48 protein-coding genes (2 of these 48 cut by a window edge) are annotated in these 57671 nt (G+C 59.7%); 30 read left to right on the top strand and 18 right to left on the bottom strand.

Going from position 1 to position 57671, the window contains the following annotated elements; genetic code table 11:
* From ACJYUO_RS17250 to ACJYUO_RS17225, 6 genes are all read right to left on the bottom strand, one after another.
* Positions 1-305 carry the 5' end (the start) of a Gfo/Idh/MocA family protein gene (locus ACJYUO_RS17250; protein WP_494346573.1) on the bottom strand. Its footprint begins 388 nt before the window's first position, so 305 of the gene's 693 nt are visible here — the first part of the coding sequence; it begins with the start codon at positions 303-305; its stop codon lies beyond the left edge, outside the window.
* Positions 306-519: 214 nt separating this feature from the next.
* Complete coding sequence (locus ACJYUO_RS17245; protein WP_494346572.1) at positions 520-1329, bottom strand: aldo/keto reductase; 810 nt, start codon at positions 1327-1329, stop codon at positions 520-522.
* A gap of 593 nt (positions 1330-1922) precedes the next feature.
* Complete coding sequence (locus ACJYUO_RS17240; protein ID WP_494346571.1) at positions 1923-2795, bottom strand: DMT family transporter; 873 nt, start codon at positions 2793-2795, stop codon at positions 1923-1925.
* Between the two features lie 805 nt (positions 2796-3600).
* Entirely contained in the window at positions 3601-3738 is a 138-nt protein-coding gene (locus tag ACJYUO_RS17235; RefSeq protein WP_494346570.1) for a hypothetical protein, read from the bottom strand.
* A gap of 57 nt (positions 3739-3795) precedes the next feature.
* Entirely contained in the window at positions 3796-5529 is a 1734-nt protein-coding gene (locus ACJYUO_RS17230; RefSeq protein WP_494346569.1) for an acetate--CoA ligase, read from the bottom strand.
* A gap of 295 nt (positions 5530-5824) precedes the next feature.
* The gene (locus tag ACJYUO_RS17225; protein ID WP_494346568.1) at positions 5825-6151 is read right to left on the bottom strand and encodes a TRAM domain-containing protein; all 327 of its coding nucleotides are present in this window, start codon (positions 6149-6151) and stop codon (positions 5825-5827) included.
* A 453-nt stretch (positions 6152-6604) separates the two neighbouring features.
* Between ACJYUO_RS17225 and ACJYUO_RS17220 the strand changes: the two genes are divergently transcribed.
* Entirely contained in the window at positions 6605-6898 is a 294-nt protein-coding gene (locus ACJYUO_RS17220; RefSeq protein WP_006433200.1) for a PadR family transcriptional regulator, read from the top strand.
* Positions 6899-8153: 1255 nt separating this feature from the next.
* Here the strand turns inward: ACJYUO_RS17220 and ACJYUO_RS17215 are convergent.
* Positions 8154-8945: an IclR family transcriptional regulator gene (locus ACJYUO_RS17215; protein ID WP_494346567.1), complete on the bottom strand. Its 792-nt coding sequence runs from the start codon at positions 8943-8945 to the stop codon at positions 8154-8156.
* Between the two features lie 254 nt (positions 8946-9199).
* Between ACJYUO_RS17215 and ACJYUO_RS17210 the strand changes: the two genes are divergently transcribed.
* Positions 9200-10402 (top strand): CaiB/BaiF CoA transferase family protein, encoded by a 1203-nt coding sequence (locus ACJYUO_RS17210; RefSeq protein WP_494346566.1) that lies wholly within the window; start codon positions 9200-9202, stop codon positions 10400-10402.
* A gap of 64 nt (positions 10403-10466) precedes the next feature.
* On the opposite strand, the gene ACJYUO_RS17205 is transcribed toward ACJYUO_RS17210, so the two are convergent.
* Positions 10467-11420 carry an HpcH/HpaI aldolase/citrate lyase family protein gene (locus ACJYUO_RS17205; RefSeq protein ID WP_494346565.1) on the bottom strand — a complete coding sequence of 318 codons (954 nt, stop codon included), beginning with the start codon at positions 11418-11420 and terminating at the stop codon, positions 10467-10469.
* Positions 11421-11562: 142 nt separating this feature from the next.
* Here ACJYUO_RS17205 and ACJYUO_RS17200 point away from each other — a divergent pair, with 142 nt between their 5' ends.
* Positions 11563-12957: a CitMHS family transporter gene (locus tag ACJYUO_RS17200; protein WP_494346564.1), complete on the top strand. Its 1395-nt coding sequence runs from the start codon at positions 11563-11565 to the stop codon at positions 12955-12957.
* A 1143-nt stretch (positions 12958-14100) separates the two neighbouring features.
* Here ACJYUO_RS17200 and ACJYUO_RS17195 read toward each other — a convergent pair.
* Complete coding sequence (locus ACJYUO_RS17195) at positions 14101-14865, bottom strand: IclR family transcriptional regulator (RefSeq protein WP_494346563.1); 765 nt, start codon at positions 14863-14865, stop codon at positions 14101-14103.
* Between the two features lie 214 nt (positions 14866-15079).
* Here ACJYUO_RS17195 and ACJYUO_RS17190 point away from each other — a divergent pair, with 214 nt between their 5' ends.
* From ACJYUO_RS17190 to ACJYUO_RS17160, 7 genes are all read left to right on the top strand, one after another.
* Positions 15080-16519 (top strand): FAD-dependent oxidoreductase, encoded by a 1440-nt coding sequence (locus ACJYUO_RS17190; RefSeq protein ID WP_494346562.1) that lies wholly within the window; start codon positions 15080-15082, stop codon positions 16517-16519.
* A 157-nt stretch (positions 16520-16676) separates the two neighbouring features.
* Positions 16677-17348 carry an isochorismatase family protein gene (locus ACJYUO_RS17185; RefSeq protein ID WP_494346561.1) on the top strand — a complete coding sequence of 224 codons (672 nt, stop codon included), beginning with the start codon at positions 16677-16679 and terminating at the stop codon, positions 17346-17348.
* Entirely contained in the window at positions 17345-18739 is a 1395-nt protein-coding gene (locus ACJYUO_RS17180; RefSeq protein ID WP_494346560.1) for a dihydroorotase, read from the top strand. The genes ACJYUO_RS17185 and ACJYUO_RS17180 overlap by 4 nt, the downstream gene beginning before the upstream one ends.
* A 97-nt stretch (positions 18740-18836) precedes the next feature.
* Positions 18837-20045, top strand: a complete 1209-nt coding sequence (locus ACJYUO_RS17175) for a CaiB/BaiF CoA transferase family protein (protein WP_494346559.1) — start codon at positions 18837-18839, stop codon at positions 20043-20045.
* Positions 20042-20989 carry a hydroxymethylglutaryl-CoA lyase gene (locus ACJYUO_RS17170; protein WP_494346558.1) on the top strand — a complete coding sequence of 316 codons (948 nt, stop codon included), beginning with the start codon at positions 20042-20044 and terminating at the stop codon, positions 20987-20989. The genes ACJYUO_RS17175 and ACJYUO_RS17170 overlap by 4 nt, the downstream gene beginning before the upstream one ends.
* A gap of 38 nt (positions 20990-21027) precedes the next feature.
* Positions 21028-22347 (top strand): 3-isopropylmalate dehydratase large subunit, encoded by a 1320-nt coding sequence (locus ACJYUO_RS17165; RefSeq protein WP_494346557.1) that lies wholly within the window; start codon positions 21028-21030, stop codon positions 22345-22347.
* Positions 22344-22847 (top strand): LeuD/DmdB family oxidoreductase small subunit, encoded by a 504-nt coding sequence (locus ACJYUO_RS17160; RefSeq protein WP_494346556.1) that lies wholly within the window; start codon positions 22344-22346, stop codon positions 22845-22847. The genes ACJYUO_RS17165 and ACJYUO_RS17160 overlap by 4 nt, the downstream gene beginning before the upstream one ends.
* 18 nt (positions 22848-22865) lie before the next feature.
* Here ACJYUO_RS17160 and ACJYUO_RS17155 read toward each other — a convergent pair whose 3' ends face one another.
* Complete coding sequence (locus tag ACJYUO_RS17155; protein WP_494346555.1) at positions 22866-23756, bottom strand: isocitrate lyase/PEP mutase family protein; 891 nt, start codon at positions 23754-23756, stop codon at positions 22866-22868.
* Positions 23757-23811: 55 nt separating this feature from the next.
* Complete coding sequence (locus ACJYUO_RS17150; protein ID WP_494346554.1) at positions 23812-25182, bottom strand: MmgE/PrpD family protein; 1371 nt, start codon at positions 25180-25182, stop codon at positions 23812-23814.
* 209 nt (positions 25183-25391) lie between these two features.
* On the opposite strand from ACJYUO_RS17150, the gene ACJYUO_RS17145 reads away from it, so the two are divergent.
* From ACJYUO_RS17145 to ACJYUO_RS17110, 8 genes are all read left to right on the top strand, one after another.
* Positions 25392-25766 carry a nuclear transport factor 2 family protein gene (locus ACJYUO_RS17145; protein WP_494346553.1) on the top strand — a complete coding sequence of 125 codons (375 nt, stop codon included), beginning with the start codon at positions 25392-25394 and terminating at the stop codon, positions 25764-25766.
* Positions 25763-26743, top strand: coding sequence for an LLM class flavin-dependent oxidoreductase (locus ACJYUO_RS17140; protein WP_494346552.1), 981 nt, complete (start codon positions 25763-25765; stop codon positions 26741-26743). Before ACJYUO_RS17145 ends, ACJYUO_RS17140 begins: the two co-directional genes overlap by 4 nt.
* Before the next feature lie 121 nt (positions 26744-26864).
* On the top strand, positions 26865-28490 hold the full coding sequence (locus ACJYUO_RS17135; RefSeq protein WP_494346551.1) for an ATP-binding cassette domain-containing protein: 1626 nt from the start codon (positions 26865-26867) through the stop codon (positions 28488-28490).
* A gap of 96 nt (positions 28491-28586) precedes the next feature.
* Positions 28587-29819: an ABC transporter substrate-binding protein gene (locus ACJYUO_RS17130; protein ID WP_494346550.1), complete on the top strand. Its 1233-nt coding sequence runs from the start codon at positions 28587-28589 to the stop codon at positions 29817-29819.
* 19 nt (positions 29820-29838) lie between these two features.
* Positions 29839-30786 (top strand): branched-chain amino acid ABC transporter permease, encoded by a 948-nt coding sequence (locus tag ACJYUO_RS17125; protein WP_494346750.1) that lies wholly within the window; start codon positions 29839-29841, stop codon positions 30784-30786.
* Positions 30779-31888, top strand: a complete 1110-nt coding sequence (locus ACJYUO_RS17120; RefSeq protein WP_494346549.1) for a branched-chain amino acid ABC transporter permease — start codon at positions 30779-30781, stop codon at positions 31886-31888. Before ACJYUO_RS17125 ends, ACJYUO_RS17120 begins: the two co-directional genes overlap by 8 nt.
* Entirely contained in the window at positions 31885-33228 is a 1344-nt protein-coding gene (locus tag ACJYUO_RS17115; protein WP_494346548.1) for an MmgE/PrpD family protein, read from the top strand. Before ACJYUO_RS17120 ends, ACJYUO_RS17115 begins: the two co-directional genes overlap by 4 nt.
* A gap of 580 nt (positions 33229-33808) precedes the next feature.
* Positions 33809-34252: a universal stress protein gene (locus ACJYUO_RS17110; protein WP_494346547.1), complete on the top strand. Its 444-nt coding sequence runs from the start codon at positions 33809-33811 to the stop codon at positions 34250-34252.
* A gap of 139 nt (positions 34253-34391) precedes the next feature.
* Here ACJYUO_RS17110 and ACJYUO_RS17105 read toward each other — a convergent pair whose 3' ends face one another.
* The 6 genes from ACJYUO_RS17105 to ACJYUO_RS17080 form a co-directional block, all read right to left on the bottom strand.
* Positions 34392-34961 (bottom strand): hypothetical protein, encoded by a 570-nt coding sequence (locus tag ACJYUO_RS17105; protein ID WP_494346546.1) that lies wholly within the window; start codon positions 34959-34961, stop codon positions 34392-34394.
* Entirely contained in the window at positions 34958-35332 is a 375-nt protein-coding gene (locus ACJYUO_RS17100; protein ID WP_494346545.1) for a hypothetical protein, read from the bottom strand. Before ACJYUO_RS17100 ends, ACJYUO_RS17105 begins: the two co-directional genes overlap by 4 nt.
* Positions 35333-35654: 322 nt before the next feature.
* On the bottom strand, positions 35655-36077 hold the full coding sequence (locus ACJYUO_RS17095; protein WP_494346544.1) for a hypothetical protein: 423 nt from the start codon (positions 36075-36077) through the stop codon (positions 35655-35657).
* Positions 36078-36080: 3 nt separating this feature from the next.
* Complete coding sequence (locus ACJYUO_RS17090; protein WP_494346543.1) at positions 36081-37607, bottom strand: aldehyde dehydrogenase family protein; 1527 nt, start codon at positions 37605-37607, stop codon at positions 36081-36083.
* Between the two features lie 499 nt (positions 37608-38106).
* A complete protein-coding gene (locus tag ACJYUO_RS17085) occupies positions 38107-39195 on the bottom strand; it encodes a DUF2249 domain-containing protein (RefSeq protein WP_494346542.1) in 1089 nt (362 codons plus the stop codon).
* Between the two features lie 185 nt (positions 39196-39380).
* Positions 39381-40466: an AI-2E family transporter gene (locus tag ACJYUO_RS17080; protein WP_494346541.1), complete on the bottom strand. Its 1086-nt coding sequence runs from the start codon at positions 40464-40466 to the stop codon at positions 39381-39383.
* A gap of 291 nt (positions 40467-40757) precedes the next feature.
* Between ACJYUO_RS17080 and ACJYUO_RS17075 the strand changes: the two genes are divergently transcribed.
* From ACJYUO_RS17075 to ACJYUO_RS17060, 4 genes are all read left to right on the top strand, one after another.
* Positions 40758-41345 carry a hypothetical protein gene (locus tag ACJYUO_RS17075; RefSeq protein ID WP_494346540.1) on the top strand — a complete coding sequence of 196 codons (588 nt, stop codon included), beginning with the start codon at positions 40758-40760 and terminating at the stop codon, positions 41343-41345.
* Positions 41342-41959 (top strand): DUF2238 domain-containing protein, encoded by a 618-nt coding sequence (locus tag ACJYUO_RS17070; protein WP_494346539.1) that lies wholly within the window; start codon positions 41342-41344, stop codon positions 41957-41959. The genes ACJYUO_RS17075 and ACJYUO_RS17070 overlap by 4 nt, the downstream gene beginning before the upstream one ends.
* Before the next feature lie 121 nt (positions 41960-42080).
* Entirely contained in the window at positions 42081-42920 is an 840-nt protein-coding gene (locus ACJYUO_RS17065; protein ID WP_494346538.1) for a hypothetical protein, read from the top strand.
* A gap of 137 nt (positions 42921-43057) precedes the next feature.
* On the top strand, positions 43058-43837 hold the full coding sequence (locus tag ACJYUO_RS17060) for a formate/nitrite transporter family protein (protein ID WP_494346537.1): 780 nt from the start codon (positions 43058-43060) through the stop codon (positions 43835-43837).
* Positions 43838-43945: 108 nt separating this feature from the next.
* On the opposite strand, the gene ACJYUO_RS17055 is transcribed toward ACJYUO_RS17060, so the two are convergent.
* Complete coding sequence (locus ACJYUO_RS17055; protein WP_494346536.1) at positions 43946-44452, bottom strand: DUF3592 domain-containing protein; 507 nt, start codon at positions 44450-44452, stop codon at positions 43946-43948.
* 869 nt (positions 44453-45321) lie between these two features.
* Between ACJYUO_RS17055 and ACJYUO_RS17050 the strand changes: the two genes are divergently transcribed.
* The 8 genes from ACJYUO_RS17050 to ACJYUO_RS17015 form a co-directional block, all read left to right on the top strand.
* The gene (locus ACJYUO_RS17050; protein ID WP_494346749.1) at positions 45322-45663 is read left to right on the top strand and encodes a pilin; all 342 of its coding nucleotides are present in this window, start codon (positions 45322-45324) and stop codon (positions 45661-45663) included.
* Positions 45664-45692: 29 nt separating this feature from the next.
* Entirely contained in the window at positions 45693-47441 is a 1749-nt protein-coding gene (locus ACJYUO_RS17045) for a DUF8186 domain-containing protein (protein ID WP_494346535.1), read from the top strand.
* Between the two features lie 175 nt (positions 47442-47616).
* On the top strand, positions 47617-48306 hold the full coding sequence (locus ACJYUO_RS17040; protein WP_494346534.1) for a hypothetical protein: 690 nt from the start codon (positions 47617-47619) through the stop codon (positions 48304-48306).
* Entirely contained in the window at positions 48307-49515 is a 1209-nt protein-coding gene (locus tag ACJYUO_RS17035; RefSeq protein WP_494346533.1) for a TrbL/VirB6 family protein, read from the top strand.
* 5 nt (positions 49516-49520) lie between these two features.
* Positions 49521-52829 carry a VirB4 family type IV secretion system protein gene (locus tag ACJYUO_RS17030; protein WP_494346532.1) on the top strand — a complete coding sequence of 1103 codons (3309 nt, stop codon included), beginning with the start codon at positions 49521-49523 and terminating at the stop codon, positions 52827-52829.
* A 4-nt stretch (positions 52830-52833) separates the two neighbouring features.
* Positions 52834-54021, top strand: a complete 1188-nt coding sequence (locus tag ACJYUO_RS17025) for a DUF8128 domain-containing protein (protein ID WP_494346531.1) — start codon at positions 52834-52836, stop codon at positions 54019-54021.
* Positions 54011-57022 (top strand): type IV secretory system conjugative DNA transfer family protein, encoded by a 3012-nt coding sequence (locus ACJYUO_RS17020; protein WP_494346530.1) that lies wholly within the window; start codon positions 54011-54013, stop codon positions 57020-57022. Before ACJYUO_RS17025 ends, ACJYUO_RS17020 begins: the two co-directional genes overlap by 11 nt.
* A 357-nt stretch (positions 57023-57379) precedes the next feature.
* On the top strand, positions 57380-57671 hold the 5' portion of the coding sequence (locus ACJYUO_RS17015) for a phage NrS-1 polymerase family protein (protein ID WP_494346529.1). The gene runs 965 nt beyond the window's last position; only the first 292 of its 1257 coding nucleotides appear in the window; its start codon is at positions 57380-57382; its stop codon lies beyond the right edge, outside the window.

Below are 57671 nucleotides of genomic sequence, written 5' to 3'. Positions count from 1 at the left end.
CCAGACTCGAACGATGCCGTCGCCAGATAGATGTCGCCGGTCGTTACCGACCGCGTGCCATCGCCGTCGGAGACCGGTCGCTCGTCCACGAGCGTCGCGAGCCGACCGCTCACGTCGTCGATGTCCCCGACAAGCCAGTGCGCCAGATCGATCGTGTGTGAGCCGACGTCACCGACCTGTCCGTACCCCGCCCGCTCGACGTCGAACTCATCGCCGACCTCATCCGGACCTACGACACGAAAGGCGAAGCGAGCAGCGTCAGCCGCTAATCGTGGTCCGTCTCGACCGGACCGAGGGACGCTCATCGAGATCGCTAGCATAACGTCTCGAGACGACGTGTCGGTCGGGCTCGCGGAACTCACTCGGTAGCCGCATTTTTCGACTCGTTTTCGAAGCCGTCAAAGACGCCGCCTAGCAGTGACTGTGATCGCGAGGGGTGGGAAGACACATTCGACCGAGTCGCTGAAAAACGAACCCGAACGAATCCGCCGTCTTACGGCGAGACCGTCGCGAGATCGATCACTCCCACTCCATCCACTCGGGGTCCTCACAGCGGAGTCGGCGATCGATGCCGTTGATCCGTTCGATATCCTCGTCGTCCAACTCAAGCTCGAGCGCCTCTCGATTGCCCCGGATGTGGTCTGCCGTCTTCGATCGCGGGATCGGAACGACGCCGTCTTTCGAGAGGAGCCACGCCAGACTGACGACGGCCTCGTTCACGTCGTGTTTGTCGGCGACGGCCGAGATTTCGGGGCTGTCGAACACCTCGCCCTGCGCGATCGGGGAGTAGGCGACGAAATACGCGTCGCGGTCCCGAACGGCTGCGCGGAGGTCGTCTTGGGGCAAGAACGGATGCATTTCGGCTTGGACCGCGTCCGGCGAGTCCTCGAGAAGGTCGTCGGCGAGTTCCAGATCGGCGGGCGTGTAGTTGCTCAGGCCGACGCGTTCGACCTGTCCCGCCTCGACGAGGTCGTTGAAGACGGGGAGTACGGTCTCGATATCGTCCTGGCCGCGGGGCCAGTGGTGGTAGAGCAGATCGATCGTCTCGATTCCGAGCCGGGAGAGGCTCTCCTCGACGCCGTTTCGAACGTACTCCGGTGTCCGTTCGGGCTCCTCGAAATGGGCAATCTTCGTGGCGACGAACAGGTCGTCTCGATCGACGTCGGCGCGAGCGATGGCCTCGCCGACCTCTGCTTCGTTCCCGTACAGACGGGCCGTGTCGAGATGGCGGTATCCAGATTCGATCGCCGTTACGAGGGCGTCGATTCCGTCTTCGTCAGTGAGGCTGTACGTCCCGAATCCGAGCCTGTAGTCGTCTCGATCGAGCACACTCGAAATGACGGCCGAGAGAGACTTATACCTTCCCGTCTCGAACCGAGTGTCGGTTCGACCGTTCCCCGCCTCGAGGACATACGCACCGCTACCGGCACTCGTCACTCGTCTCGCCAGCCATCGACCGTCACACTGGAGCGGCGAACGACCAGGCGTTTGCGAGACGGAAACGACCGCGACGCTCTCGGCCCGATTTCTCGATGAAATCGTCCGACTCGGCGTGACTGAAGGGGGCAGAAGTGCGCTGTGAACCCGACTGCCTGAGTCAGCCGGGCTTGCAGTCCGTGTTTGATCCTGACGAACTGCCGAACGAGAGCGTATCGCTGCCTGTTGATCGGTCCCGAATCGTTTCTGCTGAACGAAGCGGACTGTCACCGTTCGAAGGTAGTTTACTACCCTATCGCTGTAACGATGGAGTGCTTTCGCCTCGAAGTCGAGCACCGGTCACTGCTGACCCCGTTCGAGCGTTTGAGAGATGCAAATTAGTACCTAGTCGATCTTCCGACGTTTCGTTCTCGAGACAGGCCCGTTGGCCGTCTTGCCGACGGGAAGCAGCCGCCCTGGAGCGCACGTGCAGACGACTCGCCGGGTCACCCGACCGAAATCATCGTAATGCCGACGATGGCTAAGCCGGTGGCGACGAGCCGGGCCCGGAGGTGTGACTCCTCGAGGAAAATCGCTCCCAAAATCACGGCGACGATCGCTTGCCCGTTGACGACGGGAGAGACGATACTTGCCGGCAGTCGTTGGAAGGCGAGCAAGACGATGTGATTCGCGAGCGTGATGATCAGCGCCGTGACGAGGAAGAAAGGCAGATCGCGCCACCAGTCGTCCGGCCAGCGAGAACGGGTCGCCAGCGATCCCATTATCGCGGTGATCCCGATGAACATCAACGGAACGTACGTCGTCGGGGCGATCGCTAGCTCTTGCATCAGCACGCGCTTGCCGACGTCGACGACCGCAAACGTCGCCGCCGATAGCAGCGCCAGTTGGGCCGGCCGCGATCGGGCGGCTTGTTTGAGCGGGGCGAAGAACGTCGTTCCCTGCCAATTGGCGACGTAGATCGCAACGGTTGCGACGACCACGCCCCCGATCTGGAGCGCGGACAGATGCTGTCTGAGGAGTCCCACTTCGAGGGGTAAGACGAATACCGGAATTATTTTACTGATCGGCGAGACGTACGACACTTCGCCGATTCGAATCGCGCGGAACAGAAATCCCATTGCGAGTGCCGTCAACGCAGTCACTGCGAAAATCGATCCGAGGGCATTGACCCGATTCGATGCAGGGAGAAAGGGCGCATCGCTGGCGATAGCCACCGGAAGATAGAGGACCATCGAGAGCGCGTACGTAATCGACAGGAAAACCGGCGACGAGTAGTCAGCGAACCACCGCTTCATCACGAACAACGACGTTCCGTACAGCAGCGCACCGAGGCCGGCGAATCCGATTCCGATGTTCACATTCCTGTCCACCCCGGCTGAATGCAAGAAGACTTCGTTTTCGGTCCGCGGGCGACTGCGATACTCCGAACCCAGTCGTCCGTGCAGCAACATTCTGTAACTGAGAGCAGAAAGAATCGAGAACGGACACCGCGGCAGCTGATGGAGTCCGATATTCGATTCGACTCCGCCAAACTATCATTTTAGAATGCAGTTAGATAATCATAGAAATATTCTGCCGAGAGATCACGGAAGGCTGTGTACGACTGCTACAGAGAGCCGATTACAGCTAGCAACTGACCCGAATCCGAATCGCGTTTCGTTCGACAGAACTGTGATCCGGATTGATCGTCACCAACCTCATCGTTTGTTCGATATGGCCTATATAGTGAACAATCCTCTCCATATATGGGGTATTGATGTCTAAAAACAATTGATCGAGCTATTTTACAAGAAGTAATAGAGAAATACTACGTCGAAGCTACCACACCTTTCGTCGATGGCACACAGCATCTCGAGCCAGTACTCCGCCGATACGGACTCCGATCTCGATACGAAAAACAGGTAACTCGAGACGCCGTCAAAAGTATAACTGAGAATATAAAAGATGTATCTTGTCGATTTCAATCTATTTTAGTTACGACGAACTATAACCCGCAGAAACCTATCTTCAAGCCGCCGCGACCTAGCAGAGTGAGACAAACTAGACACGACGGCTGTCTTTGTGATCTCCTCGTCCGTTGCCCCGCTATGGACGTCACTCGCACGCGGTTCTGGACTTTCTCGGATCCTTCCCGACCGGCCCGATCCGGCCATCGAGACCGTTTCAGTCACGGCTGCCGACGGGTTCGAGCGCCGACTCCTCGAGGACGAGGTTGCACCGAGAGAGCGAATCCAAGCCTATCTGGTCGTCCCCAACGACGCCGACGGTGAGCGCCCCGGGGTGCTCGCCGTTTACCTCCATGCGGGTGAGTTCGACATCGGCAATCCGATTAGCGTCTCGAGCCGCGATCGGTCGGTCTCACCTCGTCTCGGCGTCGTCTGCCGTCTCGTCTCGGAGTTCCGTCCGGCGGATTTTCCCGGTGACTGTCTTCGGAAGCTCCTCTCGAAACTCGATTTCGCGGGGGTACTCGTGTGCCGACAGTTCTTCTCGAACGTGGGTCTTGATCTCCGCTGCGAGCTCGTCGGAGCCCGTCGTCCCCTCGCTGGGAACGACGTAGGCTTTCACGATGTTGCCTCGCTCTCGATGGGGCTTCGGCACGACGGCTGCCTCGGCGACGGCCTCGTGTTCGCCCAGCGAACTCTCGACCTCGAAGGGGCCGATCCGGTACCCCGACGAAAGGATGACGTCGTCGGCGCGTCCCTCGAACCAGAAGTACCCGTCCTCGTCCCTGTGTGCGAGGTCGCCCGAGAGATACCACTCGCCGTCAGACGCCCCATCTGACGAGGATCGCATCGCTTCACTCTGCTCACTCCCGTCCGGTCCGTCGACGAAACAGTCCGCAGTCTTGTCGGGCTTCTTCCAGTATTCCGCGAAGAAACAGGGGTAGTCCCCGCGCTGGGCGATTTCGCCGGTTTCGCCGGGCTCGAGCACTTCACCCGTTTCGGGGTCGACGACGGCGGCTTCGATCCCGGGCAGCGGTTTGCCCATCGATCCCGGCCGAACTTCCATCGTCGGGTAGTTGTTGATGATCATGTTCCCCGTCTCGGTCTGGCCGTAGGTGTCGTGGATCGTGACTCCAAGAGTCTCTTCGCCCCACTCGACGACGCCCGCTGAGAGCGGTTCGCCGATCGACAGCGCGTGGCGCAGGTCCAGCGAGACTCCCTCGAGGACGTCCTCGTGTTCGCGAAGCATGCGGTAGGCCGTCGGAACCGAGAACAGGACCGTGATGGGGTAGGTATCGAGGAGTTCGGCCCACGCGTCGGTCTCGAACTCGCCCTCGTACGTGAACAGTGCGGTCCCCCAGAACCACGCGCCCAAGGTGTTGATCGGCCCGGTTAGCCAGCCGAGATCCGCCGTCGACCAGTAGCAATCGCCCTCCTGTAGGTCGACCGCATACTTCTGCGTGGCGGCGACACCGGCGACCCACCGGTGTTTGTGCAAAACGCCCTTCGCCAGGCCGGTCGTCCCGCTGGTGTAGTACAGCAACGCGTCGTCTTCGCCGCCCGTGTCGGCCGGTTCGTACTCGCGACTCGCGCTCGCCATCTCGCTCCGGTAGCTCGCGTCGCCGCGCCGGAGTCCCGTCCCGTCGTCGCTGACGACGATGACGTGTTCGACGGATGGAACGTCCTCGAGTGCGTCTGCAACCGTCTCGCGGTTCGCCGCGGTGGTGACGATCGCCTTCGCATCGCAGTCGTCCAGCCGATAGGCGATTCCCTCGGGGCCGAACCGCTCGTTGATCCCGCCGAAGACGGCACCTCGCTTGAGCGTTCCGACCAGCGCGACGTAGTGTTCGGTGATCCGCGGCATGTACGAGAACACGCGGTCACCTCGTTCGATGCCGAGCGCCTCGAGGACGTTCGCGAACTGGTCGGTTCGATCGGCGAGTTCCCAGAACGTCATCGTCGTCAACTCCCCGTCGGTATCGACCTGATACAACGCGACCTTCTCCTTGTTCTCGGCGTGGCGATCGCAGACCTCGTGTGCGATATTCAACGACGAGGGGGCGTCCCAGTCCGCCACGTCGTAGATCTCGTCCCACGAGAACGCCTCGCGAACGTCCTCGTAGTCTGCCATATTGTGACTATGTGCCATACACTACGGGTGGCTTCGTTCTTGGCAATAATTGCACCGGCTGGTTGCACCCCCGCACTCGAGGAGAAAAACCTGCGAGTGGCAACTCCGCTTCGAAAGCCAGGCTTCCGCGAGTGAGGGGTTTCTCGAGGACACTACTGCCAACTGAAAATCGGTTGCTGCTCGCGGTTGCCGTTTGTCCGTCGACTCCGATTCCCGACTGATCGTTTCGAAAGCACGTCCCGTCTCGCCGCTTGGCTCTCGATTAGCAAGAGCGATCTGCTGTCTCGTCCGTCCGTCGCGAATACCGTGCCAGCTACGAGCCCGCTTCGACGAGGTCTGCTTCCCCGTACGTCTCGTCGACGGTCGTCACACGGACCGTCGCCTCGATCGCCGCGATGTCCGCCTCGAGAAAGAGGACGAACCCGCTTTCTGTCTTGCAGACGAGCGTGCCGTCGGCTTTCTCGTCGACGATATCGACGGTCACCTCGTCGCCTGGTTCGGGTTTTCCACCCAACGATTCCCCGCACCGCCAACAGTCCGGATCGTACTCCGCGGCCCCTTCCGGAGCGTTGTTTGCCCCGCAGCGACGCGTATCGCATTTGATGAACGAGTCGTGTTTTCTCGGCTGGTAGCGTCCCACAGTAGTTCGTCTGTACCGTCTCCTAAAAGCGTGCCGCTCGTTCAACGACGCCGGGACTGTCCTGTTCGCTGTGATTTCCACCAGGCTCGTCACTCGTCTCTTTTCACCAGGTCTAATGACTCTACGAGTCCGCTGAGAGACAATCTAGGGAATTTCACGTGACGATCGCGAGAAGGCGAGGGTCTGTCTCGGAGCGGATCGGTTCTGGATAGACAACCGTATCCATCCCCCGCCATTGGTACGTCGGATGTAGTGATACCTAACGCTACTGGCTACATACTGAGGTAGCACGCTGCTACCGATACACATTCATTTCTCTATCGGCCGACGATGTGCCTATCTTTCTGTAGACCTTTCAACCGATCCTACGCGGATCGAAAACTGGTTTAATTCTCTATATTTCCGCTCATGTATTCTCGGAATCCTTATCCGTCGATAGACAGAAATTCCGATATGTACGATCTCACTGGCTTCCAGCGAGACTTGCTATACACGATCGCCGGACAGGACGAACCGCACGGACTCGCGATTAAGGAGGAACTCGAGGAGTACTACGAAAAGGAGATCCATCACGGGAGACTCTACCCCAACCTCGACACTCTCGTGGATAAAGGGCTCGTCGAGAAAGGCGAACTCGACCAGCGAACGAATTATTACACGGTCACGGCCCGCGGGCGACGCGAACTCGAGGCCCGCCGCGAGTGGGAAGACAGCTACGTCGGCGAGTTACTCGCTGACTCCGAGTGAGAAGCCTGCCCGTACTGGGTTGGGTTACGCTCGAGTCGCTTGGATGCGGAACTGCGGGGACTGGCGTCGACTGAACAGACGCATCGCGCCTTCTGACCCATGTTACCTCGATGAGCATTACTGCCGGGTCAGTCGGTCGCTCCTTCGTAGTCAGTTCGCCGGTTCCGGAGCAGTGCAGTATTTCAACCAATCACGGTATTCCGATTCCGATCCGCTCGAGCTACCTATCGTATTTAGATATTGTTTTACTATCCGAGATAGCAGTGAACCGATGACGACTTCGTCACCTTTTGGTAATTGCTTCTCCGAAGTCGACCGGGAACTCGAGACTGTCCGGTATTCGTTCACGTCGCGACCGACCCACCGGTATATCGACCAGTTATGTATGCAATCGTCTGCTTCTACTGCAGATAATTCAAATAATTGGCTATAGTGTGGGGATTGAGATGTGATTATAGCGTCTCACGAGTATGCTCCTTAGAAATCACATCCTGTATAGAGTGCTACTACGTTCGTTTCTCGCTGGTCCAATACTACGAACCAATCGTCTTTCCGTCACGGCCGGCATTGATCTCGAGTCGGTACTCCCGAACGGTACTCGAGTCGATAATGATATCTCCCAAATAGTACGATTAATACATCAGATATAGTATCTTTATCGCTCGGTCTTTGCTCGCCGATACTGGATTCCTCCTGCTGTCTGGAAGCATTCGTTGACCGAGTGTTCGTTTCGTCTGATCGCTATCTATCCCCGTTCTGTCTGCCGACAGAAGGGATGTCTCCAGCTGAACGTCTTGAGCGTCTTGCTGAGCCTACTATAGCCGTCGAGATCTCGTCTGAGTTCAATCTCGTGGTCGGTAAAGGGCAGCCGCAGTTGTGAGATGTCGATCGTCTTTCCGTTCACAACTGCACAGGACCCGATATGGCCCGTCTCCACCGATTCAGCAAACTCAGCGGAGACACCCCATCCGACCAAGGGTCTGGTACTAATAGAGAACGGCAGTAGAACATAACTGTCTCCCGTGTTGTACTGCTACGTTCGTTTCTCTGCTCGAGCGCGATTTTGAGTCAACGGCAGTTACCGTTCCCGTTTTCTCCGATTCCGTCGGTTGTCGCTCGAGTTTCCGGCGGCAAATGGCGGCTACCGAACGTTGTGATTTACTTTCGTATGGATGTAATGTATAGCGTCGATAGCTGAACCGTGGGAGAATTCATAATAGTAACAGAGAGTCGGCACCGAAGAATGGAGAGAAATTTAAGAATGAGCGAGGTTCAGTTCGATTTCGTTGGTCACACTTCGCAGTGTCTCGACCACCTGTGACGTTTTTCCGGTATCGTTCATACGATGGGTCGGTCCAGAAACGGTACATGCTCCGATGACGTTCTCCGAGACGGACATCACCGGAACGGAAACGGCGAATAGCTTCTTCGTACTCTCCGACTGATTCGTCGCGTATCCCCGTTCTCGGATTTCTGCTAGTTCGTCCTTGAGCGCCTCTGTATCGGTGATCGTGTTTTCCGTCGCCGCTGGAAGCCCGTGGCGCTGTACGATCTCGTTGACGCGAGCGTCGGGCATGAACGCGAGCATGGCCTTCCCTGACGCGACCTGATGGATCGGGAGCTGCGCGCCGACCCTCGTTCGGAGCGACACGCCCTGATGGCCGACTTCCTTGAAGACGATGACCGATTTCCCGTTCGATTCGACCATGTATTGGGCGACCTCCTCCGTTTTGTCGGCGATTTCGGCGATCTTCGGCTTGATGATATGCTGGCCCTCGAGTTGCTCCCGAACCAGCCCGCCGAGATCGAGATAGCCGAGTCCAAGCCGGAACTCGTCGTCGTCCCGCTCGACGAACCCCTGCGCTTTGAGCGTGTTGAGGTGCTTGTACACGTTCGCTTTCGAATGCCCAGTCAGTTGGGCCAGTTCGCTAACTTTCGCCGTCCGTTCTTGTTTAAGTGCCTCGACGATCGAAAGCGACGTATCGACAGCTTTGATCGTGTTCCTGCCGTCTCGATCACCGGTTCGGTTTGGATCGTCCGTCCCCATGTCGTCCCGGACTTTCGTCGCCGACTATTTAGGAGTTACTCTCAGTTGACCGATTCGATATATAATTCACAGCGTGAAACGTAACTCCTCGTCGGAGCGACGATACGGAACGAGCGTGCTGGGGTCGGTTATGGAGTCGCCGTTCTCTAGGTGGAAGCCGGACGATGTCGTTCGAATCCACTGATTCGTACAAACGTTTATTACTGTCCCTGTTCCACGTTCAGGCGGCCTGACTACTGGAGGATACGAAACACATGCTCGATACTATCACCGTCTTAGACGTGACGCAAGTTGTCTCGGGATCGTTCGCGTCGATGACACTCGCTGACATGGGTGCCGACGTCGTGAAGATCGAACGGCCGACGGGAGGAGACGTGGGCCGTCACAACCCGCCCTACGTCGGCGATTTCAGCTCCTACTTCGCATCCGTCAATCGGAACAAACGATCCGTCTCTTTGAACCTCAAGAGCGACGAGGGCGCGGCGCTCTTTCTCGAGTTAGCCGAGGAAGCGGACGTGGTCGTCGAAAATTTCCGGCCGGGGGCGATGGAGCGGTTCGGAATCGATTACGAGACAGTCGCCGAGCGGAACCCCGAAATCGTCTACTGCTCGATCAGTGGCTTCGGACAGGACGGTCCCTACGCCGAGTACCCCGCGCTCGACATCATCGCACAGGCGATGTCGGGGAACATGAGTATCACGGGACCGCCGGACTCGAAACCGTATCGGTCGGGCGTTCCGATCGCCGACATCGCCGGTTCGATGTACGCGGTCCAGGGCGTTCTCGGCGCGCTCTTCCGGCGCGAACGGACCGGCGAGGGACAGTACATCGACGTTTCGATGCTGGACTGTATGCTTTCTTGGCTGACCGTTAGAGCCGGCTATACCTTCGCGACGGACGAACCGTATCCGCGAATGGGAAACAAACTGGACGAGTTCGTCCCTTACGGCGTCTTCGAGACGGCGGACTCGCATCTCGCGATCGTCGTCGTGCAGGACCACCACTGGGAGAAGCTATGCGCCGCGATCGACCGCCCCAAACTTGCGACCGACGACCGCTTCCGAACGACCGAACAACGGCGCACGAACCGGAACGAACTCGAGTCGATTCTGGAAGACGAACTAACCGCACGGTCGACAGACGAGTGGTTCGACGTGATGGCTGATTACGGCGTTCCGAGCGGTCCGATCTACGATACGAAGGAGGTCTGGGACGACGAGCACGTGAAACACCGAGAGCTGCGCTCCGAGATACGGGCGGGTGACGAGGAACTGTCCGTGATCGACCATCCCGTGAAGTACGGCGACGACACGACGGGGATCACGCGGGGCGTACCTCGCGTCGGCGAAGACACGTACGAGACGCTCGAACGGATGGGATACACTGAAGCGGAAGTCGCGGCGTTGATCGAGCGCGGTGTCGTCGGGTCGCCGGAAACGGCTCACCCCGATCGATAATGAGATGAATGGTCGGTCGCGGTGATGCCTCCCATTTGTACTGCCCGCGAGTCGGCATCGTTTCTCAATCCGATATGTCCTCAAGGTCGTGCAGTCGCTCTGCGACATCGTCGTCCAGTTCGTCCCGAAACGCGACCGCACGCCGGAGATGCTCCCGGGCCGTTTCGAGGTTCGCCGTATCGATCATCTCGCCGCGGTAGCGGATCGCGCTCTCGCCGAGATCGATCGCGTCCTGCAACGCTGCGTAGAGGTCGATCCAGTACTCGACGGTCTCGTTGTCGGGTGTGAACCGATCGTTCGCGTACTGGACGTGCGACGGGTGGACGACGACGTATCCCTCGTATCCCATTTCGCGAGCGAATTCGATGTCCTCGACCAGCCCCTCGTGATCGTCGATGTCAACGTACGGACCGGCGAGCGGGTAGTCGATACCCGCCGCTCTCGCGTCGAGCAGTGCCTTCTGTTGCATGTGTACTGTCTCGAGTCCTTGCCGGCCCGGCCCCGTCCAATCGAACCGGAGTGCACGGTTCGTATCCGTTCCCTTCGTGGCTCCGCACATGATGGACGTGACGCGGTCGGACGCGAGACAGATCTCGTAGCACTGTTTCATCGCCCGTGCCGTTTCGATCGTCACGAGGAGTTCCGTGCTCCCGATATCCAGCCCCTCCCGTCGCTCGATATGTGTGAGGACGGCCTCGAGTTCCTCGATATCCGCTGCGGTCGCGACCTTCGGGACGACGAGCCCGTGTGGTTCTCGGGGGACGATCGCCTCGAGATCTTGGGTGACACTGTCGGCCGACGCGTTCGGATGGCCGTTGATACGGACGAAGACGCGTTGGCCGTCGTCTCGAAGCGTCGGGACTGCGTCCGAGACATCGTCTCTGGCCGTAGCCGTTTCGGCCGGCGGGACGGCGTCCTCGAGGTCGATGATAACGAGATCGGCCTTGTTAGTCGTTGCATCGTCGATCCATTCCGGACGATTACCGGGTATGAACAGCGCTGAACGGGTCGGTTTCATCCGCTCTGAACTATCTATTGGCCCGATCATATGTACTTCGGTGTGGACGATATCCGGGAGATTCCGTCTCGGGATGTCGCTATCCGCAGTGAGTGAATGAATACCAAAATAATTATTAAGGTAGATATAGGAGCTACACAGGATGTTAGTTAGCATCACACAATCGCTGCCAGTAGTGCCGTTACAACTCGACGGGACTGGGCTCGGCATCATCGGCTATCTGGTGATTGCACTCATTCTGGTATTGATCATCGGGAAGATTACGTACGTGGTGCCGACCCTGATCATCGTCCCAGTCCTCGGCGCGTTCGTCGCCGGATTCGGGCCGTCGGAACTAGGGGAGTTCGCGGCTTCCGGACTGGGTGGGATCGTCGAGATCACCGCCATGTTCGCGTTCGCCGTCTGGTACTTCGCGATCATGCGGGACAGGGGATTGTTCGATCCGCTCGTGAGACGGGTTATCCACGTCGTCCTGGACCGACCCGCACTGCTGACGTTCGGAACGGTGGTCTTGGCGGTCGCGTCGCACCTCGATGGGGCTGGCGCGACGACCTTCCTCATCACGATTCCGGCGCTCCTGCCAATCTACGTGGCACTCGATGTCGATACGAAGATTCTAGCCGCGCTAGCGGCGTTGAGCGCGGGGACGATGAATCTCGTTCCGTGGGGCGGTGTCACGGTTCGAGCGATCGGCTCCGTCGATGCCGCTACTGTCGGAAACGTCTACAACCCGCTGATACCGGCACAGATCGCGGGATTCGCGACGATTCTCCTGATCGCGTACTACTTCAGCCGACGGATCGACACAGATCTTGACCTCTCTGACAGCGAACGGAAACAGCTCGTCACGGAGGCCCTCGCCGGGGATGAGACTGATCTCAGGACTGACGGCGGCACGGAACTCGAGACCGGAGTGAACCGGCGCTGGTATTTCAACGTCCTCGTGACGGTCGCGATCATCGCGCTCCTGATGCTCGACATCACCAGTCCGGCGATCGTCTTCATGACCGGACTCGTGATCGCCCTCGTGGTGAACGTTCCGGACTACGAGGAACAGCGGAACATCCTCGAGGAGTACTCCTCGGACGTGATGACCTACGTCGGGATCCTCCTCGCGGCGGGTGTCCTGCTCGGCGTTCTCAATGAGACTGGAATGATCACCGAGATGGCGAACATCTTGATCTCGATCGTCCCCGATTGGATGGGATCGTACATGGCCGCTCTGGTCGGGCTCATCGCGATGCCGGCGAGCCTCGTCTTTAGCCCCGACGCCTACTACTTCGGCGTACTGCCGGTGTTAGCCGAGACGGCTCAAGCGTACGGCATCCCCGAAGTCGCAGTTGTTCGCGCGTCGCTGATCGGACAGATGACGGTCGGGTTCCCGATCTCGCCGCTGACCGGTGCGACGTACTTGCTGATCGGACTTGCTGATGTCGACCTCGGCGAACACATCAAGTTCACCTTCCTCTGGGCGTGGGTCGTGTCGCTGGTCATGCTGACGGTTGCCATCCTCACGGGCGCGATTCCGCTGTTCTGAATAACTCTCGTATTTCTGTCGATATTGATACTAATTTCGGCTGATTCAGACGCCACCATGTGTTTCCAGCTCTGCCGCTCGATTCGTTCGAGACCCGAGATCAGCCAGCTGATGACCCGTAGGTATTGGTTGCAACCGTGCGTTTAGTACACCAGTTTTCTGTATAGGGCGATATCTGATTATTCTGTTTGAAGTGATTTGAGCAGTGACTACCACGCCGTGTGCCTGTTCGGTACTCGCCGCCGATGACTCGAGCGACACGAATACACTGACACAACCAATAGTTTGGTAACGACTCCTCTTCGCGGGCGCTACTGCTGCCAACCGACAGCCTTCGCTCCTTGAACTCGGTCGTGGTTCGACGACCCGGTTTCGAAGGGGGTTCAGAATAATCACCGGGATAGCTACCTCTTTACTATACTACTCACTATCTATAGTAATTCAGTATCATTCGAGTACGGCTGCCGTCCAAAGTTCGGTACGAGAGATTGGTGTCTGGCTGACAACTGGAGCCAAACCCGACCGCACTGTAGTCAATGAATCAGCGTGCCTAACGTGTTGATCGACCATGCGGGTGTCCGTTTCTCTTGATCCAGCATCGACCAAACAGCTTCCTACCGCTTTATTCGGCTCGAAGATGGAATCTACCTCGATATTATTGGTAAACGATGAGAAGCATACCATACTGACGATGGCATAGCCCCACCGATGTAGCACTCTACCGCAATGTTGAACTCTTCGACCGCGGACTTCGGCGTCGATACGGATACCACATGGGCTGAATCGTGCCAAATTCATATGGAAGACTATATTTGGGTGTTATTATAAGAATAATTACTGTTTGAAACGCTAAGCCACTGACTGCCGTATACGACACTGGAATGATACGTACTGCCGGTGTTTCGTCGAACAGTTCGTCCAGTACTCTCGTGTACTGTACGGCTTGAATTACAATTCAGTCGTTTCAGTCCGGGAGTCGCTATTTTCCAGTTGTGAGCGTTCCGTAGTGGTGAACGCTCGAACGACGAGCACAGATGAATTACGGGCATATGGGTGTAAATAAGAATAACGTATGGGTGAATTCGTTGGTTCCGCGGCGTCATATCGCTCTGTCCAATCAGAGCGTTCCGGAAGAGCGAACGCTTAGCTGTAGGTCGTCCGAATCGCGATGACGCGAGCGCTCCGCTGGACTTGTTTCGGTAGTTCGTCTTCCGCAGCACGGTCGTTGATTCGGGTCGTCGGCACCGAAACGCTGATCGCACCGAGCACTTCGTTCTGATCGGTGACGATCGGGGCCCCCACCGCTCGCATGCCGATGATCCGCTCCTCGCGGTTCAGGGCGTACCCCTGTTCGCGAACCGTTTCGAGTTCGTCCCGGAACGCGTCTCGGTCCGTGATCGTGTGTTCGGTCTGTTCCGCGAGTCCGACGTCATCGAGGTAGCTCTCGAGTTCGTCTTCGGGAAGGTTGGCGAGGTAGCACTTGCCGACCGCGGTACAGTGGAGGTCGACCGTGCTCCCGATGTGGGAATCGGTTCGGACCGCCTGTTCGCCGGCGGTCTGGTAGATGTAGACGCCGTGGTGGCCCTCCGGAACCATTATCTGACACCGCTCGCCGGTCATTTCTGCGAGTTGGTCGGCTTCCGCCTTCGCCGACTCGTAGAGGTTGTATCGCGATCGCGCGTGGTGGCCGAGCTCGAGAAAGCGCAGGCCGACGCGGTAGGTGCCGTCGACTTTGACGACGTGTCCGATCGACTCCATCGTCGATAGATGGCCGTGTGCGGTACTCTTCGACACTGACAGTGCGTCGGCGATCTCGGTGACGCCAGCTCCCTCGTTGTGCTGGAGATAATCGAGAATCTCGAAGGCCGTTTCGACCGATTGGATGCGTTCAGAGTCGTGGGCTGTCATTGCAGTTGTCTACTCGGGCGACCCGCAAAGTTCTTTCTAGGGGAACGCCAGTTCGCTACCCCCGAACGAGGCGGCCAGCTCAGTGAATTCACGCCGCTGGTGTGGGTGTGTTGCGCCGATACTCCGTAGTGGCGAATCGGCTGTCGTCCGCCGGAACGCCGCGAAACTTGTGGAGTGAATACCTTTACGTACTGGTGGCACCGATGCACACGGTATGTCGACTCCCGATTACAGCCGACGGACTATCGAAGATGCCACGCCCGAAGTCGTCTCCGTCGACGACGTGACGATCGATGTCGAAACCGACGTGCTCGTCGCTGGCGGCGGCGGGACGGGGCTGGTCGCCGCGCTCGCGGCCGCCGAACGAACGAACGGGACCGTCACCGTCCTCGAAAAGTCTGATCGGCTGGGCGGCAATACGTCGCTGTCGACCGGGATGATTCCCGCGGCGGGGACCCGGTTTCAGCGCGAAGCGGGCATCGAGGAAACGGCCGACGACATGGCCCGAGACATCCTCGAGAAGAACGAGTACGAGGCCGACGAGGAGATGGTGCGACACCTCTGTGCGGAGAGCAAGCACTTGGTCCACTGGCTAGTCGACGACTGGGATATCACGCTCCGGCTCGTGGACGATTTCAAGTACCCCCAGCATTCGACCTACCGGATGCACGCTCCGCCCGGTCGGAACGGGGAGCACTTAATAAACGAACTGGCGGCGCGAATCGAGTCCGCCGACGACATCGAACTGCTCACGAACACGCCCGTGACGAAACTCGTCGCGGACGGCGACGCGGTCGCGGGTGCGGTCGCCGGCGAAACGCACGAGGAGGTGATCGGCGCGGGAAAAGTCGTCCTCGCGACCGACGGTTTCGCCGGCAATCGGCGGATGGTCGAGAACAACTGCGAGGAGATCGCGGACGCGCTGTACTTCGGCTCTGACGGTAACACGGGCGACGGCATCCGCTGGGGAGCGGCACTCGATGCCGAGATCGCGTACATGGATTCCTTCCAAGGGCACGCGACCGTCGTGCAGGGGACCGGCGCGCTCTCGACGTATGCAGTCATCATGAACGGCGGCATCCTCGTCAACGAGGATGGCGAGCGGTTCGGCAACGAGGCCAAGGGCTATTCCGCACTCGCCATCGACGTCGTCGACCAGCCGGGCGGCGTCGGCTATGAACTCTTCGACGAGCGAATCTTCGAGAAGCTCCGCGGCGAGTTCGACGACTTCGATGAGGCGGTCGACCTCGGATCGTACGTCAGCGCGCCCGATATCGAGACGCTGGCCGCGGAACTCGGATGCGATCCGTCGGCGACCGCCGCAGCCCTCGAGTCGTACAACGATGCGATTCGAGCGGACGAACCGGATGCGGTCGGCCGCGTCGACGGTCGCGCCGTCCTCGAGCCGCCGTTTTACGGCGCGACGATCGTCGGTTCGCTGTTTCACACGCAGGGCGGCTTGCTCGTCGACGAACACGGCCGCGTCCTGCAGTCCGACGGAAGCATCGTCGACAACCTCTACGCGGGCGGCGGCACCGCGGCAGGAATCAGCGGCCACGGCGCGGACGGCTACCTCAGCGGCAACGGGTTGACCACCGCGCTCGGCCTCGGCCGACTCGCCGGTAAACACGCCGGGAACTCCCTCGAGGTGTGATTCGATCCCTCTCACGTCCCCTCGCTGATCGGTCCATCGGTGGGACGACTCGTCTGTGCGCCCGTTCATGCGCCGCTCTCTCGTCGGACCTCGGAAGATATCGGACTTCCGAGGTGAGTACGCACCTTTATAGGCATCCGATCACACGTGTCAAGATATGACGGATCGTGTCTGGGAAGACCTGCTCTCCGAGCAGGACAAACGTGTCATCGAGAAGGCAGGCTACGACAAGGACGGCGCATCCTCGTGGGAGTCCCGCGGCGCGGGCGAGAACCCCATGGTCCTCGTCATCGACGTCCAAGAACTGATCGTCGGCGACGACGTGCCGATCCTCGAGGCGGTCGAAAAACACCGGACGGCGATGGGAGAGATCGCGTGGGACGCGGTCGATCGGATCGCGGACTTCCTCGAGTTCGCCCGGGGGAACGACATCCCCGTCGGGTACACGCGAGTGGTCCCGAGTTCGTACGACGACCCCGACCACGAGGACCTGGCGATCGTCGATCCCGTCGCGCCCGAACCGGGCGAGACGGTCATCGACAAGAGCTACGCCAGCGCGTTCTACGGTACTGACCTGCTCGCCCAACTGAACCGCAACGATGTTGACACGCTGGTCGTCGTCGGCAACTCCACCAGCGGCTGTGTCCGGGCGACGACGGTCGACGCCCAGCAACACGGTTTCGATGTCGTCCTGCCACAGGAGTGCATCTTCGACCGGATCGAAGCCTCCCACAAGATCGGCCTGCTCGATATGTGGATGAAGTACGCGGAAGTGCTCGAGACGAGCGAGGTCGAGGACTACCTCGAGAACATGGGTGAGTCGGCGTGACGGACCACGACCTCGTGATCGAAAACGGAACGCTAGTGACCGAAGACGGACTCCTCGAGGCCGACGTCGCCGCGACGGACGGCCGGATTTCGGCGATCGGGGAACGGGGCACCCTCGATGGGGACGAGACGATCGACGCCGGCGGCAATCACGTCCTGCCGGGGGCGATCGATCCCCACACCCACCACGGGATCTACAACTCACTGGCCGAGGACGCGAACACGGAGAGCCGATCGGACCTCGTCGGCGGCGTGACGACGACGGGGAACTTCTTCCGCCGGCCGGGTGCCTACGAGGAGATCATGGACGACTACGTCGAGGCGGCCGAAGCGAACTACCGCCACGACTATTTCTTCTCGCTGGGCCTGCTATCCTTCGATCACGTCGAGGAGATCCCGACGATCATCGAGGAGTACGGGATCACGACGTTCAAGTGGTACATGAACTACAAGTACGCCGCCGCGGAGAAGTTCGGCGTCGACTGCGAGATGCGCGACGACTTCGGGAACGCGTTCATCGAGACGCTGGCCGACCAGGACGTGGAGACGACGCTCGGCTACCACTCCGAGAACGTCGAGATCACGAACGCGCTGGCGGGGGGCAACCCATACGTCGAGACGGAAGCGGACGGGGACGCCGAGAAAGAGGAGTACGAGGTCTTCGTCGAGGAGTTCCCCGACTACGCCGAGGCCCAGAGCATGGTCGCGGGTGCGAGCCTCGCCAGACAGCACGACTACGACGACAGCTTCTATGCCGTCCACGTCAGCGCCGGTCGCACGGCCGACGAACTCGCGACGCTCCAGGACGCGGGCTACGAACTCACCGGCGAGACCTGTACTCACTACCTGACGCTGACCGCCGAGGAGTGCGACGACCGCATGAAGGTCAATCCGCCCGTCCGACACGAGCACGACAAGGAGACCCTCTGGGAACGGGTCGCCGACGGCACCATCTCCTGTATCGGCACCGACCACTGCGCGAACACGACCGACGAGAAGATCGGCGATACCATCCGCGAGAGCAAACTTGGCTTCCCCTCGACGGCGACCATGCTCCCGCTGATCCTCTCGGAAGGGGTCAACGAGGGCCGAATCGACCTCGAGCGCGCGGTCGAGGTCACGAGTACGAACACCGCGAAGGCGTGGAACCTCTACCCGAAGAAAGGAACGATCCGTGTCGGTAGCGACGCCGATCTGGTCGTCGTCGACCTCGAGGAGACGAAGACGGTGACGCCCGAGTTGCTCCGGAGCGTCGCCGACTACTCGATCTACGAGGGCCGCGAGGTGACGGGATGGCCGACCCACACCGTCGCGGGCGGCGAACTCGCCTACGCGGACGGCGAGGTTATCGCCGACCCCGGAGCGGGAACTCACGTCGATCGCCCGGTCTGAACGACTCTCGATCGACCGCGACCGAACGCGACTCCGAACGCAAATACGACGCGACCGCGAACACGACTCCGAACGAAACTACGATAGACGAACTTCAATGGCAGACGAGACACAGGGTCCGCTCGATGGACTCACGGTAGTAGAAGCGGGATCGATGATCTCCGGGCCGACCGTCGGTCGGCTCCTCGCCGACTTCGGCGCGACGGTGATCAAGGTCGAACACCCCGAACACGGCGATCACATTCGCAATTTCGGGGCCCAGAAAGACGGCATCGGCATGTGGCACAAGTATCTGAGCCGGAACAAACAGTCCGTGACGCTCGACGTCTCCTCCGAACGAGGACAGACCGTCTTCGTCGACCTCGTCTCGGAGGCCGACGTGCTCATCGAGAACTTCCGACCCGGTACGCTCGAGCGCTGGAATCTCGGCTGGGACGCCCTCTCTGAGGAGAATCCGGGGCTCGTCATGCTGCGGATGTCGGGGTACGGCCAGACGGGGCCGTACTCCGAAAAGCCCGGATTCGGGACCCTCGCCGAGGCGATGAGCGGCTTCGCCTACGTCAACGGTTTCGAGGATCGGCCGCCCCTGCTGCCGCCGACGGGACTGGCCGACAACATCGCCGCGCTGTATGCCACGTTCTCGGTGATGTTCGCGCTGTATCACCGGGACGTCAACGACGGCACCGGCCAGTACATCGACGTGAGCCTGATCGAACCGATCTTCAACCTGATCGGGCCGTTCCCGTTGACCTACGACCAGACCGGCGAGATCGCCAAGCGATCGGGCAACCGATCGACCTCCTCCGCGCCGCGGAACGTCTACCGGACGGGCGACGACCGGTGGGTCGCCCTCTCGGCGAGCGCACAGCCCATCGCCATGCGGGTGTTCGATGCGATCGGTCGGCCGGAGCTCAAAAACGATCCCCGGTTCGCGGACAACGAGCGCCGCCTCGAGAACGTCGAGGAACTCGACGAAATCATCGGGGACTGGATGGCTGACCACACCCGCGAGGAGGTCCTCGAGTCCTTCGAGGAACACGACGCGACGATCGCACCGGTGTACAACGTTGCGGACATCATGGAGGACGACCACTACGAGGCCCGAGAGGCGGTCGTCAGAGTCGACGACGACGACCTTGGCGAGGCGGCCGTCCAGAACGCGATTCCGAAGTTCAGCGAGACGCCGGGTCGCGTCGATCACCTCGGTTCGGCTCTCGGCGAGCACAACGAGAACGTGTTCGGTGAGTATCTGGGCTACGACGACGACGTACTGGCGGAACTCGAGTCGGAGGGGGTAATCCGATGACCCTTCCCGAGTCCGCGACGATCGTCGAGATGCTCCCGCGGGACGGCTTCCAGCGCTATCCGGAGTTCGTCCCGACCGACGAGAAAGTCGAGATCATCGACGCGCTCTCGGCGACCGGCGTCGACGAGATCGAGTTTACTTCGTTTACTCACCCCGAGGCCGTCCCCGGATTGCGCGACGCCGACGAGGTCGCCGAGCGGATTGATCGGCGCGACGACGTGACCTATCGGGCGCTCGTGCCGAACGATATCGGGATGGAACGGGCCATCGAGGCCGACGTCGACAAGGTGAACGCGCTGGTCGTCATCAGTGACACCTACCGCGAGAAGAACCAGGGGATGAGCTTGGAGGAGAACTTAGAGCAGGTCAGGACCATCGTCGAGATGGCCGAGGGGACGGGGATCGAGGTCGAGGCGGGACTCGGCACGAGTTTCTTCTGTCCCTACGAGGGTCGGATTCCGCTGGCTCGAACCCGCTACGTCGTCGACCGCGTCCTTGAGGCCGGCGTCGACGAAGTGACCCTCGCGACGACGATGGGGATGGCCGATCCGTGTTCGATCACGGAGACGCTGACGTCCATCTACGAGCACCATCCGAACGCGGATCTCGGGGTCCACCTGCACGATACCAACGGCATGAGTCTCGCGAACACGCTCGCAGCCATGCAGTGTGGTGTCTCGCGGTTCGACACGTCTGTCTGTGGCCTCGGCGGCGGGACGATTCTCCCCGGCGGACTGGGTGATGTCGGCAACACGCCGACGGAGGATCTCGTCAATATGCTCCACGACATGGGAATCGAAACCGGCGTCGACTTCGACCGGCTGCTCGCAGTCGCCGAAGACGTCGCCGAGCGGCTCGAGCTGGGGACGCCGAGCCACGCGTTAATGGGCGGCACCCGCGAGCAGGTACTCGAGGCCGCAGGCAGCGAACCGACGACAGAGTAATCGATACGAAACCGATATTCAACACAGCCACCACAGCTATGACAGGAAAAACGATAACGGAGAAGATCCTCTCGGAGAAATCGGGCGAGGACGCGACCGCCGGCGACTACGTCGAGGCGACGGTCGACGCGATGGTTACCCACGACGTGACCGGGCCGCTGACCATCGACGTTTTCGAGGACGTAACCGGCGAGGACGCGGCGCTGGCCGCGCCCGAAAACGTCGTCTTCACGCTCGATCACCACGCCCCCGCGGACGGGGTACAGGCCGCGAACAACCACAACATCGTCAGGGAGTTCGCCGCCGAGTACGGGGCGAACCAGTACGAGATCAGCGACGGCATCTGCCACCAAGTGATGATCGAAGAGGGGTTCGTCGAACCGGGGGATCTCGTCATCGGGGCCGACTCCCACTCGACGACCTACGGCGGACTGGGCGCACTCGGCACCGGCGTCGGTTCGACCGACCTCGGGACCGCCTTCGCCACCGGCGAACTCTGGTTCCGCGTCCCCGAGACGATCCGCTTCGAGGTCGAGGGCGACCTGCCCGACGGCGTCTACGCGAAAGACCTCATCCTCCGATTCATCGGCGACGTCGGATTCGACGGTGCGACGTACAAGACGGCCGAGTACGGCGGAAGCGCGATCCGCGACCTGCCGATTCACCAGCGGCTCGTGCTCTCGAACATGGCGATCGAGATGGGCGGCAAAGCCGGCATCGTCGAACCGGACGAGCGGACGGCGACGTACCTCGAGGAACAGGCCGGTCTCGAGGTCGGAGTCGACCCCGACCTCGCCGCCGACGACGACGCGAGTTACGAGGCCGTCTACACCTACGACGGCGACGCCCTCGCGCCGCAGGTCTCGAAGCCGTCGAACCCGGAAAACGCGGTCGACGTGGGCGAAACCGCCGGCACCGACATCGATCAGGTGTTCGTCGGCACCTGTACCAACGGCCGCTACGAGGACATCCGCGTCGTCGCGGACGTCCTCGCGGGCGAGCAGGTCGCTCCGAACACCCGCCTGATCGTCGTCCCGGCCTCCCGGGCGGTGTATCAGCGGTGTCTCGAGACGGGCGTGCTCGAGGCACTCGTCGACGCGGGCGCGACGTTCCAGAGCGCCGGCTGCGGCCCGTGTTTCGGTACGCATCAGGGCGCGCTCGGCGACGGCGACGTGGCGCTGGCGACGGCCAACCGCAACTTCCCCGGCCGCGAGGGGTCGATGGAGAGCCGGGTCTACCTCGGCAGTCCGGCGACCGCGGCCGCGACGGCGCTGTACGGCGAGATCACCGATCCGCGGGAGATCGAGACGACGCGGTACGACGATCACGCCGTCTCCGACGTGGGGGTGGTTCGATGAGCGTCGACGGAACCGGTCGCGCGTGGGTCTTCGGCGACGACATCGACACCGATCAGATCACTCCCTCGCGGTTTCTGGTCTCGAGCGATCCGGACGAACTCGGCGAGCACGCGTTCAACGACCTCCGGCCCGAGTTCACCGACGGCGTCGAACCCGGCGACTTCGTCGTCGCGGGCGAGAACTTCGGGAGCGGCTCCTCACGGGAGCACGCGCCGCTCTCGCTGGTCGGTGCCGGTGTCGCCGGCGTCGTCGCTCAGTCGTTCGCGCGGATCTTCTTCCGGAACGCGATCAATCTCGGCCTGCCGGTGTTGATCTGCCCGGACGTCGGCGAGATCGACGACGGAACCGAAATCTCGATCGACGTCGACGAGGGGTTCGTCTACGACCACGACGAGGGCGTTCGGTACGACGCCGAACCGCTGGCCCCCTTCCTGCAGGACCTCGTCGATCAGGGCGGCCTCAAACCGTACACGAGACGAAAACTCGAGTCGAGCGACTGAGATCGAGGGCAGCCGGTTTCATCCCGACTGATCCGCGCTCTCGGCGGCGTATCGACGCTCGCGCTCGCGCCACGTCTCGAGGTCGGTCACGTCGTTGCGGTCCGCCCACGTGCCGAGCCGGTCGCGGAGCCCGCGCTCGTCCCCGGTTGCGACGAGTTCGGAGTAGACGTCTTCGAGCAACCGCAGCTTCGCTTTCTGTGCCGTCGTCGCGAAGAGCAAGGCGTCGTACCCCATCTCCGCGACCCGCTCGGCGGGGAGCATCGGGCTCTTCCCGCCGTAGGGGAGGTTGACGACCAGCGGCACGTCGGCGAGGCGGTCGCCGATCTCCGCCAGTTGCGCCTCCGTTTCCGGGGCGTCGACGAAGATCCCGTCGGCCCCGGCCTCGACGTACGTTCGGGCGCGGTCGATCGCCGCCTCGAGTCCCTCGACCGCGACCGCGTCGGTGCGGGCGACGACGACGAACGAGTCGTCCTCGCGGGCGTCGGTCGCGGCCGCGAGTTTGCCGACCATCTCCTCAGTCTCGACGAGTCGCTTCCTGTCGAAGTGACCGCATTTCTTCGGCGTGCGCTGGTCCCCGATGTGGACGCCGGCCGCGCCGGCGCGCTCGAACTCGCGGACGGTTCGGTAGACGTTCAACGCGTTCCCGTAGCCGGCGTCCGCGTCGCAGAACACCGGCCGGTCGACAGCGCCGGTAATCTCGCGAACGCGGCCGACGGTCTCCGACATCGTCGTCAGCCCCACGTCCGGCCCGCCGTGGACGGTCGTCGCGAGGGCGTTGCCGCTGACGTAAAGCGCGTCGGCGTCGGCCCGTTCGGCGATCGTCGCCTCGAGCGCGTCCGCAACGCCGGGCGCGAGGAGGAGGTCGTCGCGATCGAGCAGGTCTCGGAGCGTCGCGTCTGAATCGGTCATACCGACCCTGAGAATCGGTCGGGCTAATGGGTTTTCGGTCCCCGCGGCGGCCGGTTCAGGGCTGCAACCGGGCCCCGATCTCCCGCGCATCGGCCGCTCGCGGATCGCGAACGACGGCGAACGCGTCCTCGGCGGCCCCGTCCGGGAGGCCGTAGTCGAGCAGCGTCCGCAGTCGCTCGTCGAACGCCGCCGGCGCGATCGGATCGCGGTGATCCCCCGCGGGGTACGCGCGTTCGCCGACCGCGGTCCGGCCGTCGGCGTACTCCAGAGTGACTCGAGCGCCCCAGCTTTCCGGGAAGGCGTCGTCGAACTCGTCGGCCCCTCGGACGGTCACGCGATCGGCGAGCGCCCGGACCGCGTCGTCCGCGACTCGATCCGGGTGGAAGTGCTCGAGACGGAGCTCGCCGCTCGTCAGGTACCGTGCGAGGACGTACGGAATCGAGAACTTCGCGCCGGTGAGCGTCGTCGGCTCGGCGTGGGCCATATCGACCGCGTTCGCGTAGGTCTCGACGACGATCCGATCGATCGTATCCGAATCGATCGGGCCGTCGATTTCGCGGAAGGCGTCGACGGGCGCGTGCGTGTACCGACACGACGGATACGGCTTGAAGTAGTTCTCCGTAATCGCCCAGTGGCCGCCGAGCGAAGCGAACCGCTCGGCGAACCCATCCGGCAGTAGCTCCTCGAACGGGTCGTAGATCGACCGCATCACGTCCGGCGAGCCGGGGATGCCCGCCGCTGCGAGCTGGGCCATCGTCACGCCGACGCCGGCGGACGCGCCGGCGGTCAGGTTCCGCGACGGCGGACCCGCCTCGTAGGGGTCGTCCATCGAGACCACGGCGCGGTTGGCGGCGAGCCGGAACGTCTCGCGAGCCACCCCGGGCGACGGCGACGTACACAACACGCCGGCGAGTGCCGGACCGACGGTCGTCCACGTCGCGTGGGGGTCCCTGACCAGCCACGGGACGCCCTCGTTGAGCCGGTCTTTCATCGCGAAGATCGCTTCCTCGAGCCGGGCACAGATCTCGTAGGCCTTGACACAGCTCTCGATCAGCGTCTCTCCGTCGGCGTCCGCGCGCTCGGCCATCGCGAGCGCCCCGACGACGATACCCGAGCCAACGTGACCGCCGGTGTTGTGGCCCTCCTCGATCTCCTGTGCGATGGCCGCCGTCCCGTTCAGCGTGGCGGCCTGTACCGGCGACGTGGTGCGACTCGAGCCGATAACCGTCGACGGCCCCTTCGGGAGGTCGATGGACTCCCACGCGGCTTCGTACGGCTCGACCGCGCTCCCCGCGACCGTCGCGGCCAGCACGTCGGCGACGGTCGTCGCTCCCCGCTCGAGGACCGACTCGGGGATCGGTCGCTCGAGGAAGTCGAAGATCGACGCCTCCCACGGGCTCGCCGGATCGGGTACGTTCGCCGTCATTGGTTCCCCCTCGTCGGTACGGCGGTCGATCGACCGGCGTTCGGACGGCTGATACGGATCGAACTGCGCCCGCGTTGCTCGTGCTGTTGCGGGCGAGTGGTACTCGAGACCATACCACTCGTTTCGGCGACGCGCACCTAAAGCTATCTTTCGTGGGGTGGCCGATGCGAGCGGAAGGTTAAGTCGACGCCGCCGAATGAACGACGTGTATGACTGCCACACCGAGAGCGCTGGTCGAGGAGTTTTTCGAGCGGATGGCCGACGACGACCGCCGACACACCGTCGGCGATTGCTTCGCCGAGAACGCGGTGATCACCCTTCCCGGAGAACGGTTCGAGGGGCCGGACGCGGCCGATGCAATGCTCGAGTGGCTCGCACCTCGCTACGAGCGAGCGGCGAAGGAGTACGCGGACTGGATCGAAGCAGGCTCGGTCGTCGTCAGTCAGGGCACCCTCTTCGGGGTCGACACCGACGGCAAGCGGTTCGCGGACGTCCGATACGTCGACGTCTACCGAGTCGAGGACGGCGAGATCGCCCGGCTGGACATCTACAACGACCTCGCGGCCGAGGGGATCGTCGAATGACCGAGCGGACGGGGGTCCTCTTCTCGACGCGAGACGACCTCGATCTGGTGTCCACGGCCGAGGAACTGGGCTTCGAGAGCGTCTGGGCGGCCGAGGGGCAGGGTAAGACCGCCTTCGGAAAACTCGAGCGGTGGGCGACGGTCACGGACGAGATCGGGCTGGCGACCGGCATCGTCAACCCGTTTTCGCGGACCCCAGCCGCGACGGCGCAGGCGATCGCGACACTCGACGCCCACTCGAACGGCCGCGCGATCCTCGGCCTCGGGGTCGCCCACCCGGGCGTCGTCGAGGGTTTCCACGGCGTCGACTTCGACCGGCCGCTTGCGCGGCTGGCCGAGTACATCGAACTCGTCCGGCGCTACCTCGCGGGCGACCCCAGCGCGTTCGACGGCGACTTTTTCGCGCCCGATCGGACCGCCTTCTGGGACGCCTTCGAACCGGTTCGGAGCGAGATTCCGATCTACAATGCGGCGCTCGGCCCGGGAAACGTCCGCCTGACCGGCGAACTGGCCGACGGCTGGCTGCCCAACCTCTACCCCGAAGACCGGTTCGAAACGGCGCTCGAGTGGCTCGAGACGGGAGCCGATCGCGCGGACCGTGCCGTCGACGACATCGACGTCGCAATGTACGTCCTCGTGTCGGTCGACGACGATCCGGACCGGGCGCGGGCGGCCGCCGCCGAACACGTCGCGACGTACTTCCGCGACATTCCGGGTTACTACGACCGCGTGGCCGCGCAAGCGGGATTCGAGTCGATGATCGACGCGATCCGGGCGGCACCCACGACGGAGGCGGCGGCCGCGGCCGTCGAGGACGAGTTCCTCGACCACGTCGCGGTCGTCGGCGACGAAACGGCTGTCAGGGAGCGACTGGGCGCGCTCAGGGACGCCGGCGTCGATCTGCCGATCGTCCGAGCGCCCATCGGCGTCGACCGCGCCGCGGACGAACAGCTCCTGCGTGCGACGCGGCCGCTGTAAGCGCGAGTCCGCGACCGTCACGCAAACGGGGCCGCTCGACCGGCCGATTCTGGGACGATCGTCCGGAAACGTCCGGTGATCTGTGGGAAACCCTTAAGCGGATACTCTCTGATATACGTCCGTGAGCGAACCGATACTCGAGACTGTGGAGTTACGGAAACAGTTCGGCAACCTGATCGCGAACGACGGGATCTCACTGGAGGTCGAGGCAGGTGAGATCCACGGGATTATCGGCCCGAACGGGAGCGGCAAGTCGACGTTTTTCAACACGGTAACCGGGTTCTACGACGCCGACGGGGGTTCGGTCTACTTCGACGGGACCGACATCACCGACGCGTCGCCGGACGCGATCGCCCGACGCGGCCTCGGCCGGACGTTCCAGATCGCCTCCCCGTTCCGGGATCTCTCCGTTAGAGAGAACCTGTTGAGCGTCTATACCGCCGGCCTCCGCTCCGGGCTCCGGATCACCGAGGGGAAACGCGAACGCGCCCAAAAGATCATCGAGCGCCTCGAGATCGAACACATCGCCGACCACGAGGCGAGCGACATCAGCGGCGGCCAACAGCAACTCCTCGAACTCGGCCGAATCCTGATGCTCGACCCTCAGTGTATCATGCTCGACGAGCCCACTGCGGGGGTCAACCCGGCACTGCAGAACCGGATCCTCGATCACCTGCGCGAACTCAACGAGGAGGGGCGGACCTTCGTGATCATCGAACACGACATGAGCGTTATCTCCGGGCTCACGGACCGCGTCACCGTCTTCGATCAGGGGAACGTCGTGATGGATGGCGACTTCGAGACGGTGACCAGCGACGAGCGCGTCCGCGAGGCGTATCTCGGCGCGGAGACCGATCCCGACGCCGGTCTCGGGGACGCGCTCGGAGCCGGCCCCGACTCGAGTGTGGCCGCGGACCCGTCCGCGAGCGAGGCCGACGGCGGCGCGGCGACGGCTTCGGGAGGTGGCTCGAACGCGGCGGCGACGGGTGCGAGCGCAACGATGCAGGTCGTCGAAACCGAAGCCGATCTGATCGGCGAGCAGCGCCGTCTCGTCGCGGACGATATCGTCACCGGCTACGGCAATCACACCGTGATCGACGACGTTTCCGTCGAGAGCCACGACGGCGTCACCTGCATCTTCGGGCCAAACGGCAGCGGGAAATCGACGCTACTCAAGGCCCTCGTCGGCGCGGTTCCCGTCTGGTCGGGTTCGATTTCGCTCGGTGAGACGGATATCACCGGGACGAACGCCGCCGAGAATCTCCAGCACGGCATGGTGATGCTCCCGCAGGACGGCGGTATCTTCGGTTCCCTGACGGTCAGGGAGAATCTCTTGCTCGGCGGATTCCGCGTCGACCGCGACGTGCGTCGCGAACGGCTCGACACCGTCCTCGAGGCGTTTCCCGATCTCGAGGACAAACTCGAGGCGAAGGGAAGTTCCCTTTCGGGCGGCCAACAGATGATGCTGAGTTTCGGGCGAGCCATGATGACCGGCTCGGAGCTGTTCCTCCTCGACGAACCGTCGGCGGGACTCTCTCCGGCGCTCGTCGACGATGTCTTCGAGATGACCCAAACGCTCGTCGAGCAGGGCGCGCAGGTGATCCTCGTCGAGCAGAACGTGCGCGAGGCGTTGCGCATCGCCGATTACGTCTACATTCTCGCACAGGGCCGCCTGCAGTTCGACGGCCCGGCGGCGGAACTGCTCGACGAGGACGAACTCGTCGAACTCTACCTCGGTCTCGAGTAAGCGTTCGATTCTCACTCGCTATTTCCGATCGCACCGTTCCTGTCGTGTGACCTCATTTGGCAAACTTATATGTGGGTTGGTTCCAGATAGCAGTGTATGCGGAGGACTACCAGCCATTCGGATAGACGGTCGTTTATCAAGTACGTCGGTGCCGCGGGAACGCTCGGTCTCGCGGGCTGTGTCGGACAGGATCCCTCGGAGGACGGTGGGGACGAGAGCAGCGTCGTCATCGGGTCGAATCACCCGCTGAGCGGGAGCCTCGGCGGAACGGGGACGCGAATGGACAACGCGGTCCAGCTGGCCGCCATGATGAAAAACGAGAACGGCGGCATCGAATCGCTCGATGGCGCAGAGCTCGAGGTCATCAGCGAGGACAATCAGGGCAGTCAGGAACTTGGGGGCGAAGTGACCGACAGTCTGATCGACGACGGTGCCGATGTTGTCACCGGCTGTTTCTCTTCCCCGGTCACTAACGCGGCGACGCGGGCGGCCGAGCGCGCCGGCGTTCCGTTCGTCATCTCCGTTTCCGTCGACGATGCGATTCTCCAGGACAACGACCTGCAGTACGCCTACCGACCGCAGCCGCCCGCGTCACAGATGGCGGTCGATCACGCCGAGTTGATGCCACAGGTCATCCGCGACGCCGGCCGAGAGGTCGAGACGGCGGGACTGTACTACATCAACATCGACTTCGGCCAATCGGTCCGGGACAGTCTCCGGACGGAACTGCCGAACCAAGACATCGAAATCGTCGAGGAGGTCAGCATCGACTTCGGCGAGACGGCCGACACAGCAGCCACGCAGTTGGCCGACGCGGACCCGGACGTCGTGATCGCAACGACCTACGAGGCGGAGACGGTCGAACTCATCAGGGCGATGGATAACCAAAACTACGCGCCCCCATTTATCGCTGGCTGTGCGAACGAGGCGCTCAACGACACGAGTGCGCTCGAGGAGATGGGCGAGACCGTCGAGGGCGCGTTGCCGACGAACTTCGCGCTCAACCCCACTCTCGACCGCGCGAGTGAGGTTCGAGAGCGGTACGAAAGCGAGTTCGACGAATCGTTCGACGCCAACGTCGCGATGACCTACGCGGCGACGGAAGTCATCATCGCGGGCATCGAGGAGGCGGGCTCGGGCGATCCCGAGGATATCAACAACGCGCTCTCCGAGATCGAGGTCAGCGATCATATCGCGGCGATGCCGCCGATCACGTTCGACGAGAACGGCGAGAACGAAAACGCCCTCGCACCGCTGTTCCAAGTCCAGGATCTCGACGACCGCGTCGTCTTCCCCGAAGAATACGCCGAGACCGAGATCGATCTGTAACCTCTCGATGATCGCAATGATTGGTTTCAGTTTCGATTCGGTGGCCCCATTGCCTTGGGCCGGCGGTCTCGCGACCGAATCGGCGACGGTGGCGTTCATCCAGCCGTCCACTGCGCTCCAGTTGGTCGCGTTCGCCGTCCTCCTCGGTGGCATCTATGGGCTCGTCGCGCTCGGTCTGACGATGATCTTCGGCGTGATGGACGTGATCAACTTCGCACACGGGGCAATGATGGTCGTCGGCATGTACACGGTCTGGTGGACCGCGACCGCGTTTGGTTTGCACCCGATCCTGTCGATCCCACTTGCGGTGGTCGGCCTGTTTGTGATCGGCGTCCTCGTGCATCTGACGACGATTTCGTCGATCATGGACGCACCACAGGAGAACCAGCTGATCGTGACCTTCGGGACCATGCTGATTCTGATCAGCGCCATCGAGATCACGTTCTCGACCGATCCACAGAGCCTCGGCCTCGGACTCGGCTCGGTTTCCGTCGCCGGCGTCTTCCTCCCGCTGGGCCAGCTGTACGCCCTGCTCATCGCGGTCTCGGCCGTCGTCGTCGTCTGGCTCTTCTTACAGCGGACACAGCTGGGACGAGCAATTCGCGGCACAGCGGACGACCGGACGGCCGCCCAGTACGTCGGGATCAACGTGCCTCGGATCGACTACCTCACCTTCGGTATCGGTGCGGCGCTTGCCGGACTCGCTGGGTCAGTGATCCCGCTGTTCCAGCAGATCAATCCCTACCTCGGGGATTCGTATCTGATCAATGCCTTCGTCATCGTGGTTCTCGGCGGGCTCGGCTCGTTCCCCGGTGCCTTGCTGGGCGGGCTAATCATCGGATTCGTCCACGTGTTCGGCCAGTACTTCCTTCCCGGATCGGGGTACCAGATCGCGATCTTCCTGATATTCATCCTCGTGTTGTTACTCAAACCCGAGGGCCTGCTCGGCGGTGGTGTCAGTGAGTAACGCCGACGCCTCGAGTCACCTCGATCGGGCCCGCAGACAGTACCGGACATTCCAATCGAAGTGGTACGCGACGCCGGCGATACTCGCGGGCATCTTCGGGCTGTTGCTCGTGTTGCCGCTGCTCCTCGATCTGTACTTCTTCGGGTTCAGTCTCGGGTCGTGGATCAGCGTCCACGTTCTGGTTATCACGCTCGTCTGGGCGACCGCAGCACAGGGATGGAACGTGATGTCGGGGTACACCGGCCAGTTCTCGTTCGGGCACGCCGCGTTCTTCGGGCTCGGGGCCTACGGAACGATCCTGCTGTTGAATACGGTCGGACTAAACCCGTGGCTCGGCATGCTGATCGGCGCGACCGCCGCCAGCCTGTACGGCTTGGTCATCGGTGTGCTCTGTTTCCGGTACGACCTTCGCGGGCACTACTTCGCGCTCGCGACGCTCGCGTTCGCAGAACTGCTTCGGCACACGTTTAACACGTTCTCGCAGCTCGGGGGCGCGAGCGGCTACTTCAAGCCGCTTCCCCGGTCGTACGGCGCGGAGTTCGGATTCGCCGCGTTCCAGTTCCGGGAAACGCTTCCCTACTACTACATTATCCTCGGCTTCCTCGTCGTCGTCACGGCCGTCTCGCTCGCGATCAAGCAATCGCGGCTCGGCCTCTATCTGTTCGCGATCCGTGAAGACGAGAGCGCAGCCGCGGCCGTTGGTATCCCGACGTTCCGGTACAAGCTCGTCGGCATCGCCGTGAGCGCGTTCTTCACGGCGTGGGCCGGCGCGTTCTGGGCGATGTATTTCGATACGATCCGCCCGGATACCGTCTACGAACTGCTCGTCAACGTCGAGATCCTGTTGCCGGCGATCGTCGGCGGCGTCGGGACCGTTATTGGCCCAATCGTCGGTGCGTTCGTCGTCATTCCACTCAGCGAGATCGCCCGCCAGTCCGTCGACATCACCGGCTTCGATCGGGTCATCTACGGGCTCTTGCTGGTCGGAATCGTCCTTTACAGTCCGCAGGGAGCAATCTCGTGGCCGCGACGGTTCCTCGAACTACTCGGCGCGTACGGGCCGTCGAAGCGAAACGCCTCGCCGAAGGACGACGACGAATGACCGTCGACGAATCGCTCGCGTCGTTCGTCGCTCCCCTCTCTCCGAACGACGTTCCCGCGACTGTACGCGACCACGTCGGCCTCGTCGTCGCCGACACCGTCGGCGTAATCGTCGGCGGGTCGACGACGGACCCCGTCGCGTCGCTCCGGCACCGATACGCCGACCGCGCCGACGGACCCGGGACCGTTCTCGGGACGACGGCGACGCTTCCCGTCCACCAGACCGCGACGCTCAACGGGATCGCCGGAACCGTCCTCGAGCTCGATGAGGGACACAAACTGGCCGCCGGACATCCGGCGATCCACGTCCTGCCCGCGGTACTCGCCGTCGCCGAGGCCGACGGCGGCACCGCCGAGGCCGCCTCGACGGCGTTCGTCGCCGGCTACGAGACGGCCGTCCGCGTCGCCCAAGCCTGCCGGCCGCTCGCGGAGGGCTATCACCCCCACGGCGTCTGGGGCGTCGTCGGAGCGGCCGCCGCGGTCGCCAACTACGAGGGGCTAAATGCGGACGAGACCGCGGATGCGCTCCGTATCGCCGCGAACCACGCCCAACACACCCGATTCGAAGCGGCGATCGAGGGAGCAACTGTCAGAGACACGTACGCCGGGATGAACGCGCCTGCCGCAATCGCCGCGGTCGATCAGGCCCGGAGTGGCTTTTCCGGCCTCGAGGAGGGTATCGTTCGTCACCTCGAGCGGGTGAGCGACGGTCCGATCGAGTTCCCAGCGGACCTCTCGCTGGGCGAGCGGTGGACGGTGAGCGAAGGCTACTTCAAAATCCACGCGGCTTGCCGGTACACCCATCCTGTACTCGACGCCATCGACGAACTGGCGGCGACAGAGCCGATCGATCCCGACTCACTCGAGCGCATCACGGTCGAAACGTATCCCGCTGCGGCGACGCTCACCGATCCGTGCCCCGAGAATCGCCTCGCCGCGAAGTTCTCGATTCCGTTCGCCGTCGCGACGCGACTCCGTCGCGGACACGCCGGCAAAGCGGCGTTCGAGCCCGCAGCACTCGACGAGGCGACCAAGAGACTGGCACGGCTCGTCGAGGTCGAATCGACGCCGAAATTCACGTCGGCGCTGCCCGACTCGCGAGGAGCACGCGTAACGGTCGTACTCGCCGATGGGAAGGAACGAACCGCAACGGTCGACCATGCACGTGGCGGCGTGGAGCGTCGATTTTCCGAGGACAGACTCCGAGAGAAGTTCCATTCGCTCGCCGATCCGACGCTCGGACGCGAGACAGCGGCGGAGGCGTGGGTGACGCTTCGGAACTGCTGGTCGGGGGACGTTGATCGACTCTGCCGAGCTGTCGTTCCCGCCTCCGGCGCATAATTCTATTCGCTTTTCGTTCTCGGGGTCGGTTCGTGCGACTAAATAGTTTGAAATCAGATGGTTATCTCGATATATTTCTTAAATGAGATTTCTAAACCAGTCTAGTTTCCACACTTTTGACATTGTACTCCGAGTTTACGTTAGTGGAGTCGCATCCGGCGTCGTCGTCTGCTGTCGACGAGAAAAACCCACTCTTTCCGGAGTAGTTCTCTCACATATTTGAGTTCGAATCACTCCGTCGGAACGGTCCTTGTTGCCGAGCTGGGCTGTATACAGCGACTGCCGCTCGCTCCGTAACCGATCACATGGATGGCACTCGAGCAGGACCTCGAGTTCGATTGTCGTCTCGTTGACTACACCGTAATTCGGATTCATTTTCCTTCTGGACTGGATAATACACGTGCGCACCAGATCGTGAGCCGTGTCGTGTCTCCGATCGATGTCGAAATATCTAACTCTTTAATTGTTTTTGAAAGCGATAGCTTAGCAGAACGATCGAGTACAACGCTCTCATTTCTCCATCCCCGCCGCGATCCCACACAGGAGTATGTTTAAGTTATGACCACCGTATCAATGATACATGGCTCTCGAAACGGTTCTTCTGGCGTGTAAGCCCGGCGACGAAGGTCAGGGGTCGGAACTCGCGCAGGCGGTCCTCGAGGTCGCGAAGCCGGCACACGCTCGAGTGGTGGTCGCCTTCGTATTCACGGAAGATGAGTACGAGAACACCAAAATAGGCCTCGGTGTCGACGACGAGGCCGAGGGTACGCCCGAGCGAATCGCGACCCAACACGGCACGTTTCGCACCATCGTTGATCGGTTAGATGCCGACGGACTCGATTACGAACTGCGGCTCGAGATCGGCCCGCACGCGACCACCATCGTCGATCTCGCGGCCGATGCGGACCGTGTCGTCATCGGCGGCCAAAAGCGGTCGCCGACCGGGAAGGCGCTTTTCGGCTCGACGACCCAGGAAGTGATGCTCAACGCGCCGTGTCCGGTCACGTTCGTCCGTCGAGAGTAACGAACTCTCCGCCGCGAACGAACGGACTCGAGTGTGTACTCGAACTGGTCGTCCAGCTCTGGTCGCATCTTGTTTCGCCGGTTTGCAACGTGACTCGCAGGGCTATTCACGATGGTTCGAACCGAGACATCGAACACGGCTACTCGAGCCGTCCCAGTAACTGCGTCACGTAGGGACTGTTGTCCCAACTGCGGTGGTCGCTAATCGTCGTGATGAGCGTGCGTGCCTCGTCAGCGGTCATGTGGCCATTGCGTGCATAATCACAGATGAGCCGGGGTGTCGGGACGATCCGCGGGCCCTGAAGGGCAGCATGGACGAGTGCGAAGTTCGTGCCCCCGAACTCGTCGGTCAGAAAGCCGTCGACGCCGCGGGCGTTCGCGAGCACGATTCCGTCGGTCTCTCCGTCGTCGAGGCCGAGCGTCGGCCGTGAGGCGGACGTCTTCGCTCGCTCGTAGGGATCAACCACTGTATAGTGGTCACGCGCGGTGAGGGCGTTGGTCGCCGCGGCAGCGTGGACGTCTTGGTACTGCGTGAGATCCTGCAGTTCGGAGATAACTTCCGGTGGGACCGCAACGTCACAGGCGGTGAGAAGGTACTGAAGGGGATCCGGGGCCGTGTCAGCGTCGTAGTCGGCATCGGCGCGGGGAACAGCGAGACTCACGAGCGCACTCGTATCGACGGCGACTGTCTGCAGACGCGGCCTGCTCATCGCTGCCCGTCGGACTCATTGGTATCGGCCGTCGTCGCGTCGGTACCGTAAATGTCGACATCAGTGTCGGGTGCAGCGATATCGAGCGGTTCACCCTCCAGATCTGCTTTCAGCAGCCGGAGCCGTTGGGCAGACTCGGCACCAACAAGTTGTTTTACCGTCTCGAACTCGAGTTGGTCGTCGTAGTACTTCGTTGCGACCAGTTCCTGGAACGTCTCGCTCTCGGTGGTTTCCTCGAGGTATTCGCGGATGGCCTCGACGAGCAGGTCCGTTCGGTCCGTGTCGAAGAGGTCCGCAATCGCGTCGAGTCGTTCGACGAGGTACTCCGGAGATTGGAAGTGGACTCGCCGGGGTTCGTCGCTCGCACTCATTCTATGTGCACGTTCTGCACACGGGCGGATAAATGCTTTGCCGGATGCACATACCTTGCACATCGTATACCTCCTCTTCGGTCCGTCGGTCAAGTACGGCTATCGCGTTGCTTCCATTCTGATCGGCTCGAGCCTTTCGCAGGACAGGTGGGTTCCGAGTCGGCGGCGGAACCGTCCATCACCTGTTCCATCTCCCGCTCGAACGCTTCCTCGCTGATCTCACCTACAACGTACCGTTTCTTGAGTTGTCAGCCAGTGGTGGGAGACCATAGTGTGATTATCTAGTCGAGTGGATAATAACAGACGTTCTGAGAGGTACGTGTCAATCGCGTTCTACCGGAACCGGTATTCGAGACCCATTCCCGGGGAGGGATAGGTCACGCACTGTGCTCGTGAGTACGTTCTCCGACGGATGCAGTACGACAGCGATCGAGCCGGCGTCGTGCATCCGAGCGAACCTCTGGACGAGTTCCGTCTCGTCGAATCCGTCCGGGGCGTCGACGTTCACTCGATCGGTCAGTTGATCGCTCTGGAGTTGCACCCAGCCCGCGAGGGCGAGTTCGACTTTCGTTCCACTCGGCCCGTCGAACGCGTCTCCGATGCTCGAGTCACCGAGGACGATGTGATGCAGTCGCTCGTGAGCCCCCGATGGGACGACGTAGACGCTGCCGTCGGGTGCGACGGTGAGGTGGCGAGCCTGCTCGCCGTCCCACTCCGGAAACGGGACCGAGACCGGCTCACTCATCACCTACTCGAGACCGATATTGATGGTCTTCGTTTGCGTGTAGTGTTCGGCGAGGGCTTCGTATCCGATCTCACGGCCGATACCGGACTCCTTGTACCCACCGAACGGCTGCCCGGCCGGGAAGGAGTTGTACTGGTTTACCCAGATCGTTCCGGCTTCGACGTCTCTCGCTGTCCGATACGCTTTCGTCAAGTCGTTGGTGAGGATGCCCGCAGCGAGTCCGTAATCGACGTCGTTCGCCAGCTCCATCATCTTCTCGTAGTCGGTCCATTCGAAGACCTCCTGCACTGGGCCGAAGATTTCCTCTTGGACGGCACGGTTGTCGTGATCGATGTTATCGATCAGCGTCGGCGAAACGAAACTCCCCTCCTCGAGCGCTTCGTCGTCGGGCACGTCCCCGCCGGTAACGAAATCGGCACCGGCATCACGGGCTTCTTGGATGTATTCGAGTGTGTTTTGGGCCTGCTCTTCGGTCACCTTCGGTCCCAGCGACGTTTCCTCGAGCAACGGATCGTCGACGACAAGATCCTCCGCAGCGGCGGCTAACGCATCGAGGAATTCGTCTTTGATGTCGCTGTGGATGAACAGCCGCGACCCGGCGGAACAGCACTCGCCGGTGTTGTAGAAGATTGCCGTTATCGTCGTCTCGACCGCTTTGTCGAGATCCGCGTCCGGATAGATGATCAGTGGGCTTTTGCCGCCGAGCTCGAGCGTGATGTCGTGGACGTTTTTGGCGGCCTGTCCCATGACCTGCTTTCCGACTTCGGTCGATCCGGTAAACGCGATCTTCCGAATATCCGGATGGTTGGCCAGCGGCTCGCCAGCCTCCGGTCCGAATCCGGTGACGACGTTGACAACGCCGTCGGGAAGCACGTCGTCGACCTCGTCCATGAGTTTGAGGATCGTCAACGGGGTCTCTTCGGCCGGCTTGAGTACCGAACAATTCCCCGCAGCGAGTGCTGGACCGAGTTTCCAGGCGGCCATCAACAGCGGGAAGTTCCAGGGGGTAATCTGGCCGACGACACCGTACGGTTCGGAGATCGTTTGGACGTGTTGGCCGTCGCCGCCGCTGGGGATGGTGTCGCCGCCGTTGACGCGGACCGCCCCGGCGAAGTAGCGGAAATGGTCGGCGACCAACTCCATGTCGACTCTGGACTCGCTAATCGGTTTCCCGTTATCCAGCGTCTCGAGACGCGCGAACGCTTCTTTATTTTCCTCGACGCTGTCCGCGATTTCCTCGAGGACGCGCTGCCGGTCGGCCGCATCGTAGTCCGACCAGGTTTCGTCGTACGCATCCCACGCCGCTTCGACTGCCCGATCGATATCGTCGCTGTTTCCCGCTTGGACCGTTGCGAGCGAGTCGCCGGTCGTCGGATCCCGCGTTTCGAACGTTTCTCCTGAAGCGCTCGTCGTCCACTCGCCACCGATATAGAGCTCCAAATTCGACGGAACGACATCCGCTGCGGCCTCTTGGTGTCGTTGTTCGATATTGCTCTTCCGATCGTCGACTGGCTGTGAGTCCGTTGACATTCCATGTGGGTAATCCACATCCAATACATAAAGGCATATGATGATATTGAGATACTATAACCGAAAACAGTTTCTAGAATGCTGTATCAATTTATATTGGCCAGAAAAGGTAACTACTACTTGTTACTTAGTATTGAGCACCGGCCACTGTGCGCGTACAGCAACCGCGTCCCTGTACAGAGTCGGCCTCTCGAGTCTCGTCATCGGATTCGCAATGCATGGCGTGGAGGTCGGTGTGCGGGGTCTTCTTGGGGTACTTCCTCGGGAAGGTATTCCAGAGTACGCTTTGGACGGCCGGGAGGTCGTATCGTCGGCACTGACAGTCACTGCACATCGAACCACCGAACGGAATTCGACCAGTGTGTAACTCGGTTCAGTGGCTCCGATAGCCAGACGACGAGACGATAACCGAACCGCCGCCCATCGAGTCCCTCGAGACTGACAAATCGGTGAACCTCGTGCTCGTCCACGACAGCGGCCCACAACGGCAGCAACCGGATTAGAACGGTGCGGTAGGCTCCGTTCCTTCGGACGCTGTGTCCCTATTTTTGTTTGCGTGGGGGTCGGCGTCGTCCACGTCGGCCTTTCCGATCACGACACGGAACTCGCCCGGTTCTCGCTTGCGGTACTCCCACCGGAACGCCGGCCCGACTTCGGCGTCGAACTGGTGGTACAATGGCTTTGGATCGTGGTCGTTTATCAGGACGAATCCCTCGCCGCCGCCCAACTCGGCGTACGCATCGAAGATCCGTTCGTGGCGTTGGGCCGGCGGCAGATCGCGAACGTCGAGTTCCTCGGTTATCTCGAGTGATTTCCCGTCGGTCGCCGAGTCGGTTCCGTCGGCTTCGGCGTCGTTCGAGGTCCCGTCGTCGGCCTCGCTTCGCTTCGTGATGTGGACGTGACAGCGCCCCGGCTCTTGGGCGACGATATCCCACTCGAAGGTATCGCCGTACTGCTGGCGGAACTCCTGCCGGAGCGGCCGCGGCTCGTGTGGTGCGATCAGTTCCATCGTGCCGCCCTCGGGAATCATGCCGTACCGGTGGTGGATCGTCGGGTGACGTTCCTGTTTCGGGATCTTCCGAACGTCGTATTGAGTGACGACATTCTCGTCGCCGGCCGCTGATTCCGCCGTCTTGATAATCTCGACTCGCCATTCGCCGTCCCCCTCGTTCGCGTACTCCCAGTCGACGATGTCCCCGTGCATCGAACGGAGTTCGTGATACAACGGTTTGGGATCGTGATCGTTCACGAGGATGAACCCCTCGTCGGCACCCAAGCGATCGAAACTCTCGAGGAGCACCTCGTGACGACGCTGCGGTTTCAGGTCGCGGACATCGATCGTGCCGAGATCGCCCTCGAGCGAGTCACCCACAGTCACCTCGAGTTCCCGCGGCTCCGCGTCCGGATGCTCGTACTCCCACTCGAGGGTGCGGTCGTGCTCGAGTTGGTAGTGAACCAGGTGTGGGTCGAGGTCCGCTGGGGCAACGATCTTGATATCATCGCCGGGCTTGCACCCGTCAAGCGCATCGAAGAGTTGTGTCCGATACTCGTCGGCGGGCCGACCGCGCAAGTCGATTTCGCTCGTCATCTTCGTAGTGGATACTCCCGGGCTGGTCGGATTGCCCCTGTGCCGAACGTATTCGGTATACGAGTACCCTGGGACCGGACACGAAATCGTCCCGCCTCACGGTTCACGCATAACGAAACAGCGCCAGTGGCCGAGATTCACGTTACGACCGACAGGGTTGATACAGAGTGTGCCGTTGGCCGCGGTTACTCCCCGAGAAGATCGCTACTAAGAGAGGGAAAGATCATGTGTGCGAAATGGACTGCGAGGACAACGACGATCGGGCCGAGGAAAAGTCCGTACCAACCGAATGCGAGGGTTCCGAGGAAGTATCCGAGGAGAACTAACCCCATGTGGACGCCGCTTCGCGCGGAGAGATACGACCGCGCGAAGAAATCGGGGATCGTATCGATGACGACGAAGGTGAGAGCCAAGAACGCGATGGGGTGCCAGAGCGGCGTCGATGTCGTCACTGCGAGTCCGATCAGAACCAGTCCATACGGGACATAGACGATTTTCATTCCGACGGCCGGTATCAGCGTTCCAATTCCGATAAGTAGCGAGAGTAACACCGGCGTCGAAACGACCGTTCCGCCCGGTGCGAGATAGTTGAGACCGGTGTACGTTACAGTGGCGGTTACGGCTGCGACTGCAATGACCGCGAGATTGCTAAGAAAGACCGTTTCGAGGTCGTCGTCGACCGACTCGATGTACGAGACAATTTCGTCGTCGTGGTCAATGCTCTCGTAGAACCACCGTCGTAACTTCCGGTCGTCACGCAAGAGATAGAAGAGAAACGTGAGCATGAGAAAGAACCGAGCGAGAACCGAGAAGACGAATCCGGCGAACGATTGTAGTCGTCCCAGTGCACTCGGAACGCCTTGGCTAATCCCAGTGATCGGGGCACCGGAACCAGTAAGCGCGCCTCGGAGCCTGTCAATGTTCCCCTCCCTGACCAATCGCAGGTACGGCTGGAAGAAGGAGCGATACGCCTCGAGTTCACTCGAAGCGAGGAACTGATCCAGCTCTCGGAGTGCGACAACGCCAGCGTAGGCGATGACGGCCGCCATAGGGACGACGACGAATAGTATCGTAACTGTCGTCGTCACGTTCGGGTGGTCGATAACGCGATCGAGTTGGCGATACAGTGGACGCGTCGCGTAATAGACGAATATCGCGAAGAGCACTGTCCCTACGTACCTGAAGAGTGCAATGCCGATCAGTACCGCGATGATCAAGCCGACGCCCACCCAGAGGAGTCGCTTGCCGTCCCATCTATCGAAAACGGCCATGGTCAATTACACGGACCCAATCCGGAAGAATGCCGGTTCTGGAAGCAAAGACTGTAATCGTTGCGTAGTTGTCCCAGAATCGAGTAGTCGATACAGCGCTCGAGGAGTACCGGATCGGAGTCGGGGAGTGATGAACGACCACTGAGTTCGCTCTTCTACATAACCGAGAGCGGATCTGTTTATCGGACTCTGGGTCGTGTTTGTCTGTTCAGTGGCTACAGGCTTTCAGCGCTTTACACAGCTGCAAAATCAGCTACAGATTTTAGTGTTCTCGAACCTAGTTAGCACTCTGTGAGACTCAAGGAACTCGTCCGCGACGATCGGATGAACGCCGTCATCGGATGGTCGTTGACGGGCATCGTGGCGCTGGGCGCGATCGGGAGTATTCTTACAGACGTTCTACTCTGGGGTGGATTCGAGCTAGTCATCGTCGCTACGGTATCAGTACCAGCGCTACTCACCCGCGACTGGACGGCGATGGTTTCTTGGCCGCTCTTGATAGTCGCGACGCTCTCGGTCGTTGCCGGTATGGCCGGATTTCCATCCGAGGCCGCGGTGTATCTCGCTGTTGCGACGCTCGCACTCATCGTCGTCGTCGAACTCGAGACATTCGCATCTGTCGAACTGAGTCGTCGGTTCGCTATCGTCTTCGCGGTACTGACGACGATGGCACTGCAGGCGCTCTGGACCATCGCACAGTTCTACTCGGATCAATGGCTCGGGACTGAGTACTTGCGCTCACAGACTGAACTCCAGTGGGACTTCGTCACCGTCACCGTCGTGGGACTCGTGCTCGGCACGCTCTTCCAGTTGTACGTCAACCGATTCGAGCCGGCAGGTGCCGTTGCTCGAGCCGCGAATGGAGCGGACCCTCGATGACGCTTGGCGACGCGCTGGGGCTGACGGACGCTCAGGAGCGCCGTCTCGTTCGAGGCCTACAACTGGGGCTCGTCATGCTCCTCGGGTACGGTGTCGTGACGGTTCAGTTGGGAATCTCCGGAACAGCGGGATTGGCCCTTGGAATAACGCTCTTGCCGGCGTGGTTGCGTTGGGAGTACGGATACTCGATGGATGCCGGTCTCGTCCTCTGGATCACCATCGCCGTAATTCTTCACACGGTGGGATCGCTCTGGCTCTACGAGACGTACCAGTGGTACGACGAAATCGCCCATACCGTCTCGGCGTCGGTTGTCGCGGGATTGGGGTATGCTGTCTTTCGGGCGTTCGAACTCCACTCCGAGGAGATGAACGTCCCGTCGACCTTTCGCTCCGTGTTCATCGTCGTCTTCGTCCTCGCAATCGGCGTCATCTGGGAGGTACTGGAGTTCGCCCTCGGCGGTACGGTGGTTACCGTCTACGGAATCGACGACATCGTGACTGACTTCGTGTTCAACGCAGTCGGCGCAGTGATCGTCGCGATTTGGGGCACTGGCTACGTCAGTGAACTCGTCGGATTCTTCGGGCGACGATTTCGGTCCACTTCCGAGAGCTAACTCCCAGGGTTCCTGTACTACTGCTTAACCGACGGTGCTGCCAACGGCTGCAAAAGCCAGCATGGTGACTATCCGAAGATATAGCGAACAACCGAGCGTCCGAGACGGACACTGAGTTACTATGAACGGGAAGCATTACCGGCGATCACGACGGTGGTTTGTGAAGGCAGGTTCACTCACCTCAGCCGCACTGGGACTCGGTCTGATCAGTACTGTCGGTGCACAGGAGACAGGGATAACCGACGGCGACGATGGACAATTTCAAGAGGCGATCGCGACCGGCGAAGCGTATTTCTCGGGCGCAGTCTTCCGGGTGGTCTCGCCTGCACTCGAGGACGCCCCTGTCGTGGACAATCCGGACGTTCTGCAGAACCACAGCGTACGTGTCATCGAGCACTTCAACACGAACGAAGAGGGATATCTCTTCGTCCCCCAAGGTGCACAGATTGAACAGGGGGAGCAATACGTGTTTGACGACCGACTCTCGTCGCCGACCGAAGATGAGTTAGCCGTTTCCGGTCTCGTCCGCGTGCAGTACCGACCGCTCACCGACGAAGAGCTCCCCTTCGAACTCGAGACCGAGGACGACTTCGATATTCTGGACGATAGCGGCGGCGAAGCTGCCGTTCGTCCGGATAATTTCTTCTCGAGTGCCCCATTTAAGATCACGTCAGGACCGCAGAGCTGGGTTCCACAGGACATCGAGCAGAGCGGTCTGTTCACGGATTACAATACCGTCCATGCCGAATACTTCGGCACGAACAATCAGTTCCTCTTCTTCCCACAAGAGGGAGCAGAAACGGAAGAGGGAGAACTCTATGTCCTCCGTGACGAGCCCGAACTATTCGATCCAGCGGGTAATCTTGTTGCTGCCGAGTTCAACCTTATCGACGAAGAAACCCTTGCTTTCGACGACGATTCCCTCCGGGAACCAGCGATCCGATATTTAGTTTCCGGGTAAGGCGAGTCGATGCCCGCTCTGATCGCGATCGGCTGCCTCGTCCATCGGATCGGTGACTGTCTACTGGTTCGTTCGATATCAGGTTCGTTGACCATCCATGGATACATATTATCATGGTGGCTCGTGGTCACTTCGACGTGCCAATCGCACCGGATCCAGCAGAGATTTTCGACCGGGCAGTCGCGGAAGGTGAACGACGGCTTGACCAGTCACTGCTCGAGCTCACGGCGACTAGCTTCATTGCGGGGTTCACCATCGTCTTCGGCATCGCCACGCTCGGGGTCGTCGACGGACTGGTCGAACCGCACTTCGGTGATGTCGCGCATATTGCGGGCGCGCTCACTTTCGGAGTCGGCGTCGTCTTCTTGGTCGTCGGCCGATCGGAACTCTTCAACGAGAACTTCTTCGATCCGGCCGCGAAGGCGGTCGACCACGACGGGTCGTGGCTGCTCGGGCCGCTCCTTCGGCTGTGGATCGTCACCCTCGTCGTTAACCTCCTCGGCGGTTTCCTCTTCGCATTCGTTTTTGCGGTCGATGGCGTTCTTCCATCTGCCGCAGCACACGCACTAGCGCGGACTGCCGAAGAAATCGCCAACCGACCGATGAGGGGAATGTTCGCGAGTGCTATCATCGGCGGTGCACTCGTGAGCTTACTGTCGTTTCTCCTCCAAGGTGTCAATAGCGTTCGGAGCCGCATCACGCTGGCCTATATCGTCGGATTCCTACTGGCACTCGGACCGTTCGATCACGTAATCGTCACTTCGATCCACGTCTTCTTCGGGTTTCTCTTCGACGCTTCGATCGGGTACGGAGCACTGGCCGAAACGATCGTCATCGCAACTGCGGGGAACTTCGTCGGTGGAATCGGCCTCGTTACGTTCACTCACGTTGTTCAAGTAGTGGGCGCAGAAGAATGACCGCACGAGGAACGATCTCTTGGCTGCATCCGACCCAGAACCCCGCTCTTCGTTTCTGATCTCGGTGTCATTCTTGGCCGTAACACTATGCTGGATGCTGTTGTTCCGCTACGATTCCCGGTATCCGATGAAGAGAGATCGACCACCGAAGAGCATGGCTATCACACCGATTCCAACAGCGATGAACGGGCCGTTTGACCGTTGATTCTTGAGGAACGCATCTTCTGGTGACTCAGGAGGCATATACGATGTGACAGTACTGTTGGCTTCGTACTCACTGACGACATCCTCTGCTGCGGATTGCGTATCGTACGACGGTTTCACTGTCGCCGGGTACACATTGGTTGATGTGTACGATTCTCCTTGATATGTGTACTCGAACTGAACAGTTGGATAGTAATCGATGCTCGTGCTCGACCCTGTACTATCAGACTCGACACCGGTCTCGATAATCGTTGCATCGACTGAGACCGCCGTATCTATTACCTGTTCCTGCTGGAAGTAGTCGTATCCTCCATAGCCAGTGACCGCGAGGCCAATAAAGAAGAATAACAGTCCGCCACGAATGGGATCTATCTCTCGATCACCGATAGTGATACTAGACTCAGTAGCCACAGATGGAATGTCAGTAATATAGTAGTATACGCGTACCGACTCACACCACTCACGACGATACAGCTAAAGTAGTGAAATGGAGAAAATGCTGAATGGGGAGTATAACATCCCGACAATACTGAACAAAACTGATCGTCGGCTACTCACTCGATCTCCAGATATCCAAGGTTTTGTTCAGAATTTAGAAGACACATAGCGGGTGCACTAGACATTGAACGGCAGGTGGTCGAACCCGATGCAAGAGAGGATATCACCGTTACAGATCTGAACGAGTAGATTGCATCGATTTTCGAGGACACATCTCCCCTCCACAGTGTCCGCTGTATTGGTGAAACCACTGACCCAAATATAACAGTCGATATTTATAGATGAACGTCTCAATACATAAATTACTATCCTAACAGATCGATAGTAACTATTATGTATTACCGATAATTAAATTTCGGTGCTGACATCAAATCACGAAATAATGTTGTGTAAGACTGCCTCCACACGAATTCCGGTCAGATCTGCCAACGCGGTGTTCCTCAGGTGTAGTAGCAGCACCAGTGTCTCCAACTTCGTTCGAGACGCACTGGCTACACAATTGACCGGTTGCAAGAGCACCCCTCAGAACTGGGATGTACTAGTTGCCGATGCAAGTCGTGGTAGAAAGTACAATCTCGAGGGCCTGATTGCACCGCTGTCCAACGACGAGGACCACCAGCCACAGCCAGACGCACTCCACCCAGATATTGCTACACATGAGTAATAGTCCCGCTCCCGATTCCGTTGAACAGTCTGCCAAACGCCCTGATGAGCAATCCATGTTTTCGGGTCAGTTCCGAGCTCTGTCCTCCCGAGTGTCACCAAAGATACTCCCAGTCGCCATGTGGATGGCATTCCTCGTCATTATGACTGGCTCAGTGGCTGCTCAGTCGGATGTCGGTGATGTCTATTGTGGGACTGGCGTCGAAACGGGGATCACGATCGTCTTTGGGGCGATTGCCGGGCTTGGACTCCCTGCAACGGGCTTCTATGTGTGTCGAGCGGGGCTCTCGTACATGCGCGCGGGCGGCAACCCTGAGAAAAAGAACACCGCCAAAGAGCGACTGGTGATGTCGGGTGTTGGATTCGGGATTATTGTCCTTGCGCTCATCTCGCCCGAACTCATCGATAATGTTGGAAGCCAGATGGGGTTCGAGTTCTCGAGTTGCGTGCAGCCATTCTGACCCCTTCACAGATGGCCCGGCCCCGTTCGATGCTCGTCGTGGTCGCCCTCCTCGGCATGGGTAGCCTCTTGGGTGGACTCGCGAGTACCACCACAGCTATCGCAGTAGATTCGAACTCGAGTCCAGCGGTTCCCACTGACGGGCCTGACCACGGTGTCAATGAGTCGCGGTTTCAGTTGCTGTGGTCAGAAGATATAGAGCAGGAAAACCTCTCGAGCGACGATTTCGCTGCAAACGCGTCGTCGTCTGCGGAATTCACACAGCGCCTCTCGAAGTCGACGGACTACCTGTTCGACGATCCGATCGAAGATGTCGAACAGTGGAATCGCGGCGATTTCGATGAGTATGCCGCTGGTGATGCAGCGACTTCAGTTCACCCGGAATCAGCAAATCTCGAGGATGGACAGTACATCAAGGATGCACACGCCAGCATCTTCGCTGTTCAGCCGTCGACGGTCCTCCAGTCAGGTTCTGAGTCAACCACATACATCGCGCCTGAGGGAGAGGTACTTGCGACATCGGATTATCGAGTCAAGGTTCCAGACGATAGTGAAAGCGGCCCAGTCCGTGAGAAATGGTCCCTCGAGGAAGCGGAACTCGATGAGGTTGAGCTCCAGGCCGATGGTCAGCAACTCGATTCCAACACAAGCCACCAGTCAACCCTCGAGTATAGTGGCCTGTCAGGCGACCCAACGCTGACAGTTGCGGTGGATATCTCTGCTCAACTCCGCCATGAGCGGAAGACGTGTGACGAGTATAATGAGAGTGCGGACTCCTGTGATGGCTCGTGGGAGACAGAGCTCACTCATCTGTCTGACCAACTCACAGTAACTGACTCGCGCAACACTACTGTCAACCAAATCGACACTGCCACTGGAACCCAAACGACGTTCGAAACCGATGACGAACAGACGGGCGCTGTCGTTCACCCAAGTACCATCTGGTCAGCGATTGAGATTGACGATGACACACGAGTTCGCGGGAACTGGCGCTTCTATTCCGCCGGCGACGCCGGCTGGCATACGATGGTCTCACGGACAGAGACCGAGACAACTCGAGCAGATTCCACAGTGCGTCCGGCACAGCTCTACGCGGTCCCCATGCAGGCGGAACCAGATATCTCGAGCGGCGCGACGGAGACGGTCGAACCACCGCTCGAGATCGAAGACGCCTGGGGGAGTGACCGGGCTGGACCGTCCCTTGCTGAGTCGATCGACATTACTCCTGTAGATCAGTACGTGAATCCGTCGTCCGTGGCGCTACAGTCGGAATCGATTGCAGCCGATTCGTTCGACACGGTCACCGTTCACGGCATTGTCCGGGGCCAGTCACAAACAGTCTCGCTCGCGGACGACGGCATCGTTCGCGAAACGAATCTCAACCTAACCGTGCTTGAGGCCAATTCCTCGGGAGCGGTCGTCGAAGCAACAGTGACGGAAAACGCAACTGGAGAGCCAGTGACGACTGGGCGTGTGGAAGTCGGCAACCAGTCGGCTCCCCTCAACACCAGTGGCATGGTCCGACTCCACCTCGAGGAGCGGCCATCGCTCGTAGTCGACGGAACGTACGTTGCCGAGGATTGGTGGCGTGCAGAGACGATGTACGCTGCTGCAGAGGATCGGGCGAAGATTCCGCCGAAGTACCCACAGTTCGCTCAACTGGTCCAGTTAGCGCTCGTAACGCTACTCTGGTTCCTGCCAGTTGCTCTGGCCGTCTACGGGTTTGACTACCTGACTGGCGGCACGTTCCTTGGACTCACAGATATCGATGACAGATAACAATACAACTCACGAGAGTCGTATCGCTCGCCGATCAGTACTTGCCAGCATCGGACTGAGTACTGCTAGTCTTGCAGGCTGTACGTCGGACTCCTCTACGAATCCGTCGAACAACAGTACAGCGGATGGAACCGGACTCAGCACTGCAGATAGCGATGTCTTTGCGACCGTCGAGATGAACGGGAAGAATCTCGAGGTCGAAGTGACTGGGGAGAGTTCGACTGCGTTCATCAACCTCGTCGATCCGAATGGCGAGTTATTCGACCAAGCCCGTCTCGAGGAAGATGACACCGAAGCCTCGTTCGAGATCCTCGGCAGGTATGAAGACGACCTTCCGACTGGCGAGTACGAACTCGTTGCCCTCGAGAGTCTCAAAAGCGATGAGCCCATCGACTCGACGACGATTTCGCTCGATGCAGAGTGCAAAATCACCGACGTACTCTGGGCGGCAGAGAATCCGGATATGGACTGGGAGAAGAGATCTTCTGCATGGGAAGCACATGCTGCTGTCGTCATCGAAAACAAGGGAACGATTCCGTCCTTACTCACCGAACTCGAGTGGGCAGGAGCTCCAGTTGCTCGCCTTCAATCAAAGGAGGATCAATCATACTACCACGAGGTCCGTTTGCCACCTGGGGAGACAACGGTCTATTCAGAAGGCCCAGTTTATCGGACTGAAAATTCGATTCAGTCACTTGATTGTGGAGAATATGAAACGGAATCGATGACCGTGACAGCTATCACCCAAGTTGGACCAGATCCATCGTTTACTCAGCAAATCAAGTATGGTGGTGAGCAGTCATGTGAGCTTGCTATTGTGGAAGGTAGTTCCGATGGATCATCTTCTGACGGAGGTGAGAATTGAATGCCATGGCTGCAGGATCAAGTCGAGAATGGGATCAAGAACATTCTTCAGGACTTCACTGACGCCCTTCTCGGTCTTGTGAATAATATCTATGCGACACTCTTAGAACCGATTGTCGGCGTGCCAGCACCAAGATCTGATTCTGGGTACATGGTCGTCGGGGCGCCGGATAATCCACCATGGATCGATATCTACCAAGATGTCTACTTAGCGTATATTATGCCGTTAGCGATCATGCTGGTCGTGATCGCGTTCGCGTTCATCGGACTTCGTGCAGGCTCGATGAGCACATATCGCCGAAAACGTCTCTTGAGGCGGTTAGGACTTGTGTTCATGGGGACATTCGTTTGGTTTCCCTTGATCTCAATTCCACTCCAATTCATCGATGCTATTGGGACTACAATAGCGCCTGTAGACGATATGTCTGCAGGGCTTGGTGGGCTCATCCAGTCCTCACTTGGAGGAATGTTTACAACCCTCGCGATGGTCGCTATTTCGAACTTTTTCTTAGTAGTCGCAGGATTTGTCGTAGCCCTCCGTTGGATTGCAGTCTTAATATTGACACCCTTGATGCCATTATTGGGTGTCCTCTGGGCAATGGAGATTTGGCCGTTTAATTCGGCCGCAAATATGGCTCGCCGTGCTGCTGGGATATATCCCGGAATTGTGCTTTCCGGAATTCCACCGGCAATTATTTTCAGGTTTGGCTGGGAAGTAGGTGGTATTGAATCGACAGCAGACGGTCTCTTTTCACTATTTGTTGGACTGACGCTGATTCCTGCCGCGATCATCACGATGATCATGACTGTCTACTGGAGCAGCCCTGCTGTCCGGACGATCGCCCAGAAGAGTGTCACTGCCACGAATCCGGCATTGGCTGCTGCTGGAGCTAGCAAAGCGAAAGCTGCCTCTGGAAGTGCCGTGCGTGGTGCCCGAAACGTCCACCGGGGCTATGCAAACGGAAAGTACGGTCCGGTGACCAAAACCGGGCAGACGAAACTCGAGAATGGCAACTCGAAAGCGTACAAGCTGGGTCAATCAGCGAACTCGACGAAAGCCCATGCACGCCAGTATAACACTCTCCGGAAATCGGATTCGGGCCGGATGCGCGACAAAGCCAAAGACGACGCCAAACAGGTCACACGAAAAACGTCGATCAAAGCCAAGCAAGGCCTCAGAAACACCAAAGAAAAGGTCTCGAGGTGGTGATTCAGATGAGCTCGAATACAGCAGACAGCGAGTACAACGCGCGGAAAATCCACCAATCGCTGGGTGGCACGACAGCGTTCTTCCAGGGCTACACGATCGGCGAGCTCATGTTGTTTCTCACGGTGGCATTCGTCACCGTCATCGCAGCAACGTTCGTTCCCTCTGCACTGACGATTCCGATTCTCGGGTTCGGGATCATGCTCATGATCCTCCTTTTCCTCCTCCACAAAGTCAAACCTGATTACCTCTGGCTCACCGAGTGGCTCGTCGCTCGATTCGGCTGGGCGATCAAAAACAAGGAGTACACGCACGGTGGCGAGGACAACAGCGAAGTTCGCTATCTGACCCGACTCAATCGGGTGTATCCACACGCCATCGAACGAACCGATGGCGCACTCGTCGGAGCGATGAAAGTCGAACCGGCGAATATGGCCCTCGAGGACGACGAGGCTTGGGCGAAGGCCGTGCAGTCACTTTCAGAGTTCGTTAATTCGACTGTTGACTTCCCCGTGAAGATCTACATCACTAGCCGCGAAATCGACGAGGACGACGTCGTTCGCGAACATCAAAATCGACTTGGCGATGATGACGTTCGCTCGCGCCCAGTCCTGAAACGCCTCCTCGAGGAGTACGTTGCTGCCAACACGAACGAAAATGGGGATATCGACTCTGAAACGACGACAATACGAGAATATTATCTCATCACTGCGGTGACCGACAGCGACATCGAGCAGTTCGATGAAACCGGTGATAGTGTACTGGCCTATCTCGCAGATGTACCAGTTCTCGGGCGACTCTTCCGTCGCTTTCAGTCTGAGGAATTGAGTGAGTCCAAGCGCGACCAACTCAAAGAAGAGAAACTCGAATCGCGACTCGCACAACTCCGCCGAGGTGGATCGTCGCTCTATCGGTGTTCGATCAGCCCCGTCGACGCGTATGACCTCGCTCGAGTCACGAAGGAGTACTGGACGTGCCAATCGCAGGACTACGCTGATATGACGAGCGCGATTGGGACGTTCCCAGTTGTCTCTCACGGCATCAGCGATGGTGTGCCAGCGACGCCAGATCCGAAGGATGTCCTTGATTCGATGGACGACAGTAGTGACGAAGCTGCGGACTGGGAGTACTCCCTCGAGGATCTCGATAAAGAAGACACTGCTGACGAACCGTCGGTTTCCGACGCAGATCGTCTGCCGGACACGTCGACGATGCACCAGTCAGTGGTTGCCCCGTCGTCGATCGACTGGGAGACGACTTACGCCGTGATCAACGACGAGACGTTCGTTCGCACCTTCTGGATCGAACAGTTCCCCGAAGAGCCCTCCGATGGCCTCCTTGAGCGACTCTTGCTCGAGACAGATCTGCAGACGGATCTCAGCATTCACCTCGATCCGTTCGATAGCCAATCGGCCCAGGACATGATGGCCGACTGGATTTCGGACTTGAAGATCAACCAGCACGACTCGAACAGTCTCAAAGCCGAAGATCTGCAAGACGATATCGACCAAGCGAAGTACATGCGCTCGCTTGTTCGAGCGAACAAAGCCTCGTTCTATCGAGGCGGCGTATTCATTCGCCTCGCTGCCGAGAGTCAGCAAGAACTCGAGAATCAGACCACTCGATTGCGCTCGATCATCAAGGACGCACCAGCAAACTGTACGCTGAAAGTCGCGAGTCGATGGCAGGAGCGGGGACTCGCAACGGTCTCACCGCTCGGTCGGAACGAACTCGGTCGCGATCGAATGTCGACGCTGACCAATCAGGCCATTGGCGCGATGTTCCCGTTCTCGTCGAACTACCAGATGATGGACGACGGGATCGAGTACGGCTATCACGGCCACAACGGCTCTCCAATCCGCATCAACCCGTGGGACCTCGAGACGGGCCACAGCGAACTCGTCGTCGGAATGCCGGGTGCCGGGAAAACGTTCGGTGGGATCATGCGCCACCTGCGGATGATGAAGCGGCACAACGACACGATGCTCGTCCTTGTCGATCCAGTCGGCGGCTTCCGCGGTATTGCAGACGCCCTGAACGCGAAGACGGTCACTGTTGGCGGCGATACGAAGTTGAACCCGCTCGAGATCCGTCAGACGCCCCAGCACGTCCTCGAGTCCAGCGATGGGGTCTCTCCCCTTTCAGCGAAGAAAGACGAGGTCTACGCCGTTCTCGAGAACTTCCTCGACGCTCGTGATATCGAACTCGGAGCCGAAACTGGTGTCCTCTCGTATGTGATCGACGAAGCTTATCGACAGGCAGGGGTCGTTGAGGACGATGTCTCGACGCACACGTCAGAGAACTCGCCGACGATGCAGGACGTCCATCGGATCCTCTGTGATATCGCTGAGAACCCGGACGAGCACAATATCGCCGAATCCGAATCCGCTCGCGAACGTGCTGCACAGTATGCCGACGAACTCGCGATTGCCTTCCAACCCTTCCGCGAGGGTGGCTCCTACGAAAACCTCTCTCATCGCTCGGAAATCGATATTCTCGAGGGCGACAACAAAGTCGTCTATATCGATCTCGGCCAGATCGAGGGGAGCGCCTCGGGGATTGATCGCCAGACGTTCCTGATGCAACTGCTGCTGTCGACGATCTACCAGCAAGCGAAGAACACCCAACGGAACGTCGAACTCGCGATCGACGAGGCACACTACCTCTTTGAGGATCAGGCCAATCTCGACTTTCTCGAGACGGCGTTCCGTCACCAGCGCCATGCTGGCCTTCGGATGGTCTTGCTTTCCCAGACAGCTCAGGAGTTCTACGAGACTGAACAGGCCGAGAAGATCATCGGGATGTGTCCAATCAAAGTCTTCCACAAACTGCCCGAGCTCGATGATCGGACGGCCGACAAAATCGGGATGACAAAAGAACAGCGCCAGTACGTCAGAGGTGCTGACGCTGGGAAAGAAGATCTCGGCTACAGTCAATCACTCGTTCGCGTCGAGGAACACGGCACCTATCCTGTGCATGTGGTCGCAGACGACTTCGAGAAGCGGGTTATCGACTACGAGCCAGCGGACCAGGCCTTCATCCAACAGGCGATGAACGACGAGTCAGCGGAACTGATCGCGTTCGAGGAATTCGTCGAGACCGAAGCACAGCAAAACGCGCTTGCGACCCGCCTCGACATCACCGCCGAGACGGCGAGCAAACTCCTCGAGGAGGATCTCACCAAGACGGAAGTCCTCGATGCAGTCGTCGAACAGGCTCTCGAGACGGATACGGACACCGAGGAGGCATCAATTCAGACCGATGGCGGAGCGTCAGCTCCCGAACAGCGCACAACCGAACCCGAATATGACAACTAAGACCATGACTCCGCTCAACCGCTTCACGAAACTGCTCGGTTCGTCGTCCCAGTACGAGGCGACGCAACTCGAGTTTGGAGAGAAGGGATCGTTCGTCCAGCAGCAAGCAGATACGCCAGGACTGCTCCTTCGGATCCGCCCCTACAAGGAGAACAATGGTGTCGTCGATGGGGCTGGCGTCCTGCAATCGGTCCATGACGTGACGACGAACTTCCGCGGAAAGAATACGAGCGATCACCATTCGTTCGAGGTCTGGTTCGATGAGGGCCAAATTTCGTTTTATATGCACGCTGCGACCGAGGCAGCCGCAGACAAGTTCCGCCGGCGTGTCGGGAACAACTACGCGAATAGCGAAATTTTCCCTGTCGAAGAGGGCCATGCGTTCCCGGTCATCAATTCTGATCAGTACGTCGCTGGCGCCTGGCTCGAGATGGAGAAGATACCCTACTACCCGATTCGTCATCACAACAGCGAAGGCTTCGAGACGGATCCCTACGGCGAGATAACGAGCGAAATGCTGTCGCTTGACGAGAGTACAGTCGTCACACAAGTCGTCTTTCGACCTGCAAAGCAATCGTGGACCGACGGTGATAGATTCAAGCACAACAGCGTCGATGAACTCGCTCATGCACTTCGCCAAGGGACGTCCGTGGGGTGGCTGAATCCTCGGACTCGACCGGCGAGCCAGAAGGACAAGCAGGCCGCGAAGACGATCGAACAGCAGCGTGGTCAACAGGCGTTCCACGTGAATATTCGCGTACTTGCTGCGTCGTCTGAAAAGGCCGAAGCCGAGGCTCGAGCCCGTGGCGTCGCAGGGATGTTCAGGAAGTACTACAACGCGGTTACGGAGCAGGGACTCGACGATACTCCAGTCTGGCATCGCAAAGAGCGGAAACGAGCCAAACGACTTCGACAATTCATCCATCGGATGCGTGACCGTGAGTGGATCGATCGCCGTATGATTATGACCGTCGACGAACTCGCCGGCGTCGCACACATCCCTAATGCGGAGATTGAGACGCCGAAGATCGACTGGCGATATACGCAGCGTGGTGATCGACTCCCATCAGATGGATCTCGATACGACGCTAATGAGTCGCCGACTGGTGGGCAGCCATCTGGTGTTCCCGACGAGGCAGCAGTCACCGTTGATGGATCTACTCGCGATCAGGAGGGATTCGATGGTATTTGATCGCTTCTTCGGACGCGGTGGAGAGACCTCGAGTAGCGATCAAAGCAGTGAGTCCGAACCAGCTGACGATGCATCCACGAATGCTGGCACTGAGTCGTCCACTGCCCAGCAAGCAATGACCGGAGAGCAATACCATATCGTCGACCAAGACACGACCCGCGTCGGTGGCAAGCCGATCCTCACGGAAACGGCCGACGAAGGAACAGTTGCAGGGCCATTTGTTCGCGAAATGTTTGAAGCCGGGATGGATAACGCACCGTCCCCACTCTGGGTCGGCTATACGGAGGATCCACAGACTGGATTTCGCGAGGCACCACTCCGGTTTGACTCACTCTTTCGGCACAACTGGATCGCAGGGACGACTGGCTACGGCAAAACGACCCAGCTCCTGAATATGATGGTGCAGTGGGCGTATTCGGGCTACGGCTTCACGTACTTCGATCCGAAGGGCCGTGATTCTCGAGAACTGCTCCGGATGCTTCCCAAGCATCGTCTCGAGGACGTGGTCTGGATCGAGCCCGGGTCGACCACCCACGAGAACACGGTCGGGATGAATTTCCTCGAGGTACCCGACTGCGAGACGACCGAGGAACTCGAGAATGAGATCGAAAACCGGGTCGAGAACCTGAAAGCCGTCTTCGATACCTCCGACTACTGGGGCATCAACATGGAGGCGATCACTGAGTCGATGGCTCGAGCTATGATGAAATCCGAGCAGCCGTTTTCGGTCATCGATATGTACTTCATTCTGTTGAATGCCGACCGTCGCGAAGACTTCGCACTCGATGTCGAGGATCCCTATATCCGAGAATTCTGTCTCGAGATCGCGAATATGGAAGAAGAGACAGTTCGGCCGCTGCTGAAACGGATTAAGTCTTGGGTTGAGAACTCGGTGATTCGGCGGATTATCGCCCATCGCGAGAGTACGATCAACTTCCGCGATATCATTGAGAACGATCGGATCGTCATCGTCCGAACTCCCGTCGAGAACACGGACATCAAGAAGATGGTGACGCTGGGTGTGATGCGAAATCTGTGGAGTGCGATTCAGCGACGGTCGTACGAACTCGATACCGATCCAGACCCCTACTTCGTTCTCTGTGACGAGTTCGACGATATCGCGAGCGACAATCTCGATATCGAGTCGATGCTCGCCCGTGCTCGATCGATGCGTCTCTCTGTGACCTTAGCCTCGCAGTATCCCTCTCAGTTCGACAAGGACACGCTGAAAGCGATGCAGAACAACTGCGATAACCTGCTCACGTTCTCGGTCAACGACAGCGACGATGCCGAGTTGTTGATGAAACGCTTCCGCGACTACACGGCAGAGGACCTCATCACGACCGACCAGTTCAAAGTCTGGACGCGGATCCCGCTCTCGGGTGGGCGTTACTCTGAACCCGTTTTGATCCGGACGTTTCCGCCATATCCGCCCCTCCGTGGAACGGATACTGTCGATCAAATCATCGAACAGAGTCTCGAGCGGTATGGGACTGATCCGCTGACGGACGCTGAGATCTTGCAGGATCTCATCTATAGTGATTCGAACGAGGCAGCGAACCCCAAGCAGATTCTCGAGGAGACGATGGCAGAAGCCGTTCGTGCAGTCCAGATTCGAGAACGCGTGCGAGCGGAAAACGGCTGGATTGATGTCACTGTCGTCGACGAGGAACTCGCAACCCGCCTCGAGAATACTGAGCCTGAGATCGACGTTACACCCGAAGACTTGCCTGACGTTCGTGAGGAATCTCGGTTACTTGAGGTTACGCTGCAGAACGACGACATCGTAGTTCGGCTCACTGACGACGGAGAAACAGTGGTCGAACCGGAGACAGGCACTGTCAGATCTGCCGGTGGCTCTACACACGATGCAGTCCTCCTCGAAACGGAAACAGCGCTTACAGAGCGTGGATTCAGTGTCGAAATCCTCGAGCAGGACGGAAGCGAGCAACCGGACGCCATCGCGACACATCCAGATCACAACGTCGTGTTCAACATCGAGGCTGAGACGACGACGCCGGATCGACCCGTGAAAGTCTTGCAGAATCTCAAGCGAGCCCACGAAGCGGATCGAATTCCGATCTTCGTCGTCCGTCCCGGTGACTCCGAGACAGAATGGGCGACTCGAGTTGAGAATATCCTCTCGCCACCGCTGCAAGAGCGGGCTGATGGCACTGAACAGTTCTATAACTGCGACGAGGTCGTGACCTTCGGTGGTGGTGCGACCGCTCACGGTGGCGTTACTGCCGTTCGTCCCAAGACGTCTGAGACGAATCGGACGGTTTGGACACGAGAGAATGGTGAGATCGTCCTTTCAGACGGTGAAACAGCGTTTGCCCGTGTTCCAGATGAGAGTACACTCTCGAAGGACAGTGTGCCAGCCTACTATAGCCATGATCGTGAAGCCGGGCAGTATACTGTCTACGAAGCTGGCGAAACCCATGTCTACGACTCGAGAGACGACTTTGAGGATGAATGGACGCCGATCAAACGGCCATTCCGACCTGCTGTTGACCTACCAGACTCGGATTATTCACGGGAGAGCTACCTAATTCTGATACTCTCTGACGATGAGCGTCCTGTACTCTTCCAGCAGGGCGAGACATACGGTTTGTCTGATTCGCCAACCGGTGAGGAACTATGGCCGGGCATCTCTTCAGGGAATCACTCTCGAGCAACGGAGTTGTCCTCATCAGTAGAGTCAGGTTCATCAGTATCGGAGCCAGTTGAGGTTGACCCAGACGGCGACGGCATTGAGGCGTTCGCAGCGATGTATATCAGAGAGGCGGATGGGGCACAAATTCCAAAGGCAGCACTGTTTCAGGCCTACTCGAGATGGACCGACCAGCACGATATTGATGGAACAAACGCGAGCTGGTTCGGTCGGAAGCTTTCGAACGTCGTCGACTATGAGGATACCCGAGTCAGAGACGGTGACGATCTCGTGACTGTCTACGCCGGTATCGATCTGACCAGAGATGGATCAGAGTTCCTTGAGTGAGAGATAATATCAGAACAATGAATATAATTCAGGCACTTGGCCCACTGAAAATCTCGCCCCCACAACCTAAATTCCAAAATCCGATTAGTAACTGGTGTATCTGCCAGTATCCGCCATATAGCCGGATTTGTTCAGGGCAAATTTCCCGTTCAGGTCACGGAATTGGTACCTGTTCAGGGCAAAACCGCAGTACAGTGGCGGTGTTCAGGGCAAATCAAGGCTCAAAACCAACTAGTATAGAACGGGTTGCACCCGTTGGACAGGGTCACGGACAGTCTACCAGCCTACGGCATGTTTATCAGCACACTGATGGGTGGTATGCGACCAGATGGACGCGCAGTACGAGGTGGATTGTCGATGTCTGAACAGACGGTTTCGGTACTCCCCAAGCAGTTACGTGAGCGCGATCAGTGGGTGTGCTGGCGAGAAGAATCTCGAGACGGGAAGCCGACCAAGATTCCGGTGACACCTGGGAATGGCGAGTTCGCCTCCTCGACGGATCCAGACACATGGGCGTCGGTCGAAACTGCGCTCGAGTACGCCGATTCGGGGGATGCGGATGGCATGGGGTTCGTGTTTACCAACGATGATCCCATCGTCGGCGTGGATCTCGATGATTGCCGGGACCCAGAGACCGAGACCGTCGACG

The organism is Natrinema sp. CRL1 (genome assembly GCF_059162405.1).
The sequence above is the reverse complement of the archived record's forward strand: the minus strand, read 5'-3'. Positions and strand labels throughout refer to the sequence as shown.

Excerpts from the sequence above, each read along its gene's own strand:
- ACJYUO_RS17070 (WP_494346539.1), top strand. The coding sequence starts at position 41,342 with ATGACGCTTGGCGACGCGCTGGGGCTGACGGACGCTCAGGAGCGCCGT.
- ACJYUO_RS17110 (WP_494346547.1), top strand. The coding sequence starts at position 33,809 with ATGGCTCTCGAAACGGTTCTTCTGGCGTGTAAGCCCGGCGACGAAGGT.
- ACJYUO_RS17235 (WP_494346570.1), bottom strand. The coding sequence starts at position 3,738 with ATGGAGGTAAACGGCGAGCACCCCGGGGCGCTCACCGTCGGCGTCGTT.
- ACJYUO_RS17155 (WP_494346555.1), bottom strand. The coding sequence starts at position 23,756 with ATGACCGATTCAGACGCGACGCTCCGAGACCTGCTCGATCGCGACGAC.
- ACJYUO_RS17095 (WP_494346544.1), bottom strand. The coding sequence starts at position 36,077 with ATGAGTGAGCCGGTCTCGGTCCCGTTTCCGGAGTGGGACGGCGAGCAG.
- ACJYUO_RS17170 (WP_494346558.1), top strand. The coding sequence starts at position 20,042 with ATGACCCTTCCCGAGTCCGCGACGATCGTCGAGATGCTCCCGCGGGAC.
- ACJYUO_RS17030 (WP_494346532.1), top strand. The coding sequence starts at position 49,521 with ATGAGCTCGAATACAGCAGACAGCGAGTACAACGCGCGGAAAATCCAC.
- ACJYUO_RS17215 (WP_494346567.1), bottom strand. The coding sequence starts at position 8,945 with ATGGGGACGGACGATCCAAACCGAACCGGTGATCGAGACGGCAGGAAC.
- ACJYUO_RS17090 (WP_494346543.1), bottom strand. The coding sequence starts at position 37,607 with ATGTCAACGGACTCACAGCCAGTCGACGATCGGAAGAGCAATATCGAA.
- ACJYUO_RS17220 (WP_006433200.1), top strand. The coding sequence starts at position 6,605 with ATGTACGATCTCACTGGCTTCCAGCGAGACTTGCTATACACGATCGCC.
- ACJYUO_RS17085 (WP_494346542.1), bottom strand. The coding sequence starts at position 39,195 with ATGACGAGCGAAATCGACTTGCGCGGTCGGCCCGCCGACGAGTATCGG.
- ACJYUO_RS17045 (WP_494346535.1), top strand. The coding sequence starts at position 45,693 with ATGCTCGTCGTGGTCGCCCTCCTCGGCATGGGTAGCCTCTTGGGTGGA.
- ACJYUO_RS17150 (WP_494346554.1), bottom strand. The coding sequence starts at position 25,182 with ATGACGGCGAACGTACCCGATCCGGCGAGCCCGTGGGAGGCGTCGATC.
- ACJYUO_RS17100 (WP_494346545.1), bottom strand. The coding sequence starts at position 35,332 with ATGAGTGCGAGCGACGAACCCCGGCGAGTCCACTTCCAATCTCCGGAG.
- ACJYUO_RS17165 (WP_494346557.1), top strand. The coding sequence starts at position 21,028 with ATGACAGGAAAAACGATAACGGAGAAGATCCTCTCGGAGAAATCGGGC.
- ACJYUO_RS17175 (WP_494346559.1), top strand. The coding sequence starts at position 18,837 with ATGGCAGACGAGACACAGGGTCCGCTCGATGGACTCACGGTAGTAGAA.
- ACJYUO_RS17130 (WP_494346550.1), top strand. The coding sequence starts at position 28,587 with ATGCGGAGGACTACCAGCCATTCGGATAGACGGTCGTTTATCAAGTAC.
- ACJYUO_RS17025 (WP_494346531.1), top strand. The coding sequence starts at position 52,834 with ATGACTCCGCTCAACCGCTTCACGAAACTGCTCGGTTCGTCGTCCCAG.
- ACJYUO_RS17185 (WP_494346561.1), top strand. The coding sequence starts at position 16,677 with ATGACGGATCGTGTCTGGGAAGACCTGCTCTCCGAGCAGGACAAACGT.
- ACJYUO_RS17210 (WP_494346566.1), top strand. The coding sequence starts at position 9,200 with ATGCTCGATACTATCACCGTCTTAGACGTGACGCAAGTTGTCTCGGGA.
- ACJYUO_RS17140 (WP_494346552.1), top strand. The coding sequence starts at position 25,763 with ATGACCGAGCGGACGGGGGTCCTCTTCTCGACGCGAGACGACCTCGAT.
- ACJYUO_RS17040 (WP_494346534.1), top strand. The coding sequence starts at position 47,617 with ATGAACGGGAAGAATCTCGAGGTCGAAGTGACTGGGGAGAGTTCGACT.
- ACJYUO_RS17160 (WP_494346556.1), top strand. The coding sequence starts at position 22,344 with ATGAGCGTCGACGGAACCGGTCGCGCGTGGGTCTTCGGCGACGACATC.
- ACJYUO_RS17065 (WP_494346538.1), top strand. The coding sequence starts at position 42,081 with ATGAACGGGAAGCATTACCGGCGATCACGACGGTGGTTTGTGAAGGCA.
- ACJYUO_RS17230 (WP_494346569.1), bottom strand. The coding sequence starts at position 5,529 with ATGGCACATAGTCACAATATGGCAGACTACGAGGACGTTCGCGAGGCG.
- ACJYUO_RS17035 (WP_494346533.1), top strand. The coding sequence starts at position 48,307 with ATGCCATGGCTGCAGGATCAAGTCGAGAATGGGATCAAGAACATTCTT.
- ACJYUO_RS17195 (WP_494346563.1), bottom strand. The coding sequence starts at position 14,865 with ATGACAGCCCACGACTCTGAACGCATCCAATCGGTCGAAACGGCCTTC.
- ACJYUO_RS17145 (WP_494346553.1), top strand. The coding sequence starts at position 25,392 with ATGACTGCCACACCGAGAGCGCTGGTCGAGGAGTTTTTCGAGCGGATG.
- ACJYUO_RS17080 (WP_494346541.1), bottom strand. The coding sequence starts at position 40,466 with ATGGCCGTTTTCGATAGATGGGACGGCAAGCGACTCCTCTGGGTGGGC.
- ACJYUO_RS17020 (WP_494346530.1), top strand. The coding sequence starts at position 54,011 with ATGGTATTTGATCGCTTCTTCGGACGCGGTGGAGAGACCTCGAGTAGC.
- ACJYUO_RS17200 (WP_494346564.1), top strand. The coding sequence starts at position 11,563 with ATGTTAGTTAGCATCACACAATCGCTGCCAGTAGTGCCGTTACAACTC.
- ACJYUO_RS17115 (WP_494346548.1), top strand. The coding sequence starts at position 31,885 with ATGACCGTCGACGAATCGCTCGCGTCGTTCGTCGCTCCCCTCTCTCCG.
- ACJYUO_RS17190 (WP_494346562.1), top strand. The coding sequence starts at position 15,080 with ATGTCGACTCCCGATTACAGCCGACGGACTATCGAAGATGCCACGCCC.
- ACJYUO_RS17105 (WP_494346546.1), bottom strand. The coding sequence starts at position 34,961 with ATGAGCAGGCCGCGTCTGCAGACAGTCGCCGTCGATACGAGTGCGCTC.
- ACJYUO_RS17050 (WP_494346749.1), top strand. The coding sequence starts at position 45,322 with ATGTGGATGGCATTCCTCGTCATTATGACTGGCTCAGTGGCTGCTCAG.
- ACJYUO_RS17205 (WP_494346565.1), bottom strand. The coding sequence starts at position 11,420 with ATGAAACCGACCCGTTCAGCGCTGTTCATACCCGGTAATCGTCCGGAA.